55 protein-coding genes and 1 riboswitch (2 of these 56 only partly in view) are annotated in these 56711 nt (G+C 71.9%); of the genes, 20 read left to right on the forward strand and 35 right to left on the reverse strand.

Annotated elements, in window-relative coordinates; genetic code table 11:
- The 3 genes in view from ACXR8F_RS11525 to rimO are tightly spaced (at most 12 nt apart) and all read right to left on the reverse strand, a layout consistent with a single transcriptional unit that may run on beyond the window.
- Positions 1-32 carry the beginning of a CinA family protein gene (locus ACXR8F_RS11525; RefSeq protein WP_458800560.1) on the reverse strand. Its footprint begins 577 nt before the window's first position, so 32 of the gene's 609 nt are visible here — the first part of the coding sequence; the start codon lies at positions 30-32; its stop codon lies off the left edge, out of view.
- A gap of 12 nt (positions 33-44) precedes the next feature.
- On the reverse strand, positions 45-857 hold the full coding sequence (gene pgsA, locus ACXR8F_RS11530) for a CDP-diacylglycerol--glycerol-3-phosphate 3-phosphatidyltransferase (protein ID WP_458800562.1): 813 nt from the start codon (positions 855-857) through the stop codon (positions 45-47).
- Positions 854-2362: a 30S ribosomal protein S12 methylthiotransferase RimO gene (rimO, locus tag ACXR8F_RS11535; protein WP_045190475.1), complete on the reverse strand. Its 1509-nt coding sequence runs from the start codon at positions 2360-2362 to the stop codon at positions 854-856. The genes pgsA and rimO overlap by 4 nt, the downstream gene beginning before the upstream one ends.
- A 28-nt stretch (positions 2363-2390) precedes the next feature.
- On the opposite strand from rimO, the gene ACXR8F_RS11540 reads away from it, so the two are divergent.
- The gene (locus tag ACXR8F_RS11540) at positions 2391-3641 is read left to right on the forward strand and encodes a dipeptidase (RefSeq protein ID WP_458800564.1); all 1251 of its coding nucleotides are present in this window, start codon (positions 2391-2393) and stop codon (positions 3639-3641) included.
- A 36-nt stretch (positions 3642-3677) separates the two neighbouring features.
- Here ACXR8F_RS11540 and ACXR8F_RS11545 read toward each other — a convergent pair whose 3' ends face one another.
- Positions 3678-4421 carry an ion channel gene (locus ACXR8F_RS11545; protein WP_045190476.1) on the reverse strand — a complete coding sequence of 248 codons (744 nt, stop codon included), beginning with the start codon at positions 4419-4421 and terminating at the stop codon, positions 3678-3680.
- Positions 4422-4522: 101 nt separating this feature from the next.
- On the opposite strand from ACXR8F_RS11545, the gene ACXR8F_RS11550 reads away from it, so the two are divergent.
- The 6 genes from ACXR8F_RS11550 to ACXR8F_RS11575 all read left to right on the forward strand — a co-directional run bounded on the left by ACXR8F_RS11550 (position 4523) and on the right by ACXR8F_RS11575 (position 12274).
- Complete coding sequence (locus ACXR8F_RS11550) at positions 4523-4609, forward strand: potassium-transporting ATPase subunit F (protein WP_082080860.1); 87 nt, start codon at positions 4523-4525, stop codon at positions 4607-4609.
- On the forward strand, positions 4609-6255 hold the full coding sequence (gene kdpA / locus ACXR8F_RS11555) for a potassium-transporting ATPase subunit KdpA (protein ID WP_458800567.1): 1647 nt from the start codon (positions 4609-4611) through the stop codon (positions 6253-6255). Before ACXR8F_RS11550 ends, kdpA begins: the two co-directional genes overlap by 1 nt.
- A gap of 86 nt (positions 6256-6341) precedes the next feature.
- Positions 6342-8456: a potassium-transporting ATPase subunit KdpB gene (gene kdpB / locus ACXR8F_RS11560; protein WP_458800817.1), complete on the forward strand. Its 2115-nt coding sequence runs from the start codon at positions 6342-6344 to the stop codon at positions 8454-8456.
- A 10-nt stretch (positions 8457-8466) separates the two neighbouring features.
- Entirely contained in the window at positions 8467-9036 is a 570-nt protein-coding gene (gene kdpC / locus ACXR8F_RS11565) for a potassium-transporting ATPase subunit KdpC (RefSeq protein ID WP_458800569.1), read from the forward strand.
- Between the two features lie 17 nt (positions 9037-9053).
- A complete protein-coding gene (locus ACXR8F_RS11570) occupies positions 9054-11600 on the forward strand; it encodes a DUF4118 domain-containing protein (RefSeq protein WP_458800571.1) in 2547 nt (848 codons plus the stop codon).
- Complete coding sequence (locus ACXR8F_RS11575) at positions 11597-12274, forward strand: response regulator transcription factor (protein WP_458800573.1); 678 nt, start codon at positions 11597-11599, stop codon at positions 12272-12274. Before ACXR8F_RS11570 ends, ACXR8F_RS11575 begins: the two co-directional genes overlap by 4 nt.
- 46 nt (positions 12275-12320) lie before the next feature.
- Here the strand turns inward: ACXR8F_RS11575 and ACXR8F_RS11580 are convergent, their stop codons facing one another.
- Entirely contained in the window at positions 12321-15251 is a 2931-nt protein-coding gene (locus ACXR8F_RS11580) for an FtsK/SpoIIIE family DNA translocase (RefSeq protein WP_458800575.1), read from the reverse strand.
- A 168-nt stretch (positions 15252-15419) separates the two neighbouring features.
- A riboswitch (SAM riboswitch) is annotated at positions 15420-15559 on the forward strand.
- Positions 15560-15598: 39 nt separating this feature from the next.
- Here ACXR8F_RS11580 and ACXR8F_RS11585 point away from each other — a divergent pair.
- Entirely contained in the window at positions 15599-16984 is a 1386-nt protein-coding gene (locus tag ACXR8F_RS11585) for an aminotransferase class V-fold PLP-dependent enzyme (protein ID WP_458800577.1), read from the forward strand.
- A gap of 39 nt (positions 16985-17023) precedes the next feature.
- Here ACXR8F_RS11585 and ACXR8F_RS11590 read toward each other — a convergent pair whose 3' ends face one another.
- The 5 genes from ACXR8F_RS11590 to ACXR8F_RS11610 all read right to left on the reverse strand — a co-directional run bounded on the left by ACXR8F_RS11590 (position 17024) and on the right by ACXR8F_RS11610 (position 22266).
- Positions 17024-18085 (reverse strand): endonuclease/exonuclease/phosphatase family protein, encoded by a 1062-nt coding sequence (locus ACXR8F_RS11590; protein WP_458800579.1) that lies wholly within the window; start codon positions 18083-18085, stop codon positions 17024-17026.
- Between the two features lies 1 nt (position 18086).
- Positions 18087-19772, reverse strand: coding sequence for a ribonuclease J (locus ACXR8F_RS11595; RefSeq protein WP_458800581.1), 1686 nt, complete (start codon positions 19770-19772; stop codon positions 18087-18089).
- 65 nt (positions 19773-19837) lie between these two features.
- Positions 19838-20722 (reverse strand): 4-hydroxy-tetrahydrodipicolinate synthase, encoded by an 885-nt coding sequence (gene dapA, locus ACXR8F_RS11600; protein ID WP_458800583.1) that lies wholly within the window; start codon positions 20720-20722, stop codon positions 19838-19840.
- Between the two features lie 202 nt (positions 20723-20924).
- Positions 20925-21422, reverse strand: a complete 498-nt coding sequence (locus tag ACXR8F_RS11605) for a dihydrofolate reductase (protein ID WP_458800585.1) — start codon at positions 21420-21422, stop codon at positions 20925-20927.
- A 28-nt stretch (positions 21423-21450) separates the two neighbouring features.
- Positions 21451-22266, reverse strand: coding sequence for a thymidylate synthase (locus tag ACXR8F_RS11610; RefSeq protein WP_458800587.1), 816 nt, complete (start codon positions 22264-22266; stop codon positions 21451-21453).
- 263 nt (positions 22267-22529) lie between these two features.
- Between ACXR8F_RS11610 and ACXR8F_RS11615 the strand changes: the two genes are divergently transcribed.
- Positions 22530-23219, forward strand: coding sequence for a hypothetical protein (locus ACXR8F_RS11615; RefSeq protein ID WP_458800589.1), 690 nt, complete (start codon positions 22530-22532; stop codon positions 23217-23219).
- 66 nt (positions 23220-23285) lie between these two features.
- On the opposite strand, the gene ACXR8F_RS11620 is transcribed toward ACXR8F_RS11615, so the two are convergent.
- The 6 genes from ACXR8F_RS11620 to paaA are packed head-to-tail and all read right to left on the reverse strand — an operon-like array spanning position 23286 to position 28250.
- On the reverse strand, positions 23286-24386 hold the full coding sequence (locus ACXR8F_RS11620) for an NAD(P)-binding domain-containing protein (RefSeq protein WP_458800591.1): 1101 nt from the start codon (positions 24384-24386) through the stop codon (positions 23286-23288).
- Positions 24387-24432: 46 nt separating this feature from the next.
- Positions 24433-25578, reverse strand: a complete 1146-nt coding sequence (gene paaE / locus ACXR8F_RS11625) for a 1,2-phenylacetyl-CoA epoxidase subunit PaaE (RefSeq protein ID WP_458800593.1) — start codon at positions 25576-25578, stop codon at positions 24433-24435.
- Positions 25578-26072, reverse strand: coding sequence for a 1,2-phenylacetyl-CoA epoxidase subunit PaaD (gene paaD / locus ACXR8F_RS11630; protein ID WP_458800595.1), 495 nt, complete (start codon positions 26070-26072; stop codon positions 25578-25580). The genes paaE and paaD overlap by 1 nt, the downstream gene beginning before the upstream one ends.
- A gap of 11 nt (positions 26073-26083) precedes the next feature.
- Positions 26084-26890, reverse strand: a complete 807-nt coding sequence (gene paaC / locus ACXR8F_RS11635) for a 1,2-phenylacetyl-CoA epoxidase subunit PaaC (protein WP_458800597.1) — start codon at positions 26888-26890, stop codon at positions 26084-26086.
- Positions 26887-27195 (reverse strand): 1,2-phenylacetyl-CoA epoxidase subunit PaaB, encoded by a 309-nt coding sequence (gene paaB, locus ACXR8F_RS11640; RefSeq protein ID WP_458800599.1) that lies wholly within the window; start codon positions 27193-27195, stop codon positions 26887-26889. Before paaB ends, paaC begins: the two co-directional genes overlap by 4 nt.
- Positions 27192-28250 (reverse strand): 1,2-phenylacetyl-CoA epoxidase subunit PaaA, encoded by a 1059-nt coding sequence (paaA, locus tag ACXR8F_RS11645; RefSeq protein ID WP_458800601.1) that lies wholly within the window; start codon positions 28248-28250, stop codon positions 27192-27194. The genes paaB and paaA overlap by 4 nt, the downstream gene beginning before the upstream one ends.
- Positions 28251-28349: 99 nt before the next feature.
- On the opposite strand from paaA, the gene ACXR8F_RS11650 reads away from it, so the two are divergent.
- From ACXR8F_RS11650 to ACXR8F_RS11665, 4 genes are read left to right on the forward strand one after another with little or no spacing between them, the layout of a single operon-like run.
- Positions 28350-28979, forward strand: coding sequence for an N-acetyltransferase family protein (locus tag ACXR8F_RS11650; protein ID WP_458800603.1), 630 nt, complete (start codon positions 28350-28352; stop codon positions 28977-28979).
- 47 nt (positions 28980-29026) lie between these two features.
- Positions 29027-29677: an AzlC family ABC transporter permease gene (locus ACXR8F_RS11655; RefSeq protein WP_458800605.1), complete on the forward strand. Its 651-nt coding sequence runs from the start codon at positions 29027-29029 to the stop codon at positions 29675-29677.
- Positions 29674-29988, forward strand: coding sequence for an AzlD domain-containing protein (locus tag ACXR8F_RS11660; RefSeq protein WP_045190583.1), 315 nt, complete (start codon positions 29674-29676; stop codon positions 29986-29988). The genes ACXR8F_RS11655 and ACXR8F_RS11660 overlap by 4 nt, the downstream gene beginning before the upstream one ends.
- Positions 29989-29990: 2 nt before the next feature.
- Positions 29991-30353 carry an MmcQ/YjbR family DNA-binding protein gene (locus tag ACXR8F_RS11665; protein WP_458800608.1) on the forward strand — a complete coding sequence of 121 codons (363 nt, stop codon included), beginning with the start codon at positions 29991-29993 and terminating at the stop codon, positions 30351-30353.
- A gap of 4 nt (positions 30354-30357) precedes the next feature.
- Here the strand turns inward: ACXR8F_RS11665 and ACXR8F_RS11670 are convergent, their stop codons facing one another.
- The 3 genes from ACXR8F_RS11670 to dapB are packed head-to-tail and all read right to left on the reverse strand — an operon-like array spanning position 30358 to position 32241.
- The gene (locus ACXR8F_RS11670; protein ID WP_458800610.1) at positions 30358-30501 is read right to left on the reverse strand and encodes a hypothetical protein; all 144 of its coding nucleotides are present in this window, start codon (positions 30499-30501) and stop codon (positions 30358-30360) included.
- 33 nt (positions 30502-30534) lie between these two features.
- Positions 30535-31434 (reverse strand): oxygen-dependent tRNA uridine(34) hydroxylase TrhO, encoded by a 900-nt coding sequence (gene trhO, locus ACXR8F_RS11675; RefSeq protein ID WP_458800612.1) that lies wholly within the window; start codon positions 31432-31434, stop codon positions 30535-30537.
- Positions 31435-31443: 9 nt separating this feature from the next.
- Complete coding sequence (gene dapB, locus ACXR8F_RS11680) at positions 31444-32241, reverse strand: 4-hydroxy-tetrahydrodipicolinate reductase (protein WP_458800614.1); 798 nt, start codon at positions 32239-32241, stop codon at positions 31444-31446.
- 178 nt (positions 32242-32419) lie between these two features.
- Here dapB and ACXR8F_RS11685 point away from each other — a divergent pair, with 178 nt between their 5' ends.
- Positions 32420-33991 (forward strand): FG-GAP repeat domain-containing protein, encoded by a 1572-nt coding sequence (locus ACXR8F_RS11685; protein ID WP_458800616.1) that lies wholly within the window; start codon positions 32420-32422, stop codon positions 33989-33991.
- Positions 33992-34088: 97 nt separating this feature from the next.
- Here the strand turns inward: ACXR8F_RS11685 and ACXR8F_RS11690 are convergent, their stop codons facing one another.
- Both ACXR8F_RS11690 and rpsO read right to left on the reverse strand, forming a co-directional pair.
- Positions 34089-36344 (reverse strand): polyribonucleotide nucleotidyltransferase, encoded by a 2256-nt coding sequence (locus tag ACXR8F_RS11690; RefSeq protein ID WP_458800618.1) that lies wholly within the window; start codon positions 36342-36344, stop codon positions 34089-34091.
- 179 nt (positions 36345-36523) lie between these two features.
- Complete coding sequence (gene rpsO / locus ACXR8F_RS11695) at positions 36524-36793, reverse strand: 30S ribosomal protein S15 (protein WP_045190522.1); 270 nt, start codon at positions 36791-36793, stop codon at positions 36524-36526.
- A 238-nt stretch (positions 36794-37031) separates the two neighbouring features.
- Between rpsO and ACXR8F_RS11700 the strand changes: the two genes are divergently transcribed.
- Positions 37032-37190: a DUF6131 family protein gene (locus tag ACXR8F_RS11700; protein WP_458800620.1), complete on the forward strand. Its 159-nt coding sequence runs from the start codon at positions 37032-37034 to the stop codon at positions 37188-37190.
- An 89-nt stretch (positions 37191-37279) separates the two neighbouring features.
- On the opposite strand, the gene ACXR8F_RS11705 is transcribed toward ACXR8F_RS11700, so the two are convergent.
- Positions 37280-37780: a hypothetical protein gene (locus tag ACXR8F_RS11705; RefSeq protein ID WP_458800622.1), complete on the reverse strand. Its 501-nt coding sequence runs from the start codon at positions 37778-37780 to the stop codon at positions 37280-37282.
- A 110-nt stretch (positions 37781-37890) separates the two neighbouring features.
- Between ACXR8F_RS11705 and ACXR8F_RS11710 the strand changes: the two genes are divergently transcribed.
- Positions 37891-38151, forward strand: coding sequence for a hypothetical protein (locus tag ACXR8F_RS11710; protein WP_458800624.1), 261 nt, complete (start codon positions 37891-37893; stop codon positions 38149-38151).
- Here the strand turns inward: ACXR8F_RS11710 and lpdA are convergent.
- On the reverse strand, positions 38141-39538 hold the full coding sequence (gene lpdA, locus ACXR8F_RS11715; protein ID WP_045190526.1) for a dihydrolipoyl dehydrogenase: 1398 nt from the start codon (positions 39536-39538) through the stop codon (positions 38141-38143). The two genes, ACXR8F_RS11710 and lpdA, sit on opposite strands and share 11 nt — an antisense overlap.
- Before the next feature lie 176 nt (positions 39539-39714).
- On the opposite strand from lpdA, the gene ACXR8F_RS11720 reads away from it, so the two are divergent.
- On the forward strand, positions 39715-40017 hold the full coding sequence (locus ACXR8F_RS11720) for a DUF3311 domain-containing protein (RefSeq protein ID WP_458800625.1): 303 nt from the start codon (positions 39715-39717) through the stop codon (positions 40015-40017).
- The gene (gene mctP, locus ACXR8F_RS11725) at positions 40014-41687 is read left to right on the forward strand and encodes a monocarboxylate uptake permease MctP (RefSeq protein WP_458800627.1); all 1674 of its coding nucleotides are present in this window, start codon (positions 40014-40016) and stop codon (positions 41685-41687) included. Before ACXR8F_RS11720 ends, mctP begins: the two co-directional genes overlap by 4 nt.
- A 123-nt stretch (positions 41688-41810) precedes the next feature.
- Here mctP and ACXR8F_RS11730 read toward each other — a convergent pair whose 3' ends face one another.
- The 11 genes from ACXR8F_RS11730 to ileS form a co-directional block, all read right to left on the reverse strand.
- Positions 41811-42947: an FUSC family protein gene (locus tag ACXR8F_RS11730; RefSeq protein ID WP_458800629.1), complete on the reverse strand. Its 1137-nt coding sequence runs from the start codon at positions 42945-42947 to the stop codon at positions 41811-41813.
- A gap of 57 nt (positions 42948-43004) precedes the next feature.
- Positions 43005-45035: a penicillin-binding protein 2 gene (mrdA, locus tag ACXR8F_RS11735; RefSeq protein ID WP_458800631.1), complete on the reverse strand. Its 2031-nt coding sequence runs from the start codon at positions 45033-45035 to the stop codon at positions 43005-43007.
- Between the two features lie 29 nt (positions 45036-45064).
- Positions 45065-45544, reverse strand: coding sequence for a rod shape-determining protein MreD (locus tag ACXR8F_RS11740; RefSeq protein ID WP_458800633.1), 480 nt, complete (start codon positions 45542-45544; stop codon positions 45065-45067).
- A gap of 17 nt (positions 45545-45561) precedes the next feature.
- Positions 45562-46386 (reverse strand): rod shape-determining protein MreC, encoded by an 825-nt coding sequence (gene mreC / locus ACXR8F_RS11745; protein ID WP_458800635.1) that lies wholly within the window; start codon positions 46384-46386, stop codon positions 45562-45564.
- Between the two features lie 4 nt (positions 46387-46390).
- On the reverse strand, positions 46391-47416 hold the full coding sequence (gene mreB, locus ACXR8F_RS11750) for a rod shape-determining protein MreB (RefSeq protein ID WP_458800637.1): 1026 nt from the start codon (positions 47414-47416) through the stop codon (positions 46391-46393).
- A gap of 106 nt (positions 47417-47522) precedes the next feature.
- Positions 47523-47945 (reverse strand): nucleoside-diphosphate kinase, encoded by a 423-nt coding sequence (gene ndk / locus ACXR8F_RS11755; RefSeq protein ID WP_045190537.1) that lies wholly within the window; start codon positions 47943-47945, stop codon positions 47523-47525.
- Positions 47942-48382, reverse strand: a complete 441-nt coding sequence (locus tag ACXR8F_RS11760) for a DUF4233 domain-containing protein (RefSeq protein ID WP_458800640.1) — start codon at positions 48380-48382, stop codon at positions 47942-47944. The genes ndk and ACXR8F_RS11760 overlap by 4 nt, the downstream gene beginning before the upstream one ends.
- A 54-nt stretch (positions 48383-48436) precedes the next feature.
- Complete coding sequence (locus ACXR8F_RS11765; RefSeq protein WP_045190541.1) at positions 48437-48880, reverse strand: hypothetical protein; 444 nt, start codon at positions 48878-48880, stop codon at positions 48437-48439.
- A gap of 17 nt (positions 48881-48897) precedes the next feature.
- Positions 48898-50289, reverse strand: a complete 1392-nt coding sequence (locus tag ACXR8F_RS11770; protein ID WP_458800642.1) for a bifunctional folylpolyglutamate synthase/dihydrofolate synthase — start codon at positions 50287-50289, stop codon at positions 48898-48900.
- Positions 50286-50888: a GNAT family N-acetyltransferase gene (locus ACXR8F_RS11775; RefSeq protein WP_082080863.1), complete on the reverse strand. Its 603-nt coding sequence runs from the start codon at positions 50886-50888 to the stop codon at positions 50286-50288. The genes ACXR8F_RS11770 and ACXR8F_RS11775 overlap by 4 nt, the downstream gene beginning before the upstream one ends.
- A complete protein-coding gene (gene ileS / locus ACXR8F_RS11780) occupies positions 50885-54178 on the reverse strand; it encodes an isoleucine--tRNA ligase (RefSeq protein WP_458800644.1) in 3294 nt (1097 codons plus the stop codon). Before ileS ends, ACXR8F_RS11775 begins: the two co-directional genes overlap by 4 nt.
- Positions 54179-54559: 381 nt before the next feature.
- On the opposite strand from ileS, the gene ACXR8F_RS11785 reads away from it, so the two are divergent.
- Complete coding sequence (locus ACXR8F_RS11785; protein WP_458800646.1) at positions 54560-55561, forward strand: M28 family metallopeptidase; 1002 nt, start codon at positions 54560-54562, stop codon at positions 55559-55561.
- A gap of 60 nt (positions 55562-55621) precedes the next feature.
- Here the strand turns inward: ACXR8F_RS11785 and ACXR8F_RS11790 are convergent, their stop codons facing one another.
- On the reverse strand, positions 55622-56245 hold the full coding sequence (locus ACXR8F_RS11790) for a head GIN domain-containing protein (protein WP_458800648.1): 624 nt from the start codon (positions 56243-56245) through the stop codon (positions 55622-55624).
- Positions 56246-56410: 165 nt separating this feature from the next.
- Here ACXR8F_RS11790 and ACXR8F_RS11795 point away from each other — a divergent pair, with 165 nt between their 5' ends.
- A protein-coding gene (locus tag ACXR8F_RS11795; RefSeq protein ID WP_045190547.1) for an NUDIX hydrolase family protein crosses the window boundary here: on the forward strand, positions 56411-56711 show its 5' portion. The gene runs 233 nt beyond the window's last position; only the first 301 of its 534 coding nucleotides appear in the window; the start codon lies at positions 56411-56413; its stop codon lies beyond the right edge, outside the window.

The following is a 56711-nucleotide window of genomic DNA, read 5'->3' on the forward strand; positions in this document are numbered from 1 at the left end:
CTCGCGGTCAGGGGGTCGTCGGTGGGTGCCACGTCCGTGCCACGTCAGTCGCGGTTCGGCGTCTTCTCGGGCGGGACGGGCCCGACGCCGCTGCTCGACGTCGGGGCAGCTCCGGTCGGGGCAGCTCCGGTCGGGGCGGTCCCGCGCGCAGGCGTCGACGCGTCGGAGTCGTCGCGAGCGCCCCGCTGGGCCCGCTGCGCGGCCCGCGCCTCGCGCTCGGCAGCGCGCGCGGCCCTGCGCAGCCGGGTGCGCTCGCTCGTCTCGCGCAGCCGGGCCGCCTTGAAGACGTAGTCGACGCCGCTCACCACCGTCATGACGAGCGCGGCCCCGAGCAGCACGTAGGCGACCGTCGTGAGCACCCCGCTGAAGGGCCACACCCAGAGCGGCAGCGTCAGCGAGCCCAGCGACAGGGTCTGGAGCATCGTCTTGAGCTTGCCTCCGCGCCCGGCCGGCATGACGCCGTGTCGGATGACGACGAAGCGCAGCACGGTGATGCCGACCTCGCGCACGAGGATGACGACCGTCACCCACCACCACACCACGCCGAGGAGCGAGAGCCCGATGAAGGCGGTGCCGGTGAGTGCCTTGTCGGCGATGGGGTCGGCGACCTTGCCGAAGTTCGTGATCTCACCGCGACGGCGGGCCAGCTTGCCGTCGACGCCGTCGGTGACGGCGGCCAGTGCGAAGACCACCCACGCCCAGAAGCGCCACCACGGCTCGTGGCCGCCGTCCTGGAAGAGCAGCACGGCGTAGACCGGGACGAGCAGGAAGCGCAGGACGGTCAACGCGTTGGGCAGGTTCCAGTCGGTGGGCCGGGGCGCGGGCCCCTCCCCCCGGTGGAAGGTCTGCGGGGTCATCGCGGCTCCGCGACGAGGTCGATCCCCTCGGTGGCGACGACGACGGCCTCGACGAGGTCGCCGACCTGCGGCGTCGGGGCGCCCTCGGGCACGTGCACGACCGTGACGCCGTCGACGTCGGGGCCCTGGAAGGCAGCCCGCCCGACGGCCGAGCCGTCCTCGTCGTCGATCTCCTCGACGAGGACGACGACGTGCTCGCCGATGCGCTCCTCGGCGCGCTGCGCGTTGAGCTCCTCGACGAGGCGGGTGAAGCGGTCGAGGCGCTGGGCGACGACCTCGGGGGCGAGGTGACCGGTGTAGCCCTCGGCCTCGGTGCCGTCCTCGTCGGAGTAGCCGAAGACGCCGACGACGTCGAGGCGCGCCTCGGTGAGGAACGCCTCGAGCTCGTCGAGGTCGGCCTCGGTCTCGCCCGGGAAGCCCACGATGACGTTGCACCGGACACCGGCCTCGGGCGCGTCGGCCCGGACCCGCGCGAGCAGGTCGAGGAACGCCTCGCGCGAGCCGAAGCGGCGCATGGAACGCAGCAGCGGCTCCGACGCGTGCTGGAACGAGATGTCGTAGTAGGGCACGACACCCGGCGTGTCCGCCATGGCCCGCAGCAGGCCGGGCCGGATCTCGGCGGGCTGGAGGTACGAGACGCGCACGCGCTCGATGCCCTCGATCGCTGTGAGTTCGGGCAGCAGCTTCTCGAGCAGGCCGAGGTCGCCGAGGTCCTTGCCGTACGAGGTGGAGTTCTCGGAGACGAGGAAGAGCTCCTTGACGCCCTGCTGGGCGAGCCAGCGGCCCTCGGCGACGATGTCGGCCGGGCGCCGCGACACGAACGCGCCCCGGAACATCGGGATGGCGCAGAAGGAGCAGCGCCGGTCGCAGCCGGAGGCGATCTTGAGCGGCGCCCACGGGCGGCCGTCGAGGCGGGCCCGGATGACCCGTGGGCCGGTGGCCGGGACGGGCACGCCGTCGAGCGTGTCGACGTCGGACGCGCTGCCGTCGGACGGGGCGCCCTCGGAGGCCGTCTCACCGTGGCCGGGCAACGCGACCCCGGCCGCACCGGCCTGGCGCTCGACGGGCGTGAGCGGCAGCAGGGTGCGGCGGTCGCCCGGCGTGTGGCTCTCGACGTGGCCGCCTGCGAGGATCGTCTGCAGGTGCGAGCTCATGTCGCGGTAGGAGTCGAAGCCGAGCACGGCGTCGGCCTCGGGCAGCTGGTCGGCGAGCTCCTTGCCGTAGCGCTCGGCGAGGCACCCGACCGCGACGACCTTCTGGGTGCGCCCGCCGTCGCCCTTGAGGTCGGAGGCCTCGAGCAGCGCGTCGATGGAGTCCTTCTTGGCCTGCTCGACGAAGCCGCAGGTGTTGACGACGGCGACGTCGGCCTCGGACGCGTCGTCGACGAGACGCCACCCCTCGGCGAGGAGGCGGCCTGCCAGCTCCTCGGAGTCGACCTCGTTGCGCGTGCACCCGAGGGTGACGAGTGCGACGCTCCTGTCGGCGCTCGGGTGGGGAGGGGTCATGCGCCCACTCTAGATGGACGGGTGTTCAATGGCCGACATGCTCGGAACCGCCCAGCCCGGCCAGACCGACCCCGCCGACGCCGTCGACGCCGTCGCGCGCGCCCGGGCGCTGCTCGCCCGGCACCCGCTCGTCGACGGGCACAACGACCTCCCGTGGGAGGCACGCGAGCAGACCCGCTACGACTTCGACGCGCTCGACATCGGCGGCCCGGTGGCGACCACCCAGACGGACCTGCCCCGCCTCGCCGACGGCGGCGTCGGCGGCCAGTTCTGGTCGGTCTTCGTGCCGAGCACCCTGCAGGGCGACTCGGCCGTCACGGCCACCCTCGAGCAGGTCGACGGCGTGCACCGCATGATCGGGACGTATGCCGACCGGCTGGCCCTGGCGCGCACGGCGGACGACGTCGACCGCGCCTTCGACAGCGGCCGCATCGCCTCGCTGCTCGGGGCCGAGGGCGGGCACTCCATCGGCTGCTCGCTGGCCACGCTGCGCCTGCTGCACGTGCTCGGCGTGCGCTACATGACGCTGACGCACAACGACAACACGCCCTGGGCCGACTCGGCCACCGACGCGCCCGTGGTCGGTGGTCTCACCGCCTTCGGGCACGAGGTCGTGCGCGAGATGAACCGCCTCGGGATGATGGTCGACCTCAGCCACGTCGCCCCCACCACCATGCGCGCGGCACTCGGGACGACCGAGGCGCCGGTCATCTTCAGCCACTCGTCTGCCCTCGCCCTCTGCGACACCCCGCGCAACGTGCCCGACGACGTGCTCGCGGCGCTGCCCGCCAACGGCGGCACGTGCATGGTCACCTTCGTGCCCGAGTTCGTCTCCCCCGACACCGCAGCGTGGCGGGTCGAGGCCGCCGCGGCCGCGGCCGAGGTGGGGGTCGACGCCAAGGACTGGGAGGCCTTCGGGCGCTTCACCGCCGGCTGGCAGCAGCAGCACCCGAAGCCCGACGCGACGATCGAGCACGTCGTCGCGCACGTCGAGCACGTGCGCGAGGTCGCCGGCATCGACCACGTCGGCATCGGGGGCGACTACGACGGGACCGACACCTTCCCGGTCGGGCTGGAGGACGTCAGCGGCTACCCCCGGCTCGTCGCCGCGCTGCTGGAGCGCTCGTGGTCCGAGGACGACGTCGCCAAGCTCGTGCGCGGCAACACGCTGCGGGTCATGCGTGACGTCGAGGCCGTGGCGCGTGACCTCCAGCAGACCCGTGGGCCGAGCCTGCGCACCTTCGCGGAGCTCGACGGGGCGCGAACCGCCGACTCCTGACCGGCAGGCGGCCACGCGGCACACGGCCGCGGGGCCCTACTGGCGGAAGCGGGCGATCGTGAGCCCGACGAGGCGGGCGACCACGAGCGCGACGTAGAGCATGCCCGCGATCTGCTGGAGCAGCACGAACGCCCGCGCGTGCGGCTCCACAGCGATGATGTCGGACAGGCCCGTCGAGGTCATCGTCGTGATCGAGAGGTAGAGCAGCTCGAACCACGTGCGCGTGCCCGGGTCGGCCTCGCCGTAGATCGTGAACGAGTTCGGGTAGGCGATCTGCACGGCGAGGTAGACGTAGGCGAACCCCCACGCGACGACCGTGAACGTCGCCCCGGTCGCGTAGAGCTCGTCGCGGGTCACCCAGTTGTCGGCGAACATGTACCGCAGCAGGCCGTAGCCCGTGTAGAGGTAGAAGAGCGCGTGCAGCGCCGAGCTCCAGAAGGTCAGGGTCTGGTTGTCGTTCCAGACCGCCTCGGCGACGGTGAGGACGACGACCGGGCCACCGAGGAGCACCGCCACCCACGTCAGGGCGGGGGTCGCCCGTACCGCGCGGACCGCGAGGAACAGCACGACGAGGCCGATGAGTCCGAAGATCGCCCGACCCACCTGCTGCACGTCGCCCTGGCGTGTCTCGACGAACGGGTAGGCGACGAGCGCGGCCAGCTGGACGAACAGCAGCAGGGCGCACGGCAGCTCCGAGACCTTCCGCCGGAGGCGGTCGAGGCGCGACGGCGGCCCCGTCCTGCGTGGCGATGACGGCCAGAGCTCCAGCGACGCACTCACGTCTCGGACTCTAGTGGCGGCCCCGTCAAGATCGCGTCAAGAGGCGTCAGCAGCAGGTCAACGGCGGCGGCAGGCCTGCCGAGCCGCCGTACGAAGGAGGCATGTTCACCACCATCCTCCTGGTCGCGGTCGGGGTCGCCGTCCTCGCGTACCTCGTGTACGTCCTCCTCCACGCGGACCGCTTCTGATGAGCGACACCGTCAGCGGGCTGCTCACCATCGGCGTCCTCGTCGCCGCCCTGGCCGCCTCGCACCTCCCCTTGGGAGCGTGGCTGGCCCGCGTCTTCACCGACGAGCACCACTGGCGCGTCGAACGACTCGTCTACCGCCTCTGCCGTGTCGACCCGTCGTCCGAGCAGCGGTGGACGACGTATGCCGTCGCCGTCCTCGGCGTCTCGGTGGTGGGCATCGCGCTCCTCTCGGGGCTCGTCGTCGCCCAGGGGGCGCTGCCCCTCGCGCGGGGCGCCGCGATGGGCTGGGACACCGCGCTCAACACCGCGGTCTCGTTCGTGACGAACACCAACTGGCAGTCGTATGCCGGTGAGTCGGGAGCGTCACCGCCGGTGCAGACCGTCGGCCTGACGGTCCAGAACTTCGTCTCCCCCGCCGTCGGGCTCGCCGTGGCGGTCGCGCTCGTGCGCGGGCTCGCTCGCTCGGGCGGCGCGACGCTCGGCAACTTCTGGGTCGACCTCGTGCGCGGCTGCGTGCGGGTGCTGCTTCCCCTCGCGCTCGTGGGCGCCGTCGTGCTGCTGCTCGGCGGGGTGGTCCAGAACCTCGGCGCGCCGACCACCGTGACGACGGTGTCGGGTGGCAGCCAGGTGATCCAGGGCGGCCTCGTCGCGTCGCAGGAGGCGATCAAGCTGCTCGGCACCAACGGCGGCGGCTACTTCAACGCGAACTCGGCCCACCCGTTCGAGAACCCGAACGCGGTCACCAACCTCGTGCAGGTCTTCCTCATGCTCGTCATCCCGTTCTCGCTCCCACGCACCTACGGCCTGCTCGTCGGTGACCGGCGGCAGGGCTGGGCGGTTCTCGGCTTCATGGCGACGCTGTGGGGACTCATGGTGGCGGCGGTGACCTGGGCCGAGGTGTCGGCCTCCGTCGGCCCGCTCGGCGCGATGGAGGGCAAGGAGGTGCGCTTCGGCGTCTGGTCGTCGGCCCTCTTCGGCGCGAGCACCACCGGGACCTCGACCGGCGCGGTCAACTCGCTGCACGAGAGCTACAGCCCGCTCGGCGGGGGCGGCGTGCTCTTCTCGATGCTGCTCGGCGAGGTGTCGCCCGGTGGCGTCGGCTCGGGGCTCTACGGTGCGCTGCTGCTGGCCCTGCTCACTGTCTTCGTCTCCGGCCTCATGGTCGGGCGCACTCCCGAGCTGCTCGGCAAGCAGGTCGGGCGCCGCGAGATCACGCTGACCGCCCTCGCGCTGCTCGTCATGCCCGCGCTGGTGCTCGTCTTCACGGGAGTCGGCATGGTCGCGCCGATCGTGTCGTCGCAGATGCTCGCCACGGGTCCGCACGGGCTCACCGAGGTGATGTACGCGTACGCCTCGGCCGCCAACAACAACGGCAGCGCGTTCGCGGGCTTCTCGGCCGACACGCCCTACACGAACCTCACGCTCGCCCTGTGCATGCTGCTCGGCCGCTTCGTGCCCATCGTGCTCGTGCTCGCTCTCGCCGGCGCCCTCGTCGCACAGCGCCGCCGCCCGGCCACGTCCGGCTCGCTGCCCACCCACACACCCACGTTCGCAGGCCTCTTCGTCGGCGTGGCCGTCGTCGTCACCGGACTGACCTTCTTCCCGGCCCTGGCCCTCGGTCCCCTCGCGGAGGCGCTCTCATGAACCCCAGCCACACCCCCACCTCCACCACCGTCACGAACCCGTCAGCGGACTCGGCCGAGGTCACGCTGCGCGGCGCGGACGGTGCCATGGCACCCCGTGCCGACCACGGGCGCCGGCCCGGCACCGCGGTCACCGGTCCGTCGCCCGAGGCCGGCTCGGGCCGCGCCCTGGCGCGCCAGCTCGTCACCAGCGTCCCCGAGGCCGTGCGCAAGCTCGACCCGCGGCACGTGTGGCGCAGCCCGGTCGTCTTCGTCGTCTGGGTGGGCTCGCTCGTCACGACGGTCGTCGCGGTGGCCGACCCCTCGTGGTTCGCCTGGGCCGTCACGCTGTGGCTCTGGGCGACCGTGCTGTTCGCGAACGTGGCCGAGGCCGTCGCCGAGGGCCGCGGCAAGGCCCAGGCCGCCACGCTGCGTGCGGCCCGCACCACCACGACGGCCCGACGACGGTGTGCGGACGGCAGCTTCGAGACCGTCGCCGCGGCGGACCTGGCCGTCGGGGACGTCGTCGTCGTGCGCGCCGGCGAGGTGGTCCCCGGCGACGGCGACGTCGTCGAGGGCATGGCCACCGTCGACGAGTCGGCCATCACCGGCGAGTCGGCGCCCGTCATCCGCGAGTCCGGCGGCGACCGGTGCGCGGTCACGGGCGGCACCACGGTGCTCTCCGACGGCATCACGGTGCGCATCACGTCGAAGCCCGGCGAGACCTTCATCGACCGGATGATCGCCCTGGTCGAGGGCGCAGCCCGCCAGAGGACGCCCAACGAGGTCGCCCTGACGATCCTGCTCACCACGCTGACGATCGTCTTCGTGCTCGCCGTCATGGCGATCCAGCCGCTCGCCGTCTACTCGGGCCGTGAGCAGTCCGTCGTCGTGCTCGTGGCCCTGCTCGTCTGCCTCATCCCCACGACCATCGGCGCCCTGCTGTCGGCGATCGGCATCGCCGGCATGGACCGGCTCGTGCAGCACAACGTCCTCGCGATGTCCGGGCGTGCCGTCGAGGCGGCCGGTGACGTGTCGACGCTCCTGCTCGACAAGACGGGCACGATCACCTTCGGCAACCGGCGCGCGACCGAGCTCGTGCCGCTGGACGGGCCCGTCGACGGCGGCCACGACCGCTCGGAGCTGACGCGGGCGGCATACCTCTCGTCGCTGGCCGACGAGACGCCGGAAGGGCGTTCGATCGTCGAGCTCGCGGGCGAGGGACTCGCCGACAACGCCTGCGACGACCTGGCGACGCTGCGCCGCCGCGGCGCCGCGTTCGTCGAGTTCACCGCCGAGACCCGCATGTCCGGCGTCGACCTCTACGACGGCACCGCGGTGCGCAAGGGCGCGGCGGACGCCGTGTGCCGGTGGGTCACCGATGCCGGCGGGGTCGTGCAACCGGGGGCCCTCGAGGCCGTCGAGTCGATCGCGACGGCCGGTGGCACCCCGCTGGTGGTCGCCTCCCGTCGGGGCGACGAGACCCCGGCCGTCCTCGGCGTCGTCCACCTCAAGGACGTCGTCAAACCCGGCATGAGCGAGCGGTTCGCCCAGCTACGCGCGATGGGCATCCGCACCGTCATGATCACGGGCGACAACCCGCTCACCGCCCGGTCGATCGCCGCCGAGGCCGGGGTCGACGACTACCTCGCCGAGGCGACGCCCGAGGACAAGATTGCCCTCATCCGCAAGGAGCAGGAGGGCGGCCGGCTCGTCGCGATGACCGGCGACGGCACGAACGACGCGCCCGCGCTCGCCCAGGCCGACGTCGGCGTCGCGATGAACACCGGGACGTCGGCGGCGAAGGAGGCGGCCAACATGGTCGACCTCGACTCCGACCCGACGAAGCTCATCGACGTCGTGTCGATCGGCAAGCAGCTGCTCATCACCCGCGGCGCCCTAACCACCTTCTCGATCGCCAACGACATCGCGAAGTACTTCGCCATCATCCCGGCCATGTTCGTGGTGCTCTTCCCCGGCCTCGACGCCCTCAACGTCATGCGGTTGTCGACGCCGCAGTCGGCCATGCTCTCGGCGGTCATCTTCAACGCCCTCATCATCGTCGCGCTGATCCCGTTGTCGCTCAGAGGCGTTCGCTATCGGCCGTCAGGCAGTACTGCCCTGCTGCGCCGCAACCTCCTCGTCTACGGACTCGGCGGCGTCGTCGCGCCGTTCGTCGGCATCAAGCTCATCGACCTCGTCGTCAGCCACCTCCCGCTCTGAAGGAAGACCTGTGACCAACGTGATCAAGCAGTCCGTCGCCGGCCTCCGGGCGCTGCTCGTCCTCACCGTCCTGCTCGGCCTGCTCTACCCCGCGGCGGTGTGGGTCGTCGGCCAGACCGTCGCCCGAGACCAGGCAGCCGGCTCGCTCGTCAGCGTCGACGGGTCGGTCGTCGGGTCGAGCCTCCTCGGCCAGCAGTGGTCGGGCGACCAGTGGTTCCAGGGCCGCCCCTCGGCGAGCGGCTACTCGGGCGAGACGAGCGGCGGCTCCAACCTGGCGGGCAGCGCCCTCGGCGACGAGGTCGCGAGGCGTGCCGACGCCGCCGGCCTGACCGTGGGTGCTGTCCCGGCTGACGCGCTCACCGCGTCGGCCAGCGGCCTCGACCCGCACATCTCCCCCGCGTACGCCGTCGCCCAGGTCGAGCGCGTCGCCGCGGCCCGCGGCCTCGACGCCACACGCGTACGCCAGCTCGTGGAGGCCCACACCGAGGACCGGATCGCCGGGTTCCTCGGCGAGCCACACGTCGACGTGCTCGAGCTCAACCTCGCCCTCGCGCGCCTCACGGCGATCGGGCGCGGGTGACCTGAGAGGATCACGGCATGGGGCGCGGCTCTCTGCGGATCTACCTGGGCGCGGCGCCGGGCGTGGGCAAGACCGTCGCCATGCTCGAGGAGGCGCACCGTCGCCGCGAGCGCGGCACCGACGTCGTCGTGGGCTACGTCGAGAGCCATCGCCGCCCCCACACCGAGTCGCTCGTCGACGGCCTCGAGGTGCTGCCGCGACGGCAGGTCGCCCACCGCGGTTCGACGCTGACCGAGCTCGACGTCGCCGCCGTGCTGGCCCGCCGCCCGCAGGTGGTGCTCGTCGACGAGCTCGCCCACAGCAACGCCGGCGACGGCACCGACTCCCCCGCCCATGCCAAGCGCTGGCAGGACGTCGAGGAGATCCTCCATGCGGGCATCGACGTCATCTCCACGGTCAACATCCAGCACCTCGAGTCGCTCAACGACGTCGCCTTCTCGATCACCGGCGTGCGGCAGCAGGAGACCGTCCCCGACGAGGTGGTGCGCCGGGCCGAGCAGGTGCAGCTCGTCGACATGTCCCCTGAGGCGCTGCGCCGTCGCATGGCGCACGGCAACGTCTACGGAGCCGACAAGGTCGACGCAGCCCTCGCCAACTACTTCCGCGTCGGCAACCTCTCGGCGTTGCGCGAGATCGCCCTGCTGTGGCTCGCCGACCGGGTCGACGAGGCGCTCGAGCGCTACCGCGCCGCCCAGGGCATCCGTGACCCGTGGCCCACGCGCGAACGGGTCGTCGTCGCACTCACCGGTGGCACCGGCAGCGAGACGCTGCTTCGGCGCGGGGCCCGCATCGCCACCCGTGCCGCCGGCGGCGACCTCATCGCCTGCCACGTGCGGTCGGCCGAGGGGCTCGCGCCCGCCGACCCGGCGGCCATCACCCGGCTGCGGCGCCTCGCCCGCGACCTCGGGGCCGAGTTCCACGACGTCGCCGGCAACGACGTGGCCGAGGCGATCCTCGACCACGCGCGCGGCGTCAACGCCACCCAGATCGTCGTCGGCGTCAGCCGCCGCAGCCGCTGGCAGCAGCTGCTCCGGCCCGGGGTGGCGTCGGCGGTGGCCGACGGGTCGGGCGACATCGACGTGCACCTGGTGTCGCACGAGGGCTCCAAGGTGGGCCACCGGCGAGCCCGTGCCGCAGGGCTCCCCGCCCGGCGAGTCGCCGCCGGCCTCGTCCTGGCCGTGGTCGCCCTGGCTGCCCTCACCGGCGTCCTCGTGGCCACGCGCGAGGGGCACACGCTGTCGCTCGACCTGCTCCTCTACCTTGCCCTCACGGTGGCCTGCGCCCTCGTCGGCGGCATCTGGCCGGCACTCTTCTGCGCGGTCGTCGGCTCGCTCGCCGTCAACTGGTTCTTCACCGAGCCGCGGGGCACCCTCACCATCAGCGACCCGCCCAACGCGCTGGCACTCGCCGTCTTCGTGCTCGTCGCCATGGCGGTCTCGTCGGTCGTCAACGTCGCCGCGCGCCGCACCGAGCAGGCCGTCGCGGCCGAGCGCGAGTCCGCCGCGCTGGCGGCCCTCAGCCGTGACCTCCTCGCCGAGCCACGCCCCGTCCCGGCCCTGCTCGACCGCGCCAGGGGCGACCTCGGCATGCGGGCCGCGCTGCTCACCGAGCGCGGTGACGACGGGGCTGCGGTCGTCGTCGCGTCGACCGACCCGGCGCACGTCGCCGGCACGCGGCTCGCCGAAGGGTCGGCCTGGGCCGTGGACGTGACGGTCGACGACGGCGTCCACCTGCTCCTCGACGGCCCGCCGCTGGCCGCGGAGGACCAGCGTGTCGTCGAGGCGTACGCCGCCCACGCCGCGATCCTGCACGGGCGGGAGCAGCTCGTCCGCGCTGCTCGCGAGGCCGCGGGGCTCGCCCGCGACAACGCAGCCCGCGCCACGCTGCTCGCGGCCGTCTCGCACGACCTGCGCACCCCGCTCGCGAGCATCAAGGCCGGGATCTCGACGCTGCGCCAGTCGGGCCTCCCCCTCTCGCCCGACGACGAGGCGGAGCTGCTCGAGTCGGTCGAGGAGTCGACCGACCGGCTCGACGCCCTCATCGGCAACCTGCTCGACCTCTCGCGTCTCGAGACCGGGATGGTGCGCCCGCACAGCCACTCGGTGGACCTGCTGGACGCCGTGGTGTCGACGGTCCGCACCACGAGCGCCCCGGCGCGTGTCGACATCGACCTCGAACCGGACCTCCCGCTCGTCCGCGTCGACCTCGGCCTGCTCGACCGGGTGCTCGCCAACGTCGTCGAGAACGCGTTGCGCCACAGTGGATCTGCCGACGTGCGACTCACGGCCGGCCGCATCGGCGACACGGTGCAGCTTCGGGTCGTCGACCGCGGACCGGGCGTCGACGACACCGACAAGGACCGGATCTTCGCCGCGTTCCAGCGCCTGGGTGACGCGCCTCGCGGCGACGGGCTCGGTCTCGGTCTCGCCGTCGCGCGCGGCCTCATGACCGTCATGGGCGGCACGCTGTCGCCCGAGGACACGCCCGGAGGAGGCCTCACCATGGTGCTCGAGCTCCCCGTCGCCGTGACGGACCCGGCGCCCACCCCCGAGGAGGACGCATGACCCGAGTGCTCGTCGTCGACGACGATCCACGCCTGCAGAGGACCCTCGCCATCGCCCTGCGTGCGCACGGGCACGAGGTGGTCACCGCGGGCGACGGGCGCACCGCCGTGCAGTCCGTCCTGGAGGACGCTCCCGACGTCGTCATCCTCGACCTCGGCCTGCCCGACCTCGACGGCACCGAGGTGCTGCGTCGCCTCCGCACCGGGTCAGCCGTCCCCGTCATCGTGCTCTCGGCACGGCACGAGTCCGACGACAAGATCGAAGCGCTCGACCTGGGCGCCGACGACTACGTCACCAAGCCGTTCGGCGTCGAGGAGCTGCTGGCCCGGGTGCGGGCGGCCCTGCGGCGTGGGGGTCCTCAGGGCCAGCACCTCGAGCCGATGACCACCGACCACTTCCGCCTCGACTTCGCCGAGCGCCGGGCGACCGTCGCCGGCGCCGACGTGCGCCTCACCCCCACCGAGTGGCGGCTGCTCGAGGCGCTTTGCCGCGAGCCCGGCCACCTCGTCTCGCAGCAGGACCTGCTCCGCGCCGTGTGGGGGCCGTCCTACGGGCGCGAGTCGAACTACCTGCGCGTCTACGCCAACCAGCTGCGACGCAAGCTCGAGCCCGACCCGGCCAACCCCCGCCACCTCGTCACCGAGCCCGGCCTCGGCTACCGCTTCACCCCCTGACCGTCGAGAGGCCCACGCGGCCTTTCGACGGTTGAGATGGGGTGGGTCAGTAGCGCTCGCGGCCGCCGCGGTCGGTGAGGTTCCAGGCGTCCTCGGACTCCTCGTCGTCCTCGTCGACGGTGGGCGTCATGTCGCCGGGCGTCCAGCGCGCGGACGGCACGGTCTGCGTGCTGTCGCCGTCGTAGTCGTCGCCCGACGCCCGCCGCTCGCCTCGCTCGGCCACGAGCGACGCGGTGCGCTGGGGCGACTCCGGGCCGTCCTCCGTCTCGCCCGTGCCCTCGTATGCCGTCGCGGCGTCGTCGGGCTCGTCGGCGACGTCGGCGGGCGACGCGGCGAACGGCCCGTCGTCGCTCGGGGGCTCGTCGGCGACAGGGTGCGGCACCTCGTCGCCACGCAGCAGCGCCAAGGTCTGTGGCAGGTCGTCGGGCCGCACGAGCACGTCGCGCGCCTTCGAGCCCTCGCTCGGGCCGACGACGCCGCGCGACTCGAGCAGGTCCATGAGCCGACCTGCCTTGGCGAAGCCGACGCGCAGCTTGCGCTGGAGCATCGACGTCGACCCGAACTGGGTCGTCACGACGAGCTCGGTCGCCTGGAGCAGCACGTCGAGGTCGTCGCCGATGTCGTCGTCGATCTGCTTCTTCGGCGCGGCGACGGTGACGTCCTCGACGTAGTTCGGCTTGAGCTGCGTCGTGACGAACTTGACGACCTCGTGGATCTCGGACTCGTTGACCCACGCACCCTGCACACGCATCGGCTTGCTCGCGCCCATGGGGAGGAAGAGCGCGTCGCCCTGGCCGATGAGCTTCTCGGCGCCGGGCTGGTCGAGCACGACGCGCGAGTCGGCGAGCGAGGACGTCGCGAACGCCATGCGCGAGGGCACGTTGGCCTTGATGAGACCCGTCACGACGTCGACCGACGGGCGCTGGGTCGCGAGCACGAGGTGGATGCCGGCGGCGCGCGCGAGCTGCGTGATGCGCACGACCGACTCCTCGACGTCGCGCGGGGCGACCATCATGAGGTCGGCGAGCTCGTCGACGACGACGAGCAGGTACGGGTAGGTCGTGATCTGCCGCTCGGAGCCCGGCAGCGGCTTGACCTTGCCGGCACGCACCGCCTTGTTGAAGTCGTCGACGTGCTTGAACCCGAACGCCGCGAGGTCGTCGTAGCGCTGGTCCATCTCCTTGACGACCCAGGCGAGCGCCTCGGCGGCCTTCTTGGGGTTGGTGATGATCGGCGTGATGAGGTGCGGGATGCCTTCGTACGCCGTGAGCTCGACCCGTTTGGGGTCGACGAGGATGAGGCGCACCTCCTCCGGCGTCGCACGCATGAGGATCGAGGTGATCATCGAGTTGACGAAGCTCGACTTTCCGGAGCCCGTGGCGCCGGCGACGAGCAGGTGCGGCATCTTCGCGAGGTTGGCGATGACGTAGGCGCCCTCGACGTCCTTGCCGACACCCATGACCATCGGGTGCTCGTTGGTGCGCGCGGTGTTGCTGCGCAGCACGTCGCCGAGCGACACGTTCTCGCGGTCGAGGTTCGGGATCTCGATGCCGATGGCCGACTTGCCCGGGATGGGGCTGAGGATGCGCACGTCGGCCGACGCGACGGCATACGCGATGTTCTTGGAGAGTGCGGTGACCCGCTCGACCTTGGTGCCGGAGCCGAGCTCGACCTCGTAGCGGGTGACCGTCGGGCCACGCGTGAAGCCGGTGACGGCGGCGTCGATGTCGAACTGGTCGAAGACGTTGGTCAGCGACTCGACGACGCGGTCGTTGGTGTCGCTGCGCGTCTTGTGAGGGGGACCCGGCGTCAGCATGGAGTGGTCGGGCAGCTGGTAGGTGATGTCGCCCCCGAGGCTGAGCTGCTCGACACGTGCCGGCATCTCCGACATGGGCGGCGGGATGAGCTCGGCCTTCGGGCCGACCCTGCCGGTGTCGGGGGCGCCGAGGGTCTTGGGGTCGGTGGCGTCGATCGCCTTCTCGCCACTGGGACGGGGCGCCAGCACACCCGGGGCCGTGGGACGCTTCTCGCCGGGACGCAGGCGGGTCGTGGGCTCGTCGTCGCCGCCCTTCTGCGCGGCCTGGCGGAAGGCCTCGTCACCGTCACGGTCGGAGAGGTCGACCGGCTTGCGACGGGCGCGCTTGAGCGCTGCCGTCGGGGCGTCCTCCGGCTCGGCGCCCGCCTCGTCGTGGTGGCCACGGTCGATGACGAGAGCCTTGAGCTGGTGCAGGCGCGTCGGGATCATGTTGACCGGCGTGGCCGTGATGACGAGCAGGCCGAAGATGCCGAGCAGGATGAGCAGGACGAGCGCGCCGTAGGGCGACACCGCGGCCGCGAGGGGGCTCGAGGCGAGGAAGCCGAGGATGCCACCGGCGGCCCGCATGCCGTCGGCGCCGTCGGGCGGGTTGGGGATGCCGTCCGCCAGGTGCGCCAGACCGCAGGCCGCGAAGGTCAGCGCGATGGTGCCGACGACGACGCGGTTGGTCGTCGCCTCGTCCTGCGGGGCGCGCAGCATGCGCAGGCCGAGGGCGAGCAGGACGAGCGGGACGGCATACGCGACGCGCCCGAAGGTGCCGGCGAAGATGGCGTGCACGATCTGGCCGAACGTGCCGGCGACGCCCCACCACTCGCGGGCCGCCACGACGACGGCGAGCGCGATGAGGGCGAAACCGATGCCGTCGCGACGGTGTTCGGGCTCGAGGTCGGCAGCGCTGTGGCCGACGCGTCGCACCGCTCCCCCGGCCATGTGGGAGACGCCCATCCAGGTGCTTCGCATCGCGCTGAGCGGGAAGGGCAGCCCGCCGTCACGGGTCTTGCGGGCGGGCTTGGCCGGCGGCTTGCGCGCGGCGGGCTTGCGCTGCGCGGGCCGGGACGAGCGGGCGGCCGGCGGGCGCGACGTGGTGCTGCCGGTCGCCCCCTTGGCCCGTGTGGCCGCGGCGGTGCTCGAGCGTTGGCTGCTGGACGGACGAGACCCCATGGTCGCACCGTACGTCAAGGCACCTCTGAACTCACGCGTCACACGCGCAACAGAGGCACATGGGTCAGAACACGAACCCGCCATCACGGGTCGAGGCCGTCTCAGATGCCGACATCCGCGGACCGGAGGGTGGACAGGCCGAGAGGGGCCGCCCTATCTTCGATGCCAGGTCATGAGTGCCAGTGACAAGCCCCGGCTCGCTGGCCAGCAACCCTCCTCCGCGGTGGGGTGCTCCGGGTGACGACCAGGTCGACCCCGATCAGCTCGAGAGATCCAGCTCGTGCGATCGCGGCCGGCAAGCGCGGACCTGCATCCGGTGGGTCCCTCGGTCCCCCAGGAGCACTCTCATGTCGGTCCTTCCCAGCACCTCCCTCTGTGGTGGCGCCCCCGCCCCCGTCGTCCGGACCCGCGCGTTGCACGTCGTCCCCGAGGCCGCTTCGCTGCCCGCGGTCGTCGGCGCAGGACTGCGGGTGCCGACGCTCAGCGGCGACACGGCATACGCGAACCTCGACCACGCCGCGTCGACCCCCGCGCTCGAGACGGTCAGGGCGGCGGTCGACCGGGCCCTCGAGACGTACTCATCCGTGCACCGGGGCGCCGGCTTCGCCTCACGCCTGACGAGCGCCTGGTACGAGCAGGCTCGCGCCGAGGTGGCCTCGTTCGTCGGGGCTCGCGCGGACGACTCGGTCGTCTTCACCCGCACGACGACCGACTCGTGGGCGCTGCTGAGCAAGGCGCTGCCGAGCCGCACGACCGTCTTCGTCTTCGGCACCGAGCACCACTCGACGCTGCTGCCCTGGGGGCGCTTCCGCACCGTGCGGCTGCCTGTGCCCCAGACCGTCGAGGACGCCCACGCGCTGCTCGAGGAGGCCCTGAACGACCACCCCTCGCGGCACCGCCTCGTCGTGCTCACCGCGGCCTCGAACGTCACCGGCGAGGTGTGGCCGATCGAGCGCTTCGCCACGCTGGCCCACGACCACGGCGCCCGCATCGCCGTCGACGCCGCCCAGCTATCGGCCCACCGCCGGATCGACCTCGCCGGCTGGGACGCCGACTACGTCGCGTTCTCCGGCCACAAGACGTACGCCCCCTACGGCGCAGGCGTGCTGGCCGGTCGCTCCGACTGGCTCGATGCCGGCAGCCCCTACCTGCTCGGAGGCGGCGCGACGCGCTCGGTCACCGAGGAGGGCACGACGTGGGCCACCGGTCCCGCTCGGCACGAGGGCGGCAGCCCCAACGTCATCGGCGCGATCGCCCTGGCCGCCGCGTGCGCCACCATCAGCCGTCACCGCGACGCCATCGAGGCCCACGAGGAGCAGCTGCTCGAGCGGCTGACGACCGGACTCGGCGAGGTGCCGGGCGTCGAGCTGCTCTCGATCTTCGGCGAGGACCACGACCGCGTCGGCGTCGTCGCGTTCACCGTCGACGGCTGGGACTCGTCGCTCGTGTCGCAGGTGCTCTCGGTCGAGCACGGCATCGGCGTGCGCGACGGCAAGTTCTGCGCCCACCTGCTCGTCGACGAGCTGCTCGAGGACCCGTGGGGCGAGCGCGCGGGCACCGCGGTGCGCGCGAGCATCGGCCTCGGCTCGACGCTCGAGGGCGTCGACCGCCTCGTGTCGGCCGTCGCCGGGCTCGTCGCGCACGGCCCCTCGGCCGACTGGACCCTCACCGAGTCGGGCTGGGCCGTCGACGGCACCGACCCGCGCGACGTCGAGGTCGAGCGTCCCTGGTGACCCCGTCAGCCGCCGTAGGCCGTTCGGCTGCAGGGCCGCTCAGCGCTTGGGCAGGGCGTAGCCGGCCCACACCGCGGCGTGGTCGGCGCGGTTGACGGCGACCTGACCCGCCGAGACGACGGTGAGCCCTCGGCTCAGCAGGTGGTCGAGCTGCACGAAGGCGGGCAGGCGGTTGCCCGCGAAGGGCCACGTGCGCACCCATCCCTGCCCGTCGGTGCGCTGCGCGTCGGCAAGGCCCGCGGCCACGTCACGCATCGCCGGATGGCCGAACGACGCGTTGAAGTCTCCCGCCATGACGACGGGCTCGTCGCCGTCGAGTCGCTCCTTCCAGGACCGGAGCGCCTGGAGCCCGGCACGCCACTCGACGGTGTCACCACGCAGCGGAGCCGTCGGGTGGGCGACCTTGAGGCGCACGGTCCCCTTCGGCGTCGTGACGTCGAGCTCGGGCTGGACGCTCTGCGTGGCCTCCACGGCCGGGTCGGTGCCCGCACTGCGCACCGAGAGCGGGTAGCGCGACAGGACCATCGTGCCGCTGGAGGTGCTCGGCCGCGCGGCCCCCTCACGGTGCGTGAAGTAGTCGCCGGCACCCTCGGCGTCGAGCCGCTGCATCAGGGCGGGCGTCGCCTCGACGAGCACCAGCACGTCGACGGAGTGGAAGCGCACGGCGTCCATGAGCTGGTTCACGTTGGCGGAGCCGATCCAGACGTTCGCCGACATGACGGTGAGGTCGGGCTCGACCTTCGGTGACGACGACGCCCGGAACGCCGGAGCCGCCACGGTGACCGCCACGGCCAGTGCGATGACGACGGGGGCCGCCATGACCCACCGACGCCCCACGAGGGTCGCCACGAGGAGCAGACCCAGCCCGATCAGCACGAAGGGCCCGGCGGTCTGCAGCACGACGACGACGTATGCCGTCGAGTCGAGCCAGCGCAGCGCCCCCACCGCGACCAGGACGAGCAGGACGAGCGCGATGGCGGCGTCGAGCCAGCGATGGCGGCGCCGGCGCGGGGACGGGCTCGACGGCTCGGCGCCGACCGGCCCGTCGGGCTCGTCGGGACGACTCGCCGGAGCCGCCCCGCCGACCTGCTGCACCGTCACGTCAGGCCTGCAGCACGACCGGGATGATCATCGGCCGACGGCGGATCTTGCCACCGACCCAGGAACCAACGGCCCGGCGTACGACCTGCTGGAGCTGCTGGTCGTCGCGCACCCCGTTGGCGACCGCCTCCTCGACGGCCCGCTCGACCTTGGGGATGACCTGCTGGAAGATCTCCTCGTCCTCGACGAAGCCGCGGGCGGTGATCTCGGGGCCGCTCGCGATCTTGCCGGTGGCTGCGTCGAGCACGACGATGCACGTGATGAAGCCCTCGTCGCGCAGGATGCGGCGGTCCTTCAGCAGCGCCTCGTCGGCACCGCCCACGCTGCTGCCGTCGACGTAGACGTAGCCGCACTCGACGACGCCGGCGACCGACGCGTGGCCGTCGACGAGGTCGACGACGACGCCGTCCTCGGCGAGCACGACGTTGTCGGGGTGGACGCCGGACTGGATGGCGAGCTGGGCGTTGGCGTACATGTGGCGCCACTCGCCGTGGACCGGGAGCACGTTGCGCGGCTTGACGATGTTGTAGCAGTAGAGCAGCTCGCCGGCGCTGGCGTGACCGGAGACGTGCACCTTCGCGTTGCCCTTGTGCACGACGTTCGCGCCCAGGCGCATGAGGCCGTTGATGATGCGGTAGACGGCGTTCTCGTTGCCGGGGATGAGGCTGCTCGCGAGCAGGACCGTGTCACCCGGGCCCACGTCGATGCGGTGGTCGCGGTTGGCCATGCGCGAGAGCGCCGCCATCGGCTCGCCCTGCGAACCCGTGCAGATGAGGACGAGCTCGTCGTCGCGCAGGCTGTCGATCTTCTTGATGTCGATGAGGATGCCGTCGGGCACCTTCAGGTAGCCGAGCTCGGAGGCGATGCCCATGTTGCGCACCATGGAGCGGCCGACCATGGCGACCTTGCGGCCGGCCTTCTCGGCGGCGTCGAGCACCTGCTGGACGCGGTGCACGTGGCTGCTGAAGCAGGCGACGATGATGCGTCGCTCGGCGTGGCGGAAGACCTTGTCGATGGCCGGCGCGATCTCGAGCTCGGGCGTGGTGAACCCGGGCACGTCGGCGTTGGTCGAGTCGGTGAGGAAGAGGTCGACGCCCTCCTCGCCGAGACGGGCGAAGGCTCGCAGGTCGGTCAGGCGCCCGTCGAGCGGCAGCTGGTCCATCTTGAAGTCGCCGGTGTGCAACAGCGTGCCGGCCTCGGTGCGCACGAAGACGGCGAGCGCGTCGGGGATGGAGTGGTTGACCGCGACGAACTCGAGGTCGAAGACGCCGAGCCGCTCGCGCTGCCCCTCACGGACCGCCATCGTGTACGGCCGGATGCGGTGCTCCTTGAGCTTCGCCTCGACGAGGGCGAGCGTGAGGGTCGAGCCGATGAGCGGGATGTCGCCCTTGAGCCGGAGCAGGTACGGGACCGCGCCGATGTGGTCCTCGTGGCCGTGGGTGAGGACGATGGCCTCGATGTCGTCGAGACGGTCCTCGATGTAGCTGAAGTCCGGGAGGATGAGGTCGACGCCCGGGTGGTGGTCCTCGGGGAAGAGCACGCCGCAGTCGATGACGAGCAGCTTGCCCTTCGTCTCGACGACGGCCATGTTGCGGCCGACCTCGCCCAGCCCACCGAGTGCGACGACCCGCAGGCCGTTGTCGGGGAGGGCGGGTGGCGTGGTCAGCTCGGGGTGGGGATGGCTCACAGGTGTCCTGTCGTTGGGTGGTGCGCCCTGGCCGGCAACGACCGCGCGCAGAGGTCAGGCGACGGTCATCCGACCGCCGAGATGGCGTCGCGCACGAGCGCGGTCTGGGCGTCGTCGGCCTCGACGAGCGGCAGCCGGACGCCTGGGGAGGCGATGAGGCCCTGCACGGCGAGACCGGCCTTGGCCATGATCGCGCCCTGGGTCACGTTCATGACGGCGTTCACGAGCGGGGTGAGGCGGCGGTGGACGGCGCGGGCGTCGTCCCAGCGGCCCTCGACGACGGCGTCGGCCATCTCGCGGTATGCCGTGGGCGCGACCTGGGAGGTGACGCCGACGAAGCCGACGGCGCCGTTGACGAAGTGGCCGAGGTTCATCGCGTCGTCGCCGGAGTACCAGTCGAGCCCGGTCTCCTGCATCATCTCGCTGGCGAACCAGAGGTCACCGCGGGCGTCCTTGACCGCCGCGATGCGCTCGTGCCCGGCGATGCGCAGGTAGGTCTCGCGCGCGATGGCGATGCCCGACCGCCCGGGGATGTCGTAGAGCATGACGGGCAGGTCGCTCGCGTCGGCGATCGCCGTGAAGTGCGCGACGAGCCCGGCCTGCGGCGGCTTGTTGTAGTACGGGGTGACCGCGAGCACCGCGTGGGCGCCCGCCTTGGCGGCGGCCTGGACCGACTCGATGCTCTTGGCGGTGTCGTTGCTGCCTGCGCCGGCGACGATGACAGCACGTTGCCCCACGGCGTCGACGACAGCACGGAGCAGCTCGTCCTTCTCGGCGGCCGACGTCGTCGGGGACTCGCCGGTGGTGCCGGAGACGACGAGGCCGTCGTGGCCGGCGTCGACGAGGTGGGTCGCGAGGCGCTGGGCGGCGTCGAGGTCCAGGGAACCGTCGGGCCGCATGGGCGTGACCATCGCCGAGAGAACACGTCCGAGGGCGGGTGCGTCAGCCATGGGGCCAAGGTTAGCGCCCCGTGCGCGGCGTGCTGGCGCGTGCCCACGTGACTGCCGCGACTCGACGTCACGCGCACCGTGACGGAGGCGCGTCCACCGACAGAAGAGGCGAGGCACTACTCGCTCGGGGGTCCGAGTAGTGCCTCGCCACCCCCTACATCGCGACGGCGGCCAGGGCGTTACAGCCCTGCCGAAGTTTTTTTCAGCGAGCTTCCGGAGGGCGGGAAGAACGCTCGTACGTGACCCAGGCGAAGCCCGTCCTCGCCTCGCGCGACGTCTCGACCCAGTCCTCGGGATCGATCTCCGGGAAGGTGACCGAGCCCACCGGGGACTGGTCGACCTCGGTGATGACCAGCCGGGCGGCATACGGCAGGGCGAGGCGGTAGACCTCTCCCCCGCCGACGACGAAGACCTCCCCGTCGCCGGCCACGAGGTCGAGCGCCTCCTCGACGGAGTGGGCGACCTCGACACCGTCGTGGCTCCAGTCGCGACTGCGCGTGACGACGACGCTGCGCCGGCCGGGCAGCGCCCCCATCGAGTCGAAGGTGCGCCGCCCCATCACCATGGGATGGCCCATCGTCGTGCGCTTGAAGAACTTGAGGTCCTCCGACAGGTGCCACGGCATCGTCTCGCCGTCGCCGATCACGCCGTTGCGGCCGACGGCGGCGATCATCGTGACGTTCGGTCGCACCTCGCTCATGCGGCCAAGGCTCCCAGACGTCCCACGCTCAGACCGCGATGGGTGCCTTGATGCCGGGCTCGGCGACGTAGTCGAGCAGCTCGAAGTCGTCGAGGTCGAAGTCGTCGATGTTCGTCTTGCCCGGCGTGATGCGCATGGTCGGCAGCGGGTGCGGCGTACGGCTCAGCTGCAGGCGCGCCTGCTCGACGTGGTTGCGGTAGAGGTGCGCGTCGCCGAGCGTGTGGACGAACTCGCCCGGCTCGAGGTCGGTGAGCTGCGCGACCATCTGCGTGAGCAGCGCGTAGCTGGCGATGTTGAACGGCACGCCCAGGAAGATGTCGGCGCTGCGCTGGTAGAGCTGGCACGAGAGCCGGCGTCGGCCGTCGGGGCTGGGCGGCGAGACGTAGAACTGGAACATCGTGTGGCACGGCGGCAGCGCCATGTCGTCGACGTCGGCGACGTTCCACGCCGAGACGATGAGCCGGCGGCTGTCGGGGTTGGTGCGGATCTGCTCGATGACCTTGGCGATCTGGTCGACGCGCCGGCCGTCGGGCGTCGGCCAGGACCGCCACTGGTACCCGTAGATCGGGCCGAGGTCGCCGGTCGCCGGGTCGGCCCACTCGTCCCAGATGCTGATGCCGCGCTCCTGGAGCCAGCGCACGTTGGTGTCACCGCGCAGGAACCAGAGCAGCTCGCCGATGATCGAGCGCAGGTGGAGCTTCTTGGTCGTCATGGCCGGGAAGCCGTCGGCCAGGTCGAAGCGCATCTGGTACCCGAACGTGCTGAGCGTTCCGGTGCCGGTCCGGTCGGACTTCTCCTGACCGTGGGTCAGGACGTGGTCGAGGAGGTCGAGGTACTGCCGCACGTCGGGAAGCGTAACCCCGTGCACCCACTCCGCCTCCTCGCGCCGCGCGGAGGTCCGGACCACGGACCGTGTGTGCATCCGGTGTGGCGTGGACCCCACTTGGTGCACACGGCCAGACAGGCTGTGGAGGAGGCCCGCGCGGCGGGGGGATCAGCCTCGAGTCCGTTCGGTGGGCCCTGGCCTCGGGGCGGTGGGTCGCGCTGCACCCGGGCGTCTACCTGACGACACCGGGCCGGGACGACTGGGAGGTCCGCGCCGTTTCCGTGCTGCTCTCGGTGGGTGGCCCGGTCGCCCTGGCCGGCTCCAGCGCTCGCTTCGCCTGGGGCCTCGAGCGGCGCGAGCCGGAGACCTCGCACGTCGTCATCCCGGCTGCCCGACGAGCCGCAGTGCGACCCGGGCTCGTGGTGACGCGCACCCGACATTTCGACGAGCAGGTGCACGCCACCGCCTGGCCGCACCGGACGACCGTCGAGCACAGCGTGTTGGCCGTGAACAGGAGCGACCCGGCCGATCGAGTGCTCGCCCTCGTTGCCCGAGCGTGCCAGCAGAGCCTGACCTCCGAGGCTCGGCTCGCGGAGGCGCTCGCGTCGCGGCCGGGACAGCCCCACGCCGCCCTGTTGCGGGAGTGCCTTGCCGACGTGGGGGCCGGTCAGGTCGTGCTCGGCCAGAACCAGCGCTGCGACAACCTCGACGCAGACCAGCACCTGGTGCTGGAGATCGACGGGCGCCTGGGACACGAGGGCTGGACCGGGCGAGTCCGCGACGGGGTGCGGGACCGCGCGGCCGCACGGCAGGGGCGGCTCACGGTGCGGGGCTACTGGCCCGACGTCGCGGTGGCACCCTGCACCTTCGCCGACGAGGTCGGGTTCCTGCTCCGCTTGCGTGGCTGGCGCGGCGCTCCCCGCGCCTGTCGCCGTCGTGGTTGCGCTCTCCGGCGCGCTCGAGCTGCCTGACGGCGCGACACCTCTGTGTGCGTTGGGTGGGGTCAGCAGCCCACCAGATGCACACGCGCGGGCCCCTCAGGCGGGGCGGGCGTCTTCGGCGGTGGTGAGTGCGGCCAGCTGGTCGACGACGGCGCGGGCGGCCGCCCGGCCGGCGCGGTTGGCACCGATGGTCGAGGCCGACGGGCCGTAGCCGACGAAGTGGATGCGCGGGTCGGCGGTCGAGGTCGTGAACGTGTGCCGGTCGTAGGGCGCCCGCAGCCGTATGCCGCCGTGCTCGCTCCGAAGACGAAGCGGGGTCAGGTGCCCTACCGTCGGGCGGAACCCGGTGGCCCAGAGGATCACGTCGGCCGGCTCGAAGGACCCGTCCGACCAGCGCACCCCGTCGGGCTCGATGCGCTCGAACATCGGACGTCGTCGATACGCGCCGAGCTCGGCCGCCCGCGCCTCCTGGGGCCGTAGCGACAGGCCGGTCACGCTGACCACGCTCTGGGGGGCGAGGCCGCGCGCCACCCGCTCCTCGACGAGAGCCACGGCCTGCCGCCCGGCATCCTCGGTGAAGGGTCCTGTGCGCCAGACGGGCTCACGCCTGGTCACCCAGGTCGTGTGGGCGACGGGAGCGAGCTCGCCGAGGAGCTGCACTGCCGACGCGCCACCACCGACGACCACCACGCGCAGCCCGGCGAGGTCGCCCGGGCCGGTGTAGTCGGCCGTGTGCAGCTGACGCCCACGGAACGTCTCGATGCCCGGGTAGTACGGCCGGAACGGGGTCTCCCACGTGCCGGTCGCATTGACGACCGAGCGGGCCAGCCAGGTGCCGCGGGTCGTCTCCACCCGGAGCAGCCCGTCAGGTGAGTCGTCGACCGAGGCGACGGAGCGCACCCGCACGGGCCGCACCACGGGCAGCCCGAACCGCTCCTCGTAGTCGGCGAAGTAGGCAGGCACCACGACGTTCGCCCGTGCGCTCGCCTCGACCGCACCCAACGGCATACCGGGGAGGTCGGCGACGCCGTGGACGTCGTGCATGGTGAGGCTGTCCCAGCGGTGCTGCCAGGCACCACCCGGCGCCGGGTTGGCGTCGAGCACCGCGAAGGCCCCGACACCGAGTCGCTGCAGGTGGTACGCCGCCGACAGGCCGGCCTGACCCGCACCGATGACGACCGTCTCGACCCGCTCCACAGGTGGTTGAACGCACAACCAATCGACGGTCTTCCCCGAGGAGGACTCAGGCGTCGTAGTCGAGCGAGACCTCGTCGGTGACCGGGTGGCTCTGGCAGGCGAGCACGATGCCCGCCGCCACCTCCTCGGGTTCGAGCGCGTAGTTGCGGTCCATGCGGACCTCGCCGGAGACGACACGCGCGCGGCACGTGCCGCACACGCCGTTGGTGCACGAGAACGGCGCGTCGGGGCGCGCCCGCAGCGTCGCGTCGAGGATCGTCTCCTCCACGCTGGGCATCGGGATGACCGTCGTACGCCCGTCGAGGTTGACCGTGACGGTCGCCTCGGGCGGGGCTGAGTCGTCGACGACGACCTTGCGCCGCGGCTCGGTGCCGTCGTCGACGTGGAAGATCTCGTGGTGGATGTGGTGCGAGTCGACGCCCCGCTCCTTCAGCAGCGCCTCGGCGCCGGTGACGAGGCCGAACGGCCCGCAGAGGTACCACTCGTCGACCGACTCGACCGGCAGCAGCGACCCGAAGATCGAGGCCAGCCGCTCGGGGTCGAGGCGCCCCGAGAAGAGCTCGACGTCCTGCGCCTCGCGCGAGAGCACGTTGACGAGGTGGAAGCGGCCGGGGAAGCGGTTCTTGAGGTCCTCGAGCTCCTCGAGGAACATGATCGAGCTCGTGCGCCGGTTGCCGAAGAGCAGCGTGGCGCGCGACCCCGGCTCCTCCTCCAGCGCCGTCGTCAGGAGCGACAGCACGGGCGTGATGCCCGAGCCCGCCGCGATTGCGACGTGATGGCGTATGCCGTCGGGCCGGGTCGGGCACGTGAAGGAACCCGCGGGGGTCATCACGTCGACGACGTCGCCCGGCGCGACCCCCGCGTTGAGCCAGGTGGACATGCGGCCCTCGGGCACCTGGGCGGCGGCGACCCGCAGCCGGCGGCCCGTGGGGTCGGCCCGGCGCGACTGGCAGATGGAGTACGACTGGCGCACGTCCTCGCCGCCGATCGTGGCTCGCAGCGTCAGGTGCTGTCCCGGCTCGAACGCGAACTCGTCGACGAGGTCTTCGGGCACCTCGAACGTGACGGCGACGGACTCGTCGGTGAGGCGCTCGACGCTCGCGACCGTGAGCGGGTGGAAACGGGCGCGGTGGCGCGCGGCCGGGGCAGCCGCGCCCGTCGCGGAGGCGGACTCGGTGGTCACGTCGGTCATCAGATGGCCTTGAACTCGTCGAAGGGCTCGAGACACGCGTTGCAGCGGCGCAGCGCCTTGCACGCGGTCGAGCCGAAGTGGGCGATCTCGGTGGTGTCGGCGGAGCCGCACCGCGGGCAGGCGACGACGTGACGCGACAGCGTCAGCGCCACGGGGCCGCGCGACTCCCCCGCCGGTGCGGGACCTGGCGGCGCGATGCCGAAGCGATGGAGGGCGGCCTTGCCCTCGTCGGTCATCCAGTCGGTCGTCCACGCCGGCGACAGCTGCGTGCGGACGTCGGCGGCATACCCGCGGGTGTCGGCCTCGAAGGTGATGCGAGACGCGATGGCCTCCATCGCGGGGCACCCGCTGTAGGTGGGCGTGATCGTGACGACGACGGTGTGCGCCGCCTCGTCGACCTCGACCGACCGCAGGATGCCGAGGTCGGCGATGCTGATCACCGGCACCTCGGGATCGGGAATGCGCGAGATCGCTTCTGCGACAGCGGACTCCACCGCCACAGCGTTCACCACTTCGCGCCGGGGTGCGACCGCGCGATGTGCTGCATCTCGGCGAGGAGGTAGCCCATCGGCCGTGAGTGCACACCGTCACGGCCGCCGCGCGACCGCCACGTCGACCCGTCGGGCAGCGTCAGCGTCGCCTCGGACACGACCGCTGTCACGCGGGCGACCACGGGGTCGTGCAGGCGCGACGGCAGCACCCCGACCCCGAGCTCGGCCGCCTGCGCCGAGGCGGCGTCGTCGTCGAAGAGCTCCGCGAGGTAGGGCAGCACGCGCTCGAGCGCGGCCTGCATGCGCCGGTGCGACTCGTCGGTGCCGTCGCCGAGACGCACGACCCAGAGGGAGGCGTGGTCGAGGTGGTAGCGCACCTCCTTGAGCGCCTTGCCGGCCACACCCGCCACGACGGCGTCGGACGAGCCGGTGAGGGCCGTCTGGAGTTCGACCTGGTAGGCGGAGAACCACAGCAGGCGGGCCATCTCGTCGGCGAAGTCACCGCGCTCCTGCTCGACGAGCTGGACGTTGCGCCACTCGCGCTCGTCGCGCACCATCGCGAAGTCGTCCTCGCCGCGGCCGGTGCCGTCGATCGAGCCGACGTACGGGTAGAGGCCGCGCGCCTGGCCGAGGAGGTCGAGCGCGACGTTGCCGAGCGCCATGTCCTCCTCGATCTGGGGCGCGTTGGTCATCCACTCCCCCAGCCGCTGGGCGTAGACCATCGCGTCGTCGGCGAGGCCGAGCAGGTAGCCGGCATACGGCTTCTCGACCGTGAGGGCCGCCTCGGCCCCGGGCAGCGGAGATCTCTGTGGGGTGCTCATAGGTACTCGACGTCCTCCGGGACGTCGTAGAACGTCGGGTGCCGGTAGATCTTGTCGGCGGCGGGGTCGAAGAAGGAGTCCTTCTCGGCGGGGCTGCTCGCCGTCACGTCGTCGGCGCGCACGACCCAGATCGAGACGCCCTCCTGGCGCCGGGTGTAGACGTCACGGGCGTTGCGCAGCGCGAGCGTCGCGTCGGGCGCATGGAGCGAGCCGACGTGGACGTGCGAGAGCCCGCGCTTGCCCCGGACGAACACCTCCCAGAGCGGCCAGCTCCTCTCGGACGCCCTCTCGGGTGCTTCGGTCACGCGGCACTCTCCTTCTGCTTCTGGCGGGTCTCCTGCTTGGCGGCGTACGCGTTGGCGGCCTCGCGCACCCACGCGCCCTCCTCGTGGGCGCGGCGGCGGTGCGTGATGCGCTCGGCGTTGCACGGGCCGTCGCCGCGGAGCACCTGCCAGAACTCGTCCCAGTCGATCTCGCCGAAGTCGTAGTGGCCGCGCTCCTCGTTCCAGCGCAGCTCGGGGTCGGGCAGCACGATGCCGAGCTTCTCGGCCTGCGGCACCATCATGTCGACGAACTTCTGGCGCAGGTCGTCGTTGCTGAACCGCTTGATGCCCCAGGCCATCGACTGCTCGGTGTGACCGCCCTTGGCTCCCTCGCCCGTGTCGGGCGGTCCGAACATCGCGAGCGCCGGCCACCACCAGCGGTCGGCGGCGTCCTGCGCCATCGCCTGCTGGGCCTCGGTGCCGCGCATGAGGTTCCAGAGGATCTCGAAGCCCTGCCGCTGGTGGAAGCTCTCCTCCTTGCACACGCGGATCATGGCGCGGGCGTAGGGCCCGTAGGAGCAACGACAGAGCGGCACCTGGTTCATGATCGCCGCGCCGTCGACGAGCCAGCCGATGGCGCCGCAGTCGGCCCAGGTCAGGGTCGGGTAGTTGAAGATCGAGGAGTACTTCTGGCGCCCGTCGTGGAGGCGTTCGAGCAGCTCCTGCCGGTCGATGCCGAGGGTCTCGGCCGCGCTGTAGAGGTAGAGGCCGTGGCCGGCTTCGTCCTGCACCTTGGCGATGAGGATCGCCTTGCGGCGCAGGCTCGGAGCCCGGGTGATCCAGTTGCCCTCGGGCTGCATGCCGATGATCTCGGAGTGCGCGTGCTGGGCGATCTGCCGGATCAGGGTCTCGCGGTACTTCTCCGGCATCGCGTCGCGCGGCTCGATGCGCTGGTCGGCGGCGATGAGGGCGTCGAAGTCGTCACCGACGGCATCGGACCCGTCGCGCTGGTCGTCGTGCGCCGCCGCCGCGTCGTACGCGTCGGTCTCGGCCGCGTTCAGCGGTTCGTTCGGGTCGATGACGTCGTTGCCATACATGAGTCCAGTATGCGAGATGGGCGCCGGGGCTGCCAAAGCCGGGGTCCCCGGGCGGGCACCCGTCCCGTACGCGCGCGCCGGGGTTGAGAGGATGCCGTGGTGGCCCACCATCACGAGCACCCGCACGAGCACCCCCATGACCACGCACATGACCACGCACACGACCATGCCCACGAGCGCGGCCCCGTCGCGGACGCGAGCGTCCGGGTGGCCCGCGCGTCCGACGCCCCGGCCGTCGGGCTCGTGCAGGCCGTCGTCTTCCGGGAGGCGTATGCCGCCGTGCTGGCTCCCGAGGTCGTCGCGGCGTTCGAGCCCCGACCCTTCGCCAACGCCTGGCGCGCGACGCTCGAGGGTGAGCAGTCCGGCGACGGCGTCCTGCTCGTGGCGTGCGCCGGTGAGCAGGTGGTCGGCTTCGCGGCGGTCGGGGCGTCGGACGACGCCGACGCCGGTCCCGGCACCGCCGAGCTGCTCGTGCTCGGCGTGCACCCCGACGCCCGACGCCAGGGCCACGGCTCGCGCCTGCTGCACGCGGTCGTCGACACGGCACGGGCCCGCGGCCGCGACGAGCTCGCCGCCTGGCTCCTCGCGACGGACGACGCGACCCGGGCCTTCCTCACGGCAGCGGGCATGGTCGCCGACGGCGCGCACCGGGAGCGCGTCGTCGACGCCGAGGGCGGCACCGTGCGCGAGCTGAGGCTGTCGGCCTCGGTCGAGCCGGAGACGGTGTGACGGAGGCGCACCCACGGGGCCTTCCCCGTGCCGAACGGACGGTCGTCGTGCGCGAGGCCCTCTCCGTCGGGATCGCCACGGGGGCGTACGGCATCAGCTTCGGCGCACTGGCCGTCGCGGCGGGCCTCGACGTCTGGCAGGCCATGGCGCTGTCGCTGCTGATGTTCACCGGCGGCTCGCAGTTCGCCTTCATCGGGATCGTCGCCGGTGGCGTGCAGGCGGCGCCGGCCGCCATCGCCGCCTCCTCGCTGCTCGGGGTGCGCAACGGCCTCTACGCGCTCGAGCTCACCCAGCTGCTCGGGGTCACGGGCCTGCGGCGCCTCGGTGCGGCGCACCTGACCATCGACGAGTCGACCGCGGTCGCGGTCTCGCAGGACGACGTGCGTGCCTCACGACTCGGCTTCTGGCTCACCGGCGGAGCCGTCTTCACGCTCTGGAACCTCGCGACGCTCGGGGGTGCCCTGCTGGGCACGCAGGTGGGCGACCCACGCACCTACGGGCTCGACGCCGCGGCGTGCGCGGCCTTCACGGCGCTGCTCTGGCCACGGCTGCGCAGTCGCGACGCGGTGGCCGTGGCCGCCGTCGCGGCCGTCGTCTCCATCGCCCTTTCGCCGAGCCTGCCGCTGGGCGTCCCGGTGCTCGTCGCAGCGTTCGCGGCGCTCATCGTGTGGCGGGCCCCGCGGGGGCGCGACGCATGATGCTCTGGGTGGCGATCCTGCTCGCGGCTGCGATCGCGTTCGGCCTCAAGCTCGCCGGTTACCTCGTGCCGGCCAGCGTCCTCGACGACCCCCGGGTGCGTCGGGTCACCGCGGCGCTGCCCATCGCCCTGCTGGCGGCGCTCATCGCGACGCAGACGCTGACACAGCGCGACGGGTCACTCACCCTCGATGCGCGCGTGGCCGCGGTCGGGGTCGCCGTCGTGGCCCTGCTGCTGCGTGCCCCGTTCATCGTCGTCGTCGTGCTCGGTGCGGGCACGGCGGCGCTGCTGCGTCACCTCGGCTGGGGCTGACCGTGGCCGACGCCGACGACGTGCGCAGGCTGGCGCTCGCGCTGCCCGAGGTCGAGGAGGTCCCGAGCGAGGGCTTCGACTTCCGGGTGGGCGGCAAGGGCTTCGTCTGGTCCTGGCCCGAGCGCATCCCGGGGCAGCGACGCGTCATCCGCACCGACGTGGCGGTGCTCTACGTCGGCGACGAGGCGGAGAAGCAGGCCCTGCTGCTCGGCGAGCCGGACCTCTTCTTCACCGCTCCGGGCTACGACGGCCTGCCGCTCGTCCTGCTGCGGCTCGACGTCGTGACCCTGCCCAGGCTCGATGAGCTCGTCACCGACGCGTGGCACATGCGGGCGCCGGACGAGCTGCGCGACCGGCACACCTGAGCGCTCAAGCGGAGTGGGCGCAGGTCTCGCAGGTGCAGTCCTCGCACACGCAGCCGTCACAGGTGCAGCCGTCGGGGCAGTTGTCGCAGGTGCACTGGCTCTCGGGCTGGGCGTTGACCGGGTCGACCGCTGCTGCTTGTCCGCTCATCAGGTCCTCCTCGTCGTGCGGGGTGTCGGCCCCCTACGTCCCTGACGTACCCCGGGACGCCGCCTCGACACAGGCGTGCCGGTCACACACCGGGCGCAGCGGGCGCCCGGGCAGGTCCTCGCGGTTGGCGACCCTGCTCGTCGACGCGCCGCAGAGGGAGCACGACGCGAGGTCGACCGCCTCGTCGGTGAAGGGGACCGTCATCCGCTCGTCGAAGACGTAGAGCCGGCCCTCCCAGAGCCCGCGGTCGCCGCGCCGCTCGCCGTAGCGCACGATGCCGCCGTCGAGCTGGTAGACCTCCTCGAAGCCGCGCGAGCGCATGAGGCTGGTCAGCACCTCGCAGCGGATGCCGCCCGTGCAGTAGGTGACCACCGGGCGCCCCTTGAGGTCGTCCCACCTGCCGGAGTCGAGCTCGCGCACGAAGTCGGCGGTGTGCCGGACGTCGGGCACCACGGCGCCGCGGAAGCGCCCCACCTCGGCCTCGACCGCGTTGCGCCCGTCGAGCAGCACCACCTCGTCGCCGCGCTCCGCGACGAGGGCGTCGAGCTCGTCGGGGCTCAGCCGCGTGCCGCCGCCGACGATGCCGCTGTCGTCGACCACGACCTCGTCGGGCACACCGAACGACACGATCTCCTCACGGGCCTTGACCACCAGGCGGGGGAAGTCGAGGCTGCGTCCGTGGGCGTCGAGCCCCGTCCCGTCGCTCCACCTCACGTCGATGTCGTGGAAGGGGGCGTACTCCCGCGTCTTGCGGACGTACGTCTTGAGCACCGTGACGTCGCCGCCGACGGTCGCGTTGATCCCGTGACGGGACAGCAGGATCCGTCCCCGCAGCCCCAGACCCTCGCAGAGGTCACGCTGCCACAGCCGCAGCGCGTCCGGGTCGACGAGGGGTCGGAAGGCGTAGAAGAGGACGACCTTCGGGATGGCCACTCGGAGGCCTCAGTCGAGGCCGATGTAGTGCTCGAGACCGACCGTCAGCCCCGGGTGGTCGCCCACCGCGCGGACCGCCGCGACCACTCCCGGCATGAAGCTGCTGCGGTCGAAGGAGTCGTGCCGGAGGGTCAGCATCTCCCCCACGTTGCCGAGCAGCACCTCCTGGTGGGCGGTGAGGCCGCGCAGGCGCACCGAGTGCACGGGTACGCCGTCGACCTTCGCCCCGCGCGCACCGTCGGGGTCGTGGGTGGTCGCGTCGGGCACGGCCGGGCACCCGGCGTCGGACCTCGCCCGGCCGATCATCGCCGCGGTGCGGGCCGCGGTGCCGGAGGGCGCGTCGACCTTGGCCGGGTGGTGCAGCTCGATGACCTCGACCGACTCGAAGAACGGAGCGGCCTTGGCGGCGAAGGACATCAGCAGCAGGGCACCGATCGCGAAGTTCGGCGCGATGAGCACACCCACACCGGTGCCGGTCCCGGCAGGGGGCGCGTCGGCGAGCTGTCGGCGCAGGACGTCGAGACGCTCGTCGTCCCAGCCCGTCGTGCCGACGACCACGTGGATGCCGCGCTCCACGCAGTGGGCGACGTTGGCCGGTGACGCGTCGGGGACGGTGAGCTCCACCGCGACGTCGGCGCCGCCGAGGTCGCCGAGCTGGTCGCCAGAGCCGAAGGCGCCGACGAGGCTGAGCCCCTCGGCCGCCTCCACGGCGCGCACCGCCTCGGAGCCCATCCGGCCTTTCGCGCCGATGACGGCGACCTTGAGCGGGCGCTGCGGCTGTCGTGTCGTGTCGGTCGTCTCGGTCACCGGCCCAGCGTAACGAGGCCGCCTTGGCGCGTCGGGACCCGTGCCCCACGGCATACGGACTCGTGGGTCACACGGGGGCGCTGCCGCGACATCGGGGCGGGACAATCGAAGTACGGAGGAAGTGGTTCGCATGCCCGAATCGTCACGATACCAATGGATTCCGGCCAGGCTGCGACGCTTGGCCCTCATCCCCCTCGCGGCCATCGGGGTGGTGCTCGGCCTCCTCGTGGCGCCGGGCCAGCCCACCGCGTCGGCCGCCGTCCTCTTCGGGCACGACATCTCGTGGCCGCAGTGCCCCGCGTCGGTGGGCGGATTCGGGCTGCCGATGCCGCCGACCACGACGGGCTTCGTGCTGGCGGGGTTGACAAAGGGGCTGCCCTTCACCGAGAACCCTTGCCTGGCGAGCCAGATCGCCTGGGTGCGCACCAACGCCCGGCCTGCCCACGCGTACACCATGGCAGGCTTCCCGACGGCGACCCAGCTGTCGACCTATGGTGCCACCGGGCCGTGGAAGAGCACGACTCGGGCGGCAAGGCTGTCCAACGTCGGCTACGCCGAAGCGAGGTATGCCGTTGCGAGCCTGGCGCGCGTCGCCTGGCGCCCCCCGGTGGTGTGGATCGACGTCGAGCCCCGCAGCGCGCAGCCGTGGCCGTCAGCCACCGCGGCGCAGCGCCTCGAGAACCGCTTCGTGATCGAAGGAATCATGCGGGGCCTCAAGGAGGCGGGTTTCGCCTACGGCGTCTACTCCAACGCCTCGGGTTGGCAGGCGATCACGGGGTCGTGGTGGCTGCCGGCCGTGCCGGTTTGGGCCACGGCCGGCACCCTCGACTACCCGGCGGAGGCGCTCGAACGGTGCACCCAAGCCAGCTTTTCGGGCGGCCGTCCCTACCTCTCACAGTGGTGGAACGACACCTACGACTTCGACCGCACGTGCGAGCCGTACGCGTTCACGGCCTTCCCCGCGCCACCCGCGACGTCGTCGGGCAGCACCGCCGACTTCAACGGTGACTGGAAGAACGACGTCCTTGCCCGCTGGGCGTCCACGGGGACCCTGCGCCTCTACGCCGGAAACGGCGCCGGCGGCATCAGCACCGGAGTCGTGCTCGGGGCAGGGTGGGGCGCTTTCGCCTCGATCGAGACGGTCGGCGACGTGAGCGGCGACGGCTCCCAGGACGTCCTGGCTCGCGAGACCTCCACCGGTTCCCTGTGGTTGTACCGGGGCAACGGCAGAGGTGGGTGGCTCCTGCCGCGCACCCGCATCGCCACGGGCTGGGGTATCTACGACGTGGTCGTGGGCGTGGGCGACTGGAACGGCGACCAGCGGCCCGACGTGCTGGTCAGGCGGTCCTCGACCGGAGAGCTGTTCCTCTTCCCGGGGAACGGGCGCAGCGGGCTGGGTGCCCGTGCGCGACTCGGCGCCGGCTGGAACAGCATGGATGCCATCGTCGGCACTGGCGATGTCAACGGCGATGGACGGGCCGACCTCGTCGCTCGCGAGCGCTCCACCGGCTACCTCTGGCTCTACCCCGGCAACGGGACGGGCGGCCTGCTCACGCGGGTGCGGATCGGAACGGGGTGGGCCGCGATGACGGCGCTGGCGAGCGCCGGCGACCTCGACGGTGACCGGGTGCCCGACATCGTGGCTCGCGACGGGTCGGGGCGTCTATGGCTCTACCCGCGCTCGGCGTCCGGCTGGCAGCCCCGGGTGCTGATGGGGACCGGCTGGAACATCGTCAACCGCATCCTCTGAACCGGCCGCCCTTGCCGTGGGAGATCTGGGGGAACCCAACGGCCCGCCACCCCAACCGGGGTGACGGGCCGCTCGTGATCCGTTCGGACCGTGAAGGTCAGACCTCCGCGGGCGCCTCGGCGTCGGCAGGCTCCGAGTCGCCGGCCTTGTCGCCGGCCTTGTCGCCCTCACCGTCGGGCAGGACCGCGGCGAGGCTGAGCTTGCCGCGCGGGTCGATCTCCTTGAGCTCGACCTGGACCTTCTGGCCGACCTTGACGACGTCGTCGACGCTGTCGATCCGCTTGCCGCCGACGAGCTTGCGCACCTCGGAGATGTGCAGCAGGCCGTCCTTGCCGGGCAGCAGCGAGACGAACGCGCCGAAGGTCGTCGTCTTGACGACGGTGCCGAGGAACCGCTCCCCGACCTCGGGCATCTGCGGGTTGGCGATCGCGTTGATCGCCGCTCGCGCGGCCTCGGCGGACGGGCCGTCGACGGCGCCGATGAACACCGTGCCGTCGTCCTCGATCGAGATGTCGGCGCCCGTGTCGTCCTGGATCTGGTTGATCATCTTGCCCTTCGGGCCGATGACCTCACCGATCTTGTCGACGGGGACCTTCACCGTGATGATGCGCGGCGCGTACGGGCTCATCTCGTCGGGCACGTCGATGGCCTCGGCCATGACGTCGAGGATGTGCAGACGCGCGTCGCGGGCCTGGGTCAGCGCGCCGGCGAGCACGGTGGCGGGGATGCCGTCGAGCTTCGTGTCGAGCTGGATGGCCGTGACGAACTCCTTGGTGCCGGCGACCTTGAAGTCCATGTCGCCGAAGGCGTCCTCGGCACCGAGGATGTCGGTGAGCGCCGCGTACTGCGTCTCACCGTCGACGGTGTCGGACACGAGGCCCATCGCGATGCCGGCGACCGGGGCGCGCAGCGGCACACCGGCGTTGAGCAGCGAGAGGGTCGAGGCACAGACCGAGCCCATGGACGTCGAGCCGTTGGAGCCGAGAGCCTCGGACACCTGGCGGATCGCGTAGGGGAACTCCTCGCGCGTCGGCAGGACCGGCATGAGCGCACGCTCGGCCAGGGCGCCGTGACCGATCTCGCGGCGCTTCGGCGAACCGACGCGGCCGGTCTCACCGGTGCTGTAGGGCGGGAAGTTGTAGTTGTGCATGTAGCGCTTGCGCGTGACGGGGCTCAGCGTGTCGAGCTGCTGCTCCATCTTGAGCATGTTGAGCGTCGTGACACCCATGATCTGGGTCTCGCCACGCTCGAAGATCGCCGAGCCGTGCACGCGCGGCAGGACCTCGACCTCGGCGCCCAGGGCGCGGATGTCGGCGAGGCCACGGCCGTCGATGCGGACCTTGTCGCGCAGGATGCGCTGGCGGATGAGCTTCTTCTGCACGGAGCGGAAGGCGGCCGAGACCTCCTTCTCACGCCCCTCGAACTGCTCGGCGAGCTGCGCCTTGACGGCGGCCTTGATCTCGTCGAGGCGCTCCTCGCGCTCCTGCTTGCCGGCGATCGTCAGGGCAGCGGTCGTGTCGGCCTCGACGGCGGACTCGACGGCGGCGTAGACGTCGTCCTCGTAGTCGAGGAAGACCGGGAAGTCCTGGACCGGCTTGGCGGCGTCGGCAGCGAGCTGGGCCTGGGCCTCGCAGAGCTGCTTGATGAACTTCTTGGAGGCCTCGAGGCCCTCGGCCACGACCTCCTCGGTCGGCGCCTGCTTGCCCTCGTTCTTGACGAGGTCCCACGTCGACTCGGTGGACTCGGCCTCGACCATCATGATCGCGACGTCGTCACCGACCACACGACCGGCGACGACCATGTCGAAGACGGAGCGCTCGATGTCGGAGAAGTTCGGGAAGGCGACCCACTGGCCGTCGATGAGCGAGACGCGCACGCCACCGATGGGGCCCGAGAACGGGAGGCCGGAGATCTGCGTCGAGGCGCTTGCCGCGTTGATGGCGAGCACGTCGTACTGGTGGTCGGGGTTCAGCGAGAACACCGAGATGATGACCTGGACCTCGTTGCGCAGACCCTTCTTGAAGGTCGGGCGCAGCGGGCGGTCGATGAGACGGCAGGTGAGGATCGCCTCGGTCGAGGGACGGCCCTCACGGCGGAAGAAGCTGCCGGGGATCTTGCCGATGGCGTACATGCGCTCTTCGACGTCGACCGTCAGCGGGAAGAAGTCGAACTGGTCCTTCGGCTGCTTGCCGGCGGACGTCGTCGACAGGAGCATCGTGTCGTCGTCGAGGTAGGCCGTGACGGCGCCGCCGGCCTGCTTGGCGAGGCGGCCGGTCTCGAACCGGACCGTGCGGGTGCCGAAGCTGCCGTTGTCGATGACGGCCTCGGCGAAGGTGATGTCTGGACCCTCCATGTGGGCCCTCGCTTTCTTTTTCTCAAGTGCCCGCGCACATCGTCGTTGTGTGCTGGGTTTGCGTGCTGTTCCTTCTCTGGGGCCGGGCGGCCCCGGTGCGGCGGTCGAGCGTCGCCGACCCGCACCTACGACGAAAGGCGGTCCCCGCGAGAACGCGGTGACCGCCTTTCGTCACGAACTCATCGACGCAGACCGAGTCGCTTGATCAGCGAACGGTAGCGCTCGATGTCGGTCGCCTCGAGGTAGCGCAGCATGCGCTTGCGGCGGCCGACGAGCAGGAGGAGACCACGACGGCTGTGGTGGTCGTGCTTGTGGGCCCGAGCGTGCTCGGTGAGGTCCTTGATGCGCTGCGTGAGCATCGCGATCTGCACCTCGGGAGAGCCGGTGTCGCCCTCGACGGTGGCGTACTCGGTCATGATCTTCTTCTTGACGTCAGCGTCCAAAGGCATGGATGAACCGACTCCTTCTCTTCTCGTTGCGCGGTGCTCCAGGGCATGTCCACCTGGGCGCTATCGATCCGCGGCCGGACTACGGCGCCTCCAAGGGTAACAGCGCACGGGAGCGCCCCCCTAATCGAGCCGGGCGGGCCGTGTGACCGTTTCGTGACCGGTCCGGCGTGGCTCCGGAGCGCCCGACGGGTACGGACACTCTGCTCGGGGACAACATCTGAAGGAGTCACGCCACACCATGATCATTCTCGGACTCATCCTGCTGATTATCGGACTGCTCGTTAAGTCCCTCAGCATCCTGGTGACCATCGGGGCCATCCTCTTGGTGGTCGGCATCGTCCTGTACGTGCTCGGTGCGACGGGTCGCGCCATCGGTGGCAGGAAGCACTGGTACTGATCGGGCCGCACGAGCTGCACCCTTCAGGACGCCCCCGCGGGATTCGCGGGGGCGTCCTGCTGTCCCCGGCAGACTGCCGTTCAGGGGCGTCAGCCGGCGCGGAGGCGTCGGACGGCCAGCCCGACCGCATGCTCCTCGGAGGCCGACGACCACGCGCCACCGTCGAGCAGCAGCCAGAGCAGGTCGTCACCCTCCCTGACGAGGACCCCCCGCGCCGCCGGGTGGCCCGCACCGAAGAAGCTCTGCTGGGTCGCGACGAGGCCCGTCGCGCCGCCGAGGTTGCCGGGTCGTGCGTGGCCGCAGCGCCGGACGATCTCGGAGAGCAGGCTGCTCGTCGTGGCGCGCGCCGGGTCGCCCCGGTCGAAGCGCAGCAGGACGTACTCGAGCGCGACGTCGCCCTTGGAGACGCCGGGACCGGCAGCCAGCCGTGCCGCCGCGATGCCGGCGACGACCGAGCGCGCGCCGGACCACGCGTAGGTCGCTCGGTCCTGGGACAGGACCCAGGGGAACGCCCCTCGCTCGCAGTCGCCCGGAGGCTTCGCCGTCGGGGCGCAGCCCTCGGCGTCGAGCCTGGTGAATCGTTGGGCCACCGACCTCCTGCGCTGCACCGGGCCACAGCTCCCCGGGCTGCAGCTGGAGGTCCGGCGACAGGTCCTTCTCGACGAAGCACGTCACCTGCTCCGGCACGGGCGTTATCCCGGTGCCGGGCATCACCCGGCCGGTCCGGTTCGACGAGCCCACCGAGTCCGACGAGTCCGACGTGTCCGACGTGTCCGACCAGATCGACGAGATCGACCGGATGGGCGGGCTCGGCCGCGGCTCGGTCGTCTGGGTCGTGCAGCCGCCGAGCACGAGGGCCAGCAGCAAAGGCGCAAGGGCGCCCCCGCACAGCGGGAGCGCCCTCGTGAGCCGACCGGACGGCATACGCCACTCGTCGTGGTCGCCGAGGGTCAGAAGTTGATCATGTGGCCGGCGATGCCGTGGACGGCCTCCTTGACGGCCTCGCCCAGGGTGGGGTGCGCGAAGACGGTGCGCGAGATCTCGTCGGCGGTGAGGTCCCACGTCTGCGCGAGGTTGAGCACGGGCAGCAGCTCGGTGACGTCGGGGCCGATGAGGGCAGCCCCGAGGATCTCGTTGTGCTCGGCGTCGGCGATGACCTTGACGAAGCCGACCGGCTCGCCGAGGCCCATGGCCTTGCCGTTCGCGGAGAACGGGAACGTCGCCGTCTTGACGTCGTGGCCGGCCTCCTTGGCCTGCGCCTCGGAGAGACCCATCGAGCCGATCTGCGGCTGGCAGTAGGTCGCCCGCGGGATGAAGCGGTAGTCGATGGCCATCGTCTCGACCCCGGCGAGGGTCTCTGCGGCGACGATGCCCATGGCCTCAGCGACGTGCGCGAGCATGAGCTTCGCGGTGACGTCACCGATGGCGTAGACGTTCGGGACGTTGGTGCGGCAGAACTCGTCGATCTCGATCGCGCCGCGGTCGGTGAGCTGGACGCCGGTCGCCTCGAGGCCGTAGCCCTCGGTGCGCGGGGCGAAGCCGATTGCCGACAGCAGCCGGTCGGCCTCGAGCACCTGCTGGTCGCCGCCCGCCGCCGGGCTGACGGTGACCCGCACGCCCGAGCCGGTGTCCTCCACCGACTCGACCTTGGTGCCGAGCATGACCTTCACGCCGAGCTTCTTGTAGTGCTTGAGCAGCTCCTTGGACACGTCGGCGTCCTCGGTCGGGACCATACGGTCGAGGAACTCGACGATGGTGACGTCGACGCCGAAGTTCTTCATGACGTAGGCGAACTCGACGCCGATGGCGCCGGAGCCGGCGATGATGATCGAGCCGGGCAGCTCGGGGTCGAGGATCTGCTCCTCGTAGGTGACGACGTTCTTGCTCACCTGCACGCCGGGGATCATCCGGGTGACGGAGCCGGTCGCGAGGATGAGGTTGTCGAAGGTGATCGAGCGCTTCTCGCCGGAGTTGAGCGCGACGTCCATCGACGTGGCCGAGGTGAGGGTGCCCCAGCCGTCGATCTCCTCGATCTTGTTCTTCTTCATCAGGAAGTGGACGCCCTTGACGATGCCCTCGGACACCTTGCGGCTGCGGGCGTGCGTCGGGCCGAAGCTCATCGTGGCGTCGCCCTCGATGCCGTACTTCTGCTTCTCGTGGGTCAGGGTGTGCGACAGCTCGGCGTTCTTGAGCAGGGCCTTGCTCGGGATGCAGCCGACGTTGAGGCAGACGCCGCCCCAGTACTGCTTCTCGACCACGGCGACCTTCTTGCCGAGCTGCGACGCGCGGATCGCCGCGACGTAGCCACCAGGACCGGCACCGAGCACAACGACATCGAAATCAGCCATGGCGCACAGCCTATCCGTGCGCCAGACGGCTTCGAGACGGCGTCCGGGGGTACGTCACGATCAGCAACCATCTGCGGAAATGGCTGTGTCGCAGGCCACATGACGCGTGCCCGCGAGAGTAAGTTCCGCGACGCACGGCCGAACCCATCCGGCCCCGACCAACGGAGGTCACTCGCGTGAGCACCACTCCGCATCGCCACGAGGCGCCACCGGCGAACAAGGGCCTGTTGGCTCTCGCCGGCGTGCTCCTCGCCATACCCGTCGTCGCCCTCATGCTCGTCGGCACCTACGCCAAGGACGAGCCGCGCGTTGCGGGCTTCCCGTTCTTCATCTGGTACCAGTTCCTCTGGGTCGTGATCTGCTCCGTCTTCACCTACACGGCGTACCGGATCGTCCTCAAGGCCCGACCCCACGTCCCCATGAACCCCGAGGGTGACGCGTACCTCGACGACGAGTCCCGAGAGGACGGCCTCCGATGAGCGCCATCGCCCCCGCGGCCACCAACACGGGCGTCAACGGCGTCGCGCTGGCCGTGCTGATCTTCTTCTTCGTCGTCGTCGCGGCTGCCGGCTTCTGGGCCGCGCGGTGGCGTCGCCCCGCGAGCATGGAGAGCCTCGAGGAGTGGGGACTCGGCGGCCGCTCCTTCGGCACGTGGATCACGTGGTTCCTGCTCGGCGGCGACCTCTACACCGCCTACACCTTCGTCGCCGTGCCCGCCGCGATGTTCGCCTTCGGCGCCGTCAACGGCTTCTTCGCCGTGCCCTACACGATCGTGCTCTACCCGATCATCTTCGTGTTCATGTCGCGCCTGTGGTCGGTGTCGCACCGCCACGGCTACGTGACGCCCGCCGACTTCGTGCACGGCCGGTCCGGCTCGCGCGGGCTGTCGCTGGCCGTCGCGGTCACCGGCTTCCTCGCGACGATGCCCTACATCGCCCTCCAGCTCGTCGGCATCCAGGCCGTGCTCGAGGTGGCCGGTGTCGGTGGCGGCGGCAACATCATCGCCAAGGACGCGCCGATCTTCATCGCGTTCCTCGTGCTCGCGCTCTACACGTACACGTCGGGCCTGCGCGCGCCTGCGATCATCGCGTTCGTCAAGGACATCCTCATCTACCTCGTCATCATCGTCGCGGTGATCTACCTGCCCTCGAAGGTCGGGGGTTGGGACCACATCTTCGACGCGGCCAAGGAGAAGATGACGACGACCACGAACGCGGCCACGGGCAACAAGAACGTCTTCATCCCCGGCGACAAGGCGTACTGGGCCTACGGCACGCTGGCCCTCGGCTCGGCCCTGGCCCTGTTCATGTACCCGCACTCGATCACGGCGAGCCTGTCGGCCAAGAACCGCAACACGATCCGCAAGAACGCCTCGATCCTGCCGGCGTACTCGTTCCTCCTCGGCCTGCTGGCGCTGCTCGGCTGGGTCGCGATCGCCGCCGGCACCAAGCCGATCGGTCTCGACGGCAAGCCGAACGCGCAGCTGGTCGTGCCCCAGCTGTTCGAGGACATGTTCCCGTCGTGGTTCGCGGGCATCGCCTTCGCCGCGATCGCGATCGGCGCGCTGGTGCCGGCCGCGATCATGTCGATCGCCGCCGCCAACACCTTCACGCGCAACATCTACAAGGCGTGGATCAAGCCCGACGCGACGGTCCAGCAGGAGGCCAAGGTCTCGAAGGTCACCTCGCTGGTCGTCAAGGCGTTCGCGCTGCTGTTCGTGCTGCTCCTCGACAAGAGCAACGCGATCAACTTCCAGCTGCTCGGCGGCATCTGGATCCTCCAGACGTTCCCGTCGCTCGTGTTCTACCTCTACACGCGCTGGTTCCACCGGTGGGCGCTGCTCGCCGGCTGGGCGGTCGGCATGGTCTACGGCACGCTCGGCGCGTACAACGTGACGAACAAGGCGACGGGTGCGCCCTTCGCCGGGTCGGTCGCCTCGATCCCGGTCATCGGCCAGCTCGGTTACATCGCGCTCACCGCGTTCGCGATCAACGTCATCGTGGCCGCGGTCCTCACCCTCGTCCTCCGGGCCGTGAAGGCTCCCGAGGGCGTCGACGAGACCATCCCGGCCGACTACTTCGCCGACGCGGGTGACCCCCGCGTCCAGAAGCTCGAGACGGGTCCGCACGAGTACACCCCGTCGAACTGACACCAGTCGACCGAGCACGTATGCCGGAGGGCCGGGTCCGCGAGGACCCGGCCCTTCGCCGTCTCCCCCTCTCCCCCGCCACGCCACCGCCCGTGACGCAGCGTTCTCTCGATCGGTGCTGCGTCAGATGTCCCGGGGGCGCTCGGGGGGCACCGCGGCGATGGCCTGGTCGACGTCGAGGCCGGTCACCTGGAGCAGGTCGACCACGGTCGAGCGGATCTGCGCGAGCACCGTCTCGGTCGCGAGGCTCGACGTGCGCGGCAGCGTCGCGGTCGCCCTCGCCACCTCGAGCAGGGCTGTCCGCCCGATCTCGGGTGACGCGTTCTCGGACAGGGCTCGACCGACGACGTCGGTGGCGGCGGCGAGCTCGACGAGCACCTCGACGTAACCCGGCGGCAGCGGCTCGCCACGCCCCACGGCGACGGTCACCCGGCGTACCAGCACGCGGGTGCTGCGCATCGCCCGGTCGAGCGGCTCGACGAGGTCGACCATCTTGCGCACGCCGGCCGCGTGCTGCCGCTTGAACGGCGACGAGGTCAGCACCGAGAGGCCCTCGTCAGCGGCCGAACCGAGCTCGCGCAGCAGCGACTCGGTGGCACGGGCCGAGGCGAGCACCTCGGCCGCCGCCGGCACGTCGCCGTCACGCGCGCTGGCGGCCGCTCGGCGCAGCAGCTCGCCGATCTTGCGCACGGCCGCCGCGGCCGCCACCCGTGGTCGACGCAGCGGCGCCTGCGGCACCACGGTCGCGGCCACGAGCGCGATGCCGCCGCCGATGAGCGCGTCGGTCCACCGGTTGAACGCCTGACCGGGACTGGCGACGAGGGCCGCGATGACGATGCCCTGCACGGCGGACTGCGTGACGATGACCGCGCTGCCGTGCAGCAGGGTCGCGATGGCCATCGACACGAGCACGACGGCGGAGATCTGCCAGGGCCCGCTGCCTGCGAGGTGCACGAACACGTCGGCGGTGAAGACCCCGACGGCGACACCGATCGCGACCTCGAAGACGCGCCGGAGCCGCTGGCCGTAGGACATGCCGAGGCAGATGACGGCCACGATCGGCGCGAAGAAGGGCGACGGGTGACCGACCACGTCGGTCGCGAACCACCACGCCACACCCGCGGCCACCGCCGACTGCACGAGCAGGAAGGCCCGCGTGCGGAGCCGTTCGAACCGCGTGCGGGCGCTGAGCCGGCTGCGGTCCCAGGCCCGGTCGAGAACCTGGATGACCGGGGCGTCGCTCCTCAGGTAGTCGTCCACGCTCGCACCCTCTCGTCAGGTCGGGGTCGGATGTCGCAGGCCGGCCGCGGCCTGCGCCTACAACCCCAGGGCAAGGATGGCATCGAAGATCTGGCGCACGGCAGGGGCCGCCACCTTCGAGCCGGAGCCGCCCTGCCCGACGACCACCACGACGGCATACCTCGGCTTCGTCGTCGGGCCGTAGCCGGCGAACCAGGCGGTGGCCTGCCGGCCGAAGACCTCGCCGGTGCCGGTCTTGCCGGCCACCGGGTAGCGGGACTGCGGAAAGCCGGCGAACGCCGTGCCCGCCGAGCCGCCCGGCCGGGTGACGTCGCCGAGGGCGGCCCGCACGTATGCGAGGACGGCGGCGCGCAGGGGCACCGTGCCGACCCGCTTCGGCGCGATCGGGGTGGTCGAGCCGTCCTGCGCGCGGAAGGCGGCTGCGAGCTGGGGCTGCCACAGCGTGCCGCCGTTGGCGATGGCGGCGTAGACGCCGGCCATCTGGAGGATGGTGACCGCGGTGTCGCCCTGGCCGATCGAGAAGTTGACGGCGTCGCCGGCGCGGTACTGGTAGCCGGTGGCGCAGTTCTCGGTCGCGAGCCGCTTGAGGTAGTCGGCGCGGGCACGGTCGGTGCGCGCGACCTCCGGGTAGCCGCCGGCGGCCCGCCGGCAGCTCGCGTCCTTCGTCGCGAGCCAGTGGTCCTCCTTCCAGACGCGGTCGGGCACCCGGCCGGCCGCCTCGCCCGGGATGTCGATGCCGGTGCGCCGGCCCAGGCCGAAGGCCTTGGCCATCGCGACGAACGGGTCGACGGCGCCCGGCGGCGCGGCCAGGCCTCCTTGGGCCAGCCAGGCGGCATACGCGAGCCGGTAGAAGACCGTGTCGCACGAGACGACGAGCGCCCGGTGCAGGTCGATGAGGCCGTAGCCGCGGGACTCGAAGTTGTTGAAGGTGCGGCCGCCGATGGACACGTCGGGCGAGCAGTCGTAGCGGCCGGTGAGCTTCGCGCCGGCGTTGACCGCTGCCGGCACGGAGACGACCTTGAAGGTCGAGGCCGGCGGGAACGTCTCGGCCGTCAGCCGGGACGTGAGGGGGCTGCCGGCCGCCGGGCTCGTCAGCCGGGCGAGCTCGGCGCTGGTGATGCCACCCGCGAACGCGGCCGGGTCGTAGGAGGGGTAGCTCGCGGCGGCGACGACCGCGCCGTTCGTCACGTCGACGACGACGGCCGCGCCCGTGTCGGCCCGGAACTTCAGCGCGTGGGCGTGCGTCACTGCGCGCGCCAGCGCGGCCTCGGTGCGGGCCTGCAGCCGTGCGTCGAGGTGGGTGACGACGTCGCGGCCCGACACCGGCGGCGTGACGTCGACGGTGTCGGTGACGATGCCCCGCGGGTCGATGGCCACGACAGTGCGGCCGTTGGTGCCGCGCAGGACCGAGTCGTACTGGGCCTCGAGGCCCGACCGGCCGACGACGTCGTCGGCGTCGACCCGACCCCCGCTGCCGGTGACCTCGTCGGCGTTGGCGCGGGCCACCCAGCCCATCAGGTGCGGCGCGAGCGCGCCTGCGGGACGGGCGTAGTCGCGAGCGGGTGACGTGGCGACGTCGACGCCGGGGAACTTCTCCGGCTGCTCGACGAGGGTGAGGGCGCGCCGCGCGTCGACCCCGGACGCGAGCGGGATCGGCACGTAGGGCGAGCCGTTGAAGCATGCCGGCGCCGGCGGTGCCCCGGCCGTTCCGCAGAGCATCGTCTTGCCCCACAGCCGGTCGAAGGGCAGCCCGAGCACTGCGGCGACGCGGGTCACGAGGTCACGACCGCCGTCCTCCGCCTCGACGAGCACCGAGCGCTGCACCGTGACGACGGTGTCGTAGGTGTTCGCGACGAACGGGGCGCCCCTGCGGTCGAGGATGCGTCCACGCAGGGCGTGGTCGGTGACCGTGCGCGTGTTCACCGTCGTCGCGGCGCGCGCCAGCTGCGGGCCCTGGACGAGCTGGAGCTGCCCGAGCCGGCCGAGCAGCAGCCCGAAGAGGGTGACGAGCAGCACGAGCACCACCCCGGCGACACCGACCCGCCGCCGCGCACCTCGCCCCAGCCGTCGCCTCGTCCACCGCGGCACCCGGGCTCCCGGTCGCCGGCCGACGCCCGTCACCCGAGCCTCCGCCGCACGAGGGCGCGGTCGACCACGAGCAGGGCCGGCAGCAGCACGGCGCCCAGGACCACGGTCGAGGCGAGTCGCGAGGCGTCGACGGCCGGCTCGACCCCGCCCTCGGCGAGCACGGCCGAGGCCACCCGACCCGCGAGCACCACGACCGCGGCGCAGACCAGGGCCGCGGGCGCCCGCAGCCACGACCGTGACGACGAGCGCCGGAACAGCCCCGCGACGAAGCCGGCCAGCATGGCGACCAGGGGCATCAGGCCCAGCGGGCTGCCGACCGGTGGCACCAGCTCGACGACCCAACCGGCCAGCAGACCCGCGAGCGCGCCGTGCACCGGCCCTCTCAGCACGGCGGTGGCGACGACCCCGACCAGCACGAGGTCGGGCACCCACTGCTGCGGCACGCCGAGCCGTGGGAGCAGGGTCGCCGTCGTCAGGGCCGCCCCGACGACGTATGCGGTGCGCAGCACTCCCAGCAGCGTCGGCCTCACCGGGTGGCCCCCGTCGCGCTGCGTGGTGTCGAGCGGGCGGTCGGCACGATGACGGCGACGACGTCGATCGCGTCGGGGTCGGTTGCCGGGCGCACCGTCGCACCTCGGGTGAGCTGGCCGTGGTCGGGATCGACCGCGGTCACCGTGCCGACCACGACGCCCGCGGCATACGGCGTCTCGTCGACGCTCCCCAAGGTGCGCACGACGTCGCCCACGACGGCGGTGCCGGGCGCGATGGTGGACAGGCTCAGGGACCCGCGGGGGCGCGACTCGACGTCTCCCGCGACCGGGGTCCTCACCGTGCCGAGGGTTCCGGCGGGGCCGACCCGCACGGCGACGACGGAACCTGCGCTGCCGAGCACCTGGACGTCGCTCGTCCACGGCGCCACGGACACGACCCGACCGACCAGGCCCTCGGCTGAGACGACCGTGGAGTCGGCGCGGACCCCGTCGCGCGAGCCGACGTCGAGCGTCACCGTGCGTCCGCCGAGGGGGCTCAGGTCGCTGGCGACGACACGGGCCGGAACCAGCGTGCGACCTGCCGTGGTGGTGGAGCCGAGCAGCTCGTCGAGGCGGCCCAGGTCGGCGGCGCGTCGTCGCTCGTCGGCGAGCTGCGTGCGCAGCCGCACGTTCTCGCGCTCGAGGGCGGTGAGCGCGTCGGGCTGCGCCCCGGACAGTGCCCGCTGCACGGGTCCCAGGACGACGGCCCCGGCCCGACGCACGCCGTCGGCCACGCCCCAGCCGGCGAGGTCGGCGAGCAACAGCGCGACGGTCAACGACGCCAGGACGACGAGGAGGCGGCGGCGGGCGGTGGACGGCATACGGCTAGAGGCGGTGGTCGCCGACGAGCACGCGTTCGAGGCTGGAGAACTCGTCGACGCAGCGTCCGGCCCCGCGCGCGACCGCACGAAGCGGGTCCTCGGCGACGCGGACGGGGACCCCGAGCTCGTGGCGCATGCGCTCGTCGAGCCCGCGCAGCAGTGCGCCCCCGCCCGTGAGCGTGATGCCGCGGTCGAGGATGTCGCCGGAGAGCTCCGGCGGGCACACGTCGAGCGTCGCGCGCACCAGCTCGATGATCTGCAGGACCGGCCCCTCGATGGCGCGCCGCACCTCGACCGAGCCGACCTGCACCGTCTTGGGCAGCCCGGTCACGAGGTCGCGTCCGCGCAGGCGCGTCGTCAGCTCCTCGCGCAGCGGGAACACCGACCCGACGGCCACCTTGATGTCCTCGGCGCTGCGCTCGCCGAGCAGGAGGGAGTACTCGCTCTTGACGTGGCTGACGAGGGCCTCGTCGATCTCGTCGCCGGCGATGCGCAACGAGCTGGACGTGACGATGCCGCCGAGGCTGATGACGGCGACGTCGGTGGTGCCGCCGCCGATGTCGACGACCATGCTCGCCGCCGTGTCGTAGACCGGCAGCCCGGCGCCGATGGCGGCCGCCATCGGCTCCTCGACCATGTAGACGCGACGGGCGCCGCAGCGGGTCGCGGCGTCCTCGAGCGCCCTGCGCTCGACGCCGGTGATCTCGCTGGGGACGCAGAGCACCATGCGAGGCCGCACGAGCCGGGAGGTGCGCACCTGGTCGATGAACCAGCGCAGCATGCGCTCGGTCTCGTCGGCGTCGGAGACGACGCCGTCACGCAGCGGCCGCACGGCACGGATGGTGCCCGGCGCCCGGCCGAGCATCTCCTTGGCGCGGCTGCCCGCGGCGACGAGGCGCCCGCTGCTCACCTCGACGGCGACGACCGACGGCTCCTCGACGACGACGCCGCGTCCGCGCACGTGGATGAGCGTGTTGGCCGTGCCGAGGTCGATCGCGAGGTCGCGACCGAAGGCGGGCCAGGTGCTCATGGCCGGGATTGTGTCGCGACGCCGCGCCGTCCCCGAGGGCATCCGGGGTGTGTCGCCGGATGGGTGACTCGAGTGGTGCCTGTGACGCCTGTGGCACCTGTTCCCGTCAGAGCTCGGGGAACCAGATCGCGATCTCGCGGGCAGACGACTCGACGGAGTCGGAACCGTGGACGATGTTCTGCTGCACCTTGGTGCCCCAGTCGCGGCCGAGGTCGCCGCGGATCGTGCCGGGAAGGGCCTCGGTGGGGTTGGTGGCGCCGGCGAGGCTGCGGAAGCCCTTGACGCAGTCCTGGCCCTCGATGACGACGGCGGTGACCGGGCCCGAGCTCATGAACTCGACGAGGGGCTCGTAGAAGGGCTTGCCCTCGTGCTCGGCGTAGTGGGCCGCGAGCTGCTCGCGCGTCGGGGTGAGGATCGAGAGGGCAGCGAGGGAGTAGCCCTTCGCCTCGATGCGGCGCAGCACCTCCCCGGTGAGGCCGCGCTGGAAACCGTCGGGCTTGACGAGGACGAGGGAGCGTTCGATGGTCACCCGTCCACCCTATCGGCCGCGCCCTCGGCGCCCGACGGCCCTTCTCCGACACCGGCGGCCGCCTCGCGACGAGCCATCTCGGCGTCGATCTGCGCCCCCTTGACGAGGCACGTGACCCACAGGGCGAGGAAGAAGAGCCCGACGACGAGCATCATCGGCACGATGACCGCGCTCACGAGGGTGAGGGCCTGCACGACCCACCCGAGTGTCAGGCCCCACGGGCGACGCATCATCCCGGCGGCCACCACACACAGCGCGCCGAGCCCGAAGCCCACGAGGAGGTATGCCGTGCTGCGCCCGCCGCCGCCGTCCGCCGCGCTCACGCCGCGCGCGACCAGGGCACCCAGGAGGATGCAGATGGACTCCCCTCCGAGCACCGTCGCGAGCATGCGGAAGGTGAACTTGCCGGTCTGGCCGTGCAACGGGATGGATCGCATGCGGTGGGCTGCCTCGCGCTGTCGGAGCTGGTGGTCGGTGGGTGAGCCGAGGGCTCAGTAGTCCTGGCTGGTGTCCCAGCTGCGGATGATCGCCTGCGCCTCGGAGCTGCTCGCGCCCGTCGCATCGGCGTAGAGGGCCATGGCGTCCTCGCGACGCCCCGCGAGGATCAGCTCGCTGATGCGGGCGCGGCCCTCGTCGGTGAGGCGGCCCTCGGTGAAGGACGCTGCGGCGTCGCGCACCCCGGGCCCCTGCCCCGGCACGAACCAGGTGTCGACGGCCCGTTTCGCGTCGGCGAGCGGGGCGCCGGTCGCCTCGCGGTAGATCTTGATCGCGTTGATCTTGTGCCCTGCGCTGATCTCGCGGCTGACCTTGCCCCGCACGGCGTCGGTGAGGCCGACGAGCTCGCGGTCGGGGTCCTTGCGGCCGACGACGCGCCCCCACAACACGACGAGGACGACCACGACGGCGAGGACCAGGAAGACCTTTGCGGGGCTCACGCCCCCAGCCTACGAGGTCACACGTCGGTGAGGCCGAGCAGCATGCGCACCTCGCCGGCGGTGATGACCGAGCCCGTCGCGATGACGCCCCCGCCCATCCCGTCGGCCTCCGCGAGGGTGACGGCCTGCTCGAGTGCGTCGGGCAGGTCGCTGACCACTGTCACCCGGGACTCGCCGAAGAGCTCGACGGCGAGCTCGCCGAGCTTCCTCGGTGAGAGCGCGCGCGGCGAGGAGCTGCGGGTCACCACGACGTGGTCGAGGACGGGCTCGAGCACCTCGAGCATGCCGACCGCGTCCTTGTCGGCGACGATCCCGACCAGGCCCACGAGCCGGGTGAACGTGAACGACTCGTCCAGCGCCGCGACGAGTGAGCGGGCACCGTGGGGGTTGTGCGCCGCGTCGACGAGGACCGTGGGCGAACGGCGCACGATCTCGAGGCGCCCGGGCGAGGTCATGGCCGCGCAGGCGGCGAGCAGCACGTCGTGCTCGATGCGCTGCTCCCCTCCGCCGATGAACGACTCGACGGCCGCCACGGCCGTGGCGAGGTTGCTCGCCTGGTGGGCGCCGTACAGCGGCAGGAACAGGTCGGGGTACTCCCCCGCGAGGCCACGCAGCGAGACCTGCTGGCCCCCGATGGCGACCTCACGCGCGAGCACGCCGAAGTCGTTGCCCTCGAAGACGATGCGGGCGCCGCCGACCTCTTGCACCCGGTCGAGGAGGACGCGCGCGACGTCCTCGTCCTGCACACCCGAGACGGTGACGGAGTCCGCCTTGATGATGCCGCTCTTCTCCTCGGCGATGGCGACGACGTCGTCTCCGAGCAGGTGGGTGTGGTCCAGGTCGACGGGCGTGACCACCGCGACCTGGGCGTCGATGACGTTCGTCGCGTCCCACGAGCCGCCCAGTCCGACCTCGATGATCGCGACGTCGACGGGCGCGTCGGCGAAGGCCGCGTAGGCGACCGCGACGAGCACCTCGAAGAAGTTCATCCGGCGTCCGCCCTCTTCCAGGGAGCGGGCGTCGACGATGTCCACCAGCGGCGCGACCTCCTCGTACGCCGCGATGAACTTCTCACGCGGGATCGGCTTGCCCGACAACGTGATCCGCTCACGGATGTCGTGCAGGTGCGGCGACGTGAACCGCCCGGTGGACAGGCCGCTCTCGCGCAATATGCCGTCGATCATGCGGCTCGTGGAGGTCTTGCCGTTGGTGCCCGTGAGGTGGATCGACGGGTAGGTGCGCTGGGGGTCGCCGGCGAGCTCCATGACCGCGTTGATGCGCTCGAGGGAGGGACCGATGTCGTTCTCGGGGGCGCGGGCGAGGATCTCCTCCTCGATCTCGCGCATCCGCTTCATCTCCTCGAGGTTGCGAGCGGCCTCGACGGCCGACGCGTCGGGACGGCCGCTCATGCCCGTGCTCCGTCCGAGTCGGGGCGGGCGCCGTCGAGGTCGCGCACCATCCAGACACTCTCGGGGAGGCCCGAGCCCGGCGTCTCCCGGTGCGTCTCGACGAAGCCGTGCCGGGCGTAGAAGCGGGCCGCCTGCCGGTTGCCCTCGAGGTAGGACAGCGTGATCCGCCGCTGGTCGTTCTCGAGCGCGCGCTGGACGACGGCTTCCAGCAGGCGCGTGCCGATGCCGTGGCCGTGGTGGCCGGGCAGGACGTACAGCTTCCAGAGCACGAAGGCGTCGTCCTGGGGGCCGTAGGTCGCCACGCCGACGACGTCGTCGCCCTGGGTGGCCACGATCGTGCGGCCCTTGCGGATGGAGTCGGTGACGACGTCGCTCGTCCACCACTTCGCCAGTCCCATCGCGACGTACTCCGGGCCTGCGATCGGCTCGTAGGTCGCGAGCCAGGTGCGGTGACCGACCGACAGCACACCGGCGAGGTCGTCGCCGACGGCGCCGCGCACCACCACCCCGTTGGCGTCGGGCTGCCCTTCGCGGTGGTCCTGCTCGGGCGTCACTCCCATGTCCGTGCCCTCCAGCTCGTCCTCGCGGTTCACGATCATCGCTTGGCCACCAGGATCGTCGCAGCGTGGTTGTCGCCCACGACCACCTCGGTCGGGGTGCCGGGGAGCCCGTCGGGAAGGACGTGGTCGGGGCCTGCCGCGGCGAACTGCGCGGCGAGCGTCTCGCCCACGATGAGGTCGCGATGGGTCACCGTCGCCTCGAAGACCTCGGCGCCGCCCTGGATGGTGAGGCTGATCCGGTCGCTCACGTGCAGACCGGTGTCGCGGCGTGCCTGCTGCACGGCGCGCACGAGGTCTCTGGCGAGCCCCTCGGTCGCGAGTGCCGGCGAGACCCGGGTGTCGAGCACGACGAAGCCGCCCGACGGGAGCATCGCGGTGGCCCCGTTCTCGGCAGCGTCGCCGGCCACGACGGTCTCGAGGGCGTACTCCCCCTCGACGAGCGCCAGGCCACCTGACGTCACGGACCCGTCGGCGTCGACCGACCAGTCACCGCTCTTGCTGCCCTTGATGGCGAGCTGCACGTCCTTGCCGAGGCGCGGGCCGGCGGCCCGGGCGTTGACGGTGAGGCGCTGGCTCACCCCGAAGTCGGACTCGCTGGCCGTCGCCACGTCGACGAGGGTGACGGCCTTGACGTTGAGCTCGTCCTGGATGATCCCGCGGAACGGCTCGAGCGCCGCCGGGTCGGCCGTGACGACGGTGAGCTCGGCGAGGGGCAGCCGGGCTCGCAGCGCCCGGGCCTTGCGCAGGCTGGACGCGACCGAGCAGACCTCGCGGGCGCGGTCCATGCCGACGACGAGGTCGTGGTCGTGCGGCAGGTCTGCGGCCCTCGGGTAGTCGGCGAGGTGGACGGACCGGCCGCCCGTGAGGCCGCGCCAGATCTCCTCGGTGACGAGCGGCAGCAGCGGCGCCGTAGCGCGTGTGACGGTCTCGAGCGCGGTCCAGAGCGTGTCGAACGCGGCCAGCGACTCGTCGGTCTCCCCGCCCCAGAAGCGGTCGCGCGAGCGACGGATGTACCAGTTGGTGAGCACGTCGAGGAAGCCGCGCATCGTGTCGCACGCGGCCGCGATCTCGTACGCGTCGAGCTGCTCGGTCATGTCACCGACGAACTCGCCAAGCTTCGCCAGCAGGTAGCGGTCGAGCACGTCGGTGGACGCCGTGGAGTGCTTGGCCTCGTAGCCCTCTCCGCCGCGGGCGGTGTTGGCGTACAGCGCGAAGAACGACCAGGCGTTCCAGAGCGGGATCATCACCTGGCGCACGCCGTCGCGGATGCCCTGCTCGGTGACGACGAGGTTGCCGCCGCGCAGGATGGGGCTGCTCATGAGGAACCAGCGCATGGCGTCGGCGCCGTCGCGGTCGAAGACCTCGCGCACGTCGGGGTAGTTGCGCAGCGACTTGCTCATCTTCTGCCCGTCGGAGCCGAGCACGATGCCGTGGCTGACGCACGTCTCGAAGGCCGGGCGGTCGAAGAGGGCCGTCGCGAGGATGTGCAGGGTGTAGAACCAGCCGCGCGTCTGCCCGATGTACTCGACGATGAAGTCGCCTGGGAAGTGGTGCTCGAACCAGTCGGCGTTCTCGAAGGGGTAGTGCACCTGGGCGAAGCTCATCGACCCGGAGTCGAACCACACGTCGAGGACGTCCTCGACGCGCCGCATCGTCGACCGGCCCGACGGGTCGTCGGGGTTGGGGCGCGTCAGGGAGTCGATGAACGGCCGGTGCAGGTCCTTGACCTCCACGCCGAAGTCGCGCTCGAGCTCGGCGAACGAGCCGTAGACGTCGATGCGCGGGAACTCGGGGTTGTCGGACTTCCAGACCGGGATCGGGCTGCCCCAGAAGCGGTTTCGCGAGATGGACCAGTCGCGCGCGTTGGCGAGCCACTTGCCGAACTGGCCGTCCTTGATGTGACCTGGCGTCCACTCGATCTGCTGGTTGAGCTCGAGCATGCGGTCCTTGATCTTCGTGACCTCGACGAACCACGACGACACGGCCATGTAGATGAGGGGCTCGCGGCAGCGCCAGCAGTGCGGGTAGCTGTGGTCGTAGGTCTCGCGTCGCAGCAGCACCGTGCCGGCGGTCACCGACCCGGTCTCGCCCTCGCCGCGGGTGGCCGCCTTGAGGTGGTCGATGATGTGCGGGTTGGCGTCGAAGACGTGCATGCCCTCGTAGTCGGTGACGGGCCACGTGAAGCGGCCGTCGGGGCCGACGGGCACGACGGGCTCGATGCCGGCCGCGTCGGTGACGATCTTGTCCTCCTCACCGAAGGCGCCGGCGGTGTGCACCAGCCCGGTGCCGTCCTCGGTGGTGACGAAGTCGGCCGGGAAGACGAAGTGGGCGCGCTCGTGGCCCCGGTAGTACGAGAACGGGGGCGTGAACGCCCGCCCGACGAGGTCGGAACCCTTGAGCCGCTGGACGATCCGCTCGTCGAGCGACGCCGCGTCGACGTCCGCCCCGAAGAGGTCCTTGGCGTATGCCGCGAGCCGGGCCGCGCCGATCACGTAGCGCTCCGTCGTGCCCGTCGCGTCGGACTCCACGACGACGTAGTCGATGTCGGGGCCGACCATGATGCCGAGGTTGGCCGGCAGGGTCCACGGCGTCGTCGTCCAGACGAGGGCCAGCTCGCCGGTCTCGAGCCGCAGGCCGATCGTGACGGCGGGGTCCTGGCGCATCTTGTAGACGTCGTCGTCCATGCGCAGCTCGTGGTTCGACAGCGGCGTCTGGTCGTTCCAGCAGTAGGGCAGCACGCGGAAGCCCTCGTAGACCAGGCCCTTCTCGTGCAGCTGTTTGAAGGCCCAGATGACCGACTCCATGTAGTCGGGCTCGAGGGTCTTGTAGTCGTTGTCGAAGTCGACCCACCGGGCCTGGCGGGTGACGTAGTCGCGCCACTCCCCCGTGTACTTGAGCACCGAGCTGCGGCACGCGTCGTTGAAGGTGTCGATGCCGAGCTCGACGATGTCCTGCTTCGTCTTGAGGCCGAGCTGGCGCTGGGCCTCGAGCTCTGCCGGGAGGCCGTGGGTGTCCCAGCCGAAGCGGCGCTCGACGCGCTTGCCGCGCATCGTCTGGTAGCGCGGGACGATGTCCTTGACGTAGCCGGTGAGCAGGTGTCCGTAGTGGGGCAGGCCGTTGGCGAAGGGCGGGCCGTCGTAGAAGACGAACTCGTTGTCGCCGTCGGTGCCGGCGTCGCGGTTCTCGACCGACGCGATGAACGTGCCGTCCTCGTCCCAGTACGTGAGGACCCGCTCCTCGATCTCGGGGAAGCGGGGGTTGGACGGGACGCCGGCCCGGTTCGACGGGTCGGCTGCGTCGTCGTTCGTGGTGACCTTGGGGTAGGTCATGCTCGTGGTCTCCTGCGGTCGCGTCGGTCACTCGTCACCTGCACGAGGACGACTGCCGAGGGCTGCCGCGGTACCACCCCGCTTGCCGCACGTCGCCCGCCGAGCCCGGCGAACGGCATACGACCGCTCTTGTCGAAGGCTGTGACGGGCCCACCCGTCCGGGTCTAGTGGGAGCTCGCGCTCTGTTCTTCCGGAGGCTCGCCGCTGATGACGGCTCGAACGCCTGTGCGTGCCAGTCTAGCCTGCCGCCGGCGCCGCGCCCGCGCGCACGACGACCCGGACCGCACAGATGACCGTCGGGTGGCAGGTCCGGGTGGGAGTGCGGTGGATCCCCGGCGCCCGGTGCCGGGGATCCACCGCGCCGGCGGGTTAGCGTGGGCGATGGCCATCCGCAGGGCGTCCCCGGTCGTCGTCGCGACCCTCACCTTCTCCCTCGCCGCCTGCACGGCCCAGCCCCCGACGCGCCCGCAGACTCCGCCGCCCACCACGCCGACCACCTCCGTGGAGCCGGTCCCGGCCCCCACGGCAGACCCGACGTCGAGAACCAACCCTCCCGTCGTCACCCCGCGCGGACGACCGTTCGACGTCGATCGGGTGCTGGGCGGCATCCGCGACCTGGCCGCGATCGGGCCGCGCGACGCCGCGAGCCCGGCCAGCGACCGTGCCGCGGCCTACGTCGCAGCGCGACTGCGCTCGGCCGGCTACCGGGTCACGCTGCAGCCGTTCACCGTGCCGGCCGGCGTCTCCTGGGGCGTACGCGTCCCCGCCGGCACGACCGTCAACGTCATCGCGGAGCCGCCCGGGTTCGACCCGCGCGCGCCGCACGTGGTCGTGGGCGCCCACCTCGACACCGTGCCGCAAGCGCCGGGCGCCGAGGACAACGCGTCGGGCCTCATGGTGCTCACCGAGGTGGCCCGGATGCTGCACGAGCAGCCCGGGTCGGTGCCCGTCCGGTTCGTCGCGTTCGGCGCCGAGGAGGCCCGCGGCGGCAACGGCACGAGGTACGCGTTCGGCTCGCGACACTTCGTCGCGGCGCTCGACGCGGCCGAGCGCAAGGCGGTGCGGGGCATGCTGGCGCTCGACCGCGTCGGCGTCCGTGCCGCGGCCGTGCCCGTCTGCTCCGGCGGCCGGGGCACGCCGGCCCTCGCCCACGCCGTCCGCTCCGCCGCGTCGGCCTCGCCCGCACCGGTGCCGACGAGGGGGTGCACGAACCGCGCCAGCGACCACGTGTCGTTCGAGGCGGTGGGCATCCCGGCCGTCCGTCTCGGCAGCGTGCCGTACGCCGCGTACCACTCGGCGCGTGACGTGCCGTCCGTCGTGGACCGGGGGCAGCTGGCCCGTTCGGGCGCCGTCGTCTGGGCGTGGCTGCGGTCGCTGCGCTGACGAGGTCGCGAGAGCCGGCACCGTCGTGACCGGGCGTGTCCTGCCGAGTGGCCCCGACGCTCAGCGCCGGCTGACCGAGCCGGACCCCGAGACCGACTGCGTCACCTTCGCGTCGCCCGAGTAGGCGACCGAGCCGCTGCCGGAGACATCGACGTCCAGCAAGGAGCTCACGGCCAGGTCTGCCGCGCCACTGCCCGAGATCCTGACGGTCGCTTCCTTCGAGGCAAGCGACGCGGCGGTGTAGCTGCCGGACCCGGAGACCTCGACGTCCTGCCGGTCGACGGTCCCGTCGACCCTGACCTCCCCCGACCCGCTGATCTCGACGCGCAGGGCAGGGCCGCTCAGGCCGGCGGCCGTCATCGTGCCCGACCCCGAGAGCTCCAGTCCCTGGAGGTCCCTCACGCCGACGGCATACGTGATGGGCTCGGTCGTCGTGATCGTCGTGCCGTCCTTGGTCCCCAGCGTCAGGGTGCCGCCGGAGACCTCGCTCGTCAGCTGCGGCAGCAGGTTCTCCTGGGCGCTGATCTGGAGCGACTCGGTCGAGCCGCGCACGATGCGCACGTCACCCTGCCCGGAGAGCCGCACGACGGAGAAACCGGAGACCTGCCGGGTCTCCGCGCGCACCGGGCCCGACCCCACCGTGACCGAGCAGCCCGCGCACGCCATGACCGCCGCCACCGTCACCAGCACTCGTTGCCGCATCATCGTCTCCGATCGGCGCGCCCCATCTCCAAGGATGGCACCGGGTCGCCGCCGCCACCGGCGGTTCGCGACACCCGCCCCGACACCCCGACCGACCGGGCCGCGGACGTGTCGGAGCCGGAGGCCGGTGTTTGGCAGGATGAGGTCATGACCGAAGTCGAGACGACGGGGGCGTGGCTGAGCCGCGAGGACCTCGACAACGCCCGTGACCGCCTGCCGATCCTCTACGTCCACGCCATCCCGGTGCGTGTCGACGAGCGTGGGGTCGTCACCCACGTCGGGCTGCTGCTCCGCGCCGACGACGGCGGCGGCATCGGCCACGAGGTCGTCGGCGGGCGTGTGCTCTACCACGAGCGGGTGCGCGACGCGCTGATGCGCCACATCGAGAACGACCTCGGGCCGGTCGCCCTCCCCCGCGTCCCGCTGTCGCCCCAGCCGTTCACAGTCG

It is taken from the genome of Terrabacter sp. AAH1 (assembly GCF_054456855.1).

Excerpts from the sequence above, each read along its gene's own strand:
- pgsA (WP_458800562.1), bottom strand. The coding sequence starts at position 857 with ATGACCCCGCAGACCTTCCACCGGGGGGAGGGGCCCGCGCCCCGGCCC.
- rimO (WP_045190475.1), bottom strand. The coding sequence starts at position 2,362 with ATGACCCCTCCCCACCCGAGCGCCGACAGGAGCGTCGCACTCGTCACC.
- ACXR8F_RS11540 (WP_458800564.1), top strand. The coding sequence starts at position 2,391 with ATGGCCGACATGCTCGGAACCGCCCAGCCCGGCCAGACCGACCCCGCC.
- ACXR8F_RS11550 (WP_082080860.1), top strand. The coding sequence starts at position 4,523 with ATGTTCACCACCATCCTCCTGGTCGCGGTCGGGGTCGCCGTCCTCGCG.
- kdpA (WP_458800567.1), top strand. The coding sequence starts at position 4,609 with ATGAGCGACACCGTCAGCGGGCTGCTCACCATCGGCGTCCTCGTCGCC.
- kdpB (WP_458800817.1), top strand. The coding sequence starts at position 6,342 with ATGGCACCCCGTGCCGACCACGGGCGCCGGCCCGGCACCGCGGTCACC.
- ACXR8F_RS11570 (WP_458800571.1), top strand. The coding sequence starts at position 9,054 with ATGGGGCGCGGCTCTCTGCGGATCTACCTGGGCGCGGCGCCGGGCGTG.
- ACXR8F_RS11575 (WP_458800573.1), top strand. The coding sequence starts at position 11,597 with ATGACCCGAGTGCTCGTCGTCGACGACGATCCACGCCTGCAGAGGACC.
- ACXR8F_RS11580 (WP_458800575.1), bottom strand. The coding sequence starts at position 15,251 with ATGGGGTCTCGTCCGTCCAGCAGCCAACGCTCGAGCACCGCCGCGGCC.
- ACXR8F_RS11585 (WP_458800577.1), top strand. The coding sequence starts at position 15,599 with ATGTCGGTCCTTCCCAGCACCTCCCTCTGTGGTGGCGCCCCCGCCCCC.
- dapA (WP_458800583.1), bottom strand. The coding sequence starts at position 20,722 with ATGGCTGACGCACCCGCCCTCGGACGTGTTCTCTCGGCGATGGTCACG.
- ACXR8F_RS11605 (WP_458800585.1), bottom strand. The coding sequence starts at position 21,422 with ATGAGCGAGGTGCGACCGAACGTCACGATGATCGCCGCCGTCGGCCGC.
- paaE (WP_458800593.1), bottom strand. The coding sequence starts at position 25,578 with ATGACCGACGTGACCACCGAGTCCGCCTCCGCGACGGGCGCGGCTGCC.
- paaC (WP_458800597.1), bottom strand. The coding sequence starts at position 26,890 with ATGAGCACCCCACAGAGATCTCCGCTGCCCGGGGCCGAGGCGGCCCTC.
- paaA (WP_458800601.1), bottom strand. The coding sequence starts at position 28,250 with ATGTATGGCAACGACGTCATCGACCCGAACGAACCGCTGAACGCGGCC.
- ACXR8F_RS11660 (WP_045190583.1), top strand. The coding sequence starts at position 29,674 with ATGATGCTCTGGGTGGCGATCCTGCTCGCGGCTGCGATCGCGTTCGGC.
- ACXR8F_RS11670 (WP_458800610.1), bottom strand. The coding sequence starts at position 30,501 with ATGAGCGGACAAGCAGCAGCGGTCGACCCGGTCAACGCCCAGCCCGAG.
- ACXR8F_RS11690 (WP_458800618.1), bottom strand. The coding sequence starts at position 36,344 with ATGGAGGGTCCAGACATCACCTTCGCCGAGGCCGTCATCGACAACGGC.
- rpsO (WP_045190522.1), bottom strand. The coding sequence starts at position 36,793 with ATGCCTTTGGACGCTGACGTCAAGAAGAAGATCATGACCGAGTACGCC.
- ACXR8F_RS11700 (WP_458800620.1), top strand. The coding sequence starts at position 37,032 with ATGATCATTCTCGGACTCATCCTGCTGATTATCGGACTGCTCGTTAAG.
- lpdA (WP_045190526.1), bottom strand. The coding sequence starts at position 39,538 with ATGGCTGATTTCGATGTCGTTGTGCTCGGTGCCGGTCCTGGTGGCTAC.
- mctP (WP_458800627.1), top strand. The coding sequence starts at position 40,014 with ATGAGCGCCATCGCCCCCGCGGCCACCAACACGGGCGTCAACGGCGTC.
- mreC (WP_458800635.1), bottom strand. The coding sequence starts at position 46,386 with ATGCCGTCCACCGCCCGCCGCCGCCTCCTCGTCGTCCTGGCGTCGTTG.
- mreB (WP_458800637.1), bottom strand. The coding sequence starts at position 47,416 with ATGAGCACCTGGCCCGCCTTCGGTCGCGACCTCGCGATCGACCTCGGC.
- ACXR8F_RS11760 (WP_458800640.1), bottom strand. The coding sequence starts at position 48,382 with ATGCGATCCATCCCGTTGCACGGCCAGACCGGCAAGTTCACCTTCCGC.
- ACXR8F_RS11770 (WP_458800642.1), bottom strand. The coding sequence starts at position 50,289 with ATGAGCGGCCGTCCCGACGCGTCGGCCGTCGAGGCCGCTCGCAACCTC.
- ACXR8F_RS11775 (WP_082080863.1), bottom strand. The coding sequence starts at position 50,888 with ATGATCGTGAACCGCGAGGACGAGCTGGAGGGCACGGACATGGGAGTG.
- ileS (WP_458800644.1), bottom strand. The coding sequence starts at position 54,178 with ATGACCTACCCCAAGGTCACCACGAACGACGACGCAGCCGACCCGTCG.
- ACXR8F_RS11785 (WP_458800646.1), top strand. The coding sequence starts at position 54,560 with ATGGCCATCCGCAGGGCGTCCCCGGTCGTCGTCGCGACCCTCACCTTC.